This window comes from Streptomyces sp. NPDC107559, from assembly GCF_055657365.1.
In genome coordinates this window covers 190,405-248,075 of sequence record NZ_JBVKBD010000003.1, presented here as the reverse complement: position 1 = coordinate 248,075, position 57,671 = coordinate 190,405, and the positions used below count along the sequence as shown (strand labels likewise).

44 protein-coding genes (1 of these 44 running past the window's edge) are annotated in these 57,671 nt (G+C 72.8%); 27 read left to right on the top strand and 17 right to left on the bottom strand.

All coding sequences use genetic code 11. The annotated features are described in order from the left end of the window. On the top strand, window positions 1-1,506 hold the 3' portion of the coding sequence (locus ACZ7OY_RS12565; RefSeq protein WP_471911386.1) for an MFS transporter. Its footprint begins 6 nt before the window's first position; 1,506 of the gene's 1,512 nt are visible here — the last part of the coding sequence; its start codon lies off the left edge, out of view; the stop codon is at window positions 1,504-1,506. A 49-nt stretch (window positions 1,507-1,555) separates the two neighbouring features. On the opposite strand, the gene ACZ7OY_RS12560 is transcribed toward ACZ7OY_RS12565, so the two are convergent. Further along, the gene (locus tag ACZ7OY_RS12560; protein ID WP_471911385.1) at window positions 1,556-2,089 is read right to left on the bottom strand and encodes a hypothetical protein; all 534 of its coding nucleotides are present in this window, start codon (window positions 2,087-2,089) and stop codon (window positions 1,556-1,558) included. A 126-nt stretch (window positions 2,090-2,215) separates the two neighbouring features. On the opposite strand from ACZ7OY_RS12560, the gene ACZ7OY_RS12555 reads away from it, so the two are divergent. From ACZ7OY_RS12555 to ACZ7OY_RS12515, 9 genes are all read left to right on the top strand, one after another. Continuing rightward, the gene (locus ACZ7OY_RS12555) at window positions 2,216-2,629 is read left to right on the top strand and encodes a DUF3151 domain-containing protein (protein WP_471911384.1); all 414 of its coding nucleotides are present in this window, start codon (window positions 2,216-2,218) and stop codon (window positions 2,627-2,629) included. A gap of 166 nt (window positions 2,630-2,795) precedes the next feature. Then, window positions 2,796-3,635 (top strand): tryptophan 2,3-dioxygenase family protein, encoded by an 840-nt coding sequence (locus ACZ7OY_RS12550; RefSeq protein WP_471911383.1) that lies wholly within the window; start codon window positions 2,796-2,798, stop codon window positions 3,633-3,635. Then, window positions 3,628-4,860: a kynureninase gene (kynU, locus tag ACZ7OY_RS12545; protein WP_471911382.1), complete on the top strand. Its 1,233-nt coding sequence runs from the start codon at window positions 3,628-3,630 to the stop codon at window positions 4,858-4,860. Before ACZ7OY_RS12550 ends, kynU begins: the two co-directional genes overlap by 8 nt. A gap of 230 nt (window positions 4,861-5,090) precedes the next feature. Further along, window positions 5,091-5,993 carry an alpha/beta hydrolase gene (locus ACZ7OY_RS12540; RefSeq protein WP_471911381.1) on the top strand — a complete coding sequence of 301 codons (903 nt, stop codon included), beginning with the start codon at window positions 5,091-5,093 and terminating at the stop codon, window positions 5,991-5,993. Window positions 5,994-6,226: 233 nt separating this feature from the next. Then, the gene (locus ACZ7OY_RS12535; RefSeq protein ID WP_471911380.1) at window positions 6,227-7,264 is read left to right on the top strand and encodes an alpha/beta hydrolase; all 1,038 of its coding nucleotides are present in this window, start codon (window positions 6,227-6,229) and stop codon (window positions 7,262-7,264) included. 46 nt (window positions 7,265-7,310) lie between these two features. Continuing rightward, the gene (locus tag ACZ7OY_RS12530) at window positions 7,311-8,498 is read left to right on the top strand and encodes an acyltransferase family protein (RefSeq protein WP_471911673.1); all 1,188 of its coding nucleotides are present in this window, start codon (window positions 7,311-7,313) and stop codon (window positions 8,496-8,498) included. A 129-nt stretch (window positions 8,499-8,627) separates the two neighbouring features. Beyond that, complete coding sequence (locus tag ACZ7OY_RS12525) at window positions 8,628-10,004, top strand: sensor histidine kinase (protein WP_471911379.1); 1,377 nt, start codon at window positions 8,628-8,630, stop codon at window positions 10,002-10,004. After that, window positions 10,001-10,666, top strand: a complete 666-nt coding sequence (locus ACZ7OY_RS12520; RefSeq protein WP_471911378.1) for a response regulator — start codon at window positions 10,001-10,003, stop codon at window positions 10,664-10,666. Before ACZ7OY_RS12525 ends, ACZ7OY_RS12520 begins: the two co-directional genes overlap by 4 nt. Before the next feature lie 93 nt (window positions 10,667-10,759). Then, window positions 10,760-11,977 (top strand): cytochrome P450, encoded by a 1,218-nt coding sequence (locus ACZ7OY_RS12515; protein ID WP_471911377.1) that lies wholly within the window; start codon window positions 10,760-10,762, stop codon window positions 11,975-11,977. 153 nt (window positions 11,978-12,130) lie between these two features. On the opposite strand, the gene ACZ7OY_RS12510 is transcribed toward ACZ7OY_RS12515, so the two are convergent. Further along, window positions 12,131-13,786 (bottom strand): ABC transporter permease, encoded by a 1,656-nt coding sequence (locus tag ACZ7OY_RS12510; protein ID WP_471911376.1) that lies wholly within the window; start codon window positions 13,784-13,786, stop codon window positions 12,131-12,133. Next, the gene (locus ACZ7OY_RS12505; protein ID WP_471911375.1) at window positions 13,783-14,775 is read right to left on the bottom strand and encodes an ABC transporter ATP-binding protein; all 993 of its coding nucleotides are present in this window, start codon (window positions 14,773-14,775) and stop codon (window positions 13,783-13,785) included. Before ACZ7OY_RS12505 ends, ACZ7OY_RS12510 begins: the two co-directional genes overlap by 4 nt. Before the next feature lie 74 nt (window positions 14,776-14,849). Between ACZ7OY_RS12505 and ACZ7OY_RS12500 the strand changes: the two genes are divergently transcribed. Further along, on the top strand, window positions 14,850-15,353 hold the full coding sequence (locus ACZ7OY_RS12500) for a GbsR/MarR family transcriptional regulator (RefSeq protein WP_471911374.1): 504 nt from the start codon (window positions 14,850-14,852) through the stop codon (window positions 15,351-15,353). A 27-nt stretch (window positions 15,354-15,380) separates the two neighbouring features. Here the strand turns inward: ACZ7OY_RS12500 and ACZ7OY_RS12495 are convergent, their stop codons facing one another. Further along, window positions 15,381-16,229 carry a diacylglycerol kinase family protein gene (locus ACZ7OY_RS12495; RefSeq protein WP_471911373.1) on the bottom strand — a complete coding sequence of 283 codons (849 nt, stop codon included), beginning with the start codon at window positions 16,227-16,229 and terminating at the stop codon, window positions 15,381-15,383. A 220-nt stretch (window positions 16,230-16,449) separates the two neighbouring features. Between ACZ7OY_RS12495 and ACZ7OY_RS12490 the strand changes: the two genes are divergently transcribed. Then, the gene (locus tag ACZ7OY_RS12490; protein ID WP_471911372.1) at window positions 16,450-17,733 is read left to right on the top strand and encodes an adenylosuccinate synthase; all 1,284 of its coding nucleotides are present in this window, start codon (window positions 16,450-16,452) and stop codon (window positions 17,731-17,733) included. 94 nt (window positions 17,734-17,827) lie between these two features. Here the strand turns inward: ACZ7OY_RS12490 and ACZ7OY_RS12485 are convergent, their stop codons facing one another. The 4 genes from ACZ7OY_RS12485 to ACZ7OY_RS12470 all read right to left on the bottom strand — a co-directional run bounded on the left by ACZ7OY_RS12485 (window position 17,828) and on the right by ACZ7OY_RS12470 (window position 23,145). Continuing rightward, a complete protein-coding gene (locus ACZ7OY_RS12485) occupies window positions 17,828-18,478 on the bottom strand; it encodes a hypothetical protein (RefSeq protein WP_351614514.1) in 651 nt (216 codons plus the stop codon). 68 nt (window positions 18,479-18,546) lie between these two features. Continuing rightward, complete coding sequence (locus tag ACZ7OY_RS12480; protein ID WP_471911371.1) at window positions 18,547-20,976, bottom strand: dolichyl-phosphate beta-glucosyltransferase; 2,430 nt, start codon at window positions 20,974-20,976, stop codon at window positions 18,547-18,549. Beyond that, window positions 20,973-21,674, bottom strand: a complete 702-nt coding sequence (locus tag ACZ7OY_RS12475) for a GntR family transcriptional regulator (RefSeq protein WP_471911370.1) — start codon at window positions 21,672-21,674, stop codon at window positions 20,973-20,975. The genes ACZ7OY_RS12480 and ACZ7OY_RS12475 overlap by 4 nt, the downstream gene beginning before the upstream one ends. Before the next feature lie 115 nt (window positions 21,675-21,789). Further along, window positions 21,790-23,145 (bottom strand): aminotransferase class III-fold pyridoxal phosphate-dependent enzyme, encoded by a 1,356-nt coding sequence (locus ACZ7OY_RS12470; protein ID WP_471911369.1) that lies wholly within the window; start codon window positions 23,143-23,145, stop codon window positions 21,790-21,792. 219 nt (window positions 23,146-23,364) lie between these two features. On the opposite strand from ACZ7OY_RS12470, the gene ACZ7OY_RS12465 reads away from it, so the two are divergent. Then, window positions 23,365-25,425 (top strand): serine/threonine-protein kinase, encoded by a 2,061-nt coding sequence (locus ACZ7OY_RS12465; protein ID WP_471911368.1) that lies wholly within the window; start codon window positions 23,365-23,367, stop codon window positions 25,423-25,425. A gap of 127 nt (window positions 25,426-25,552) precedes the next feature. Continuing rightward, window positions 25,553-27,121 carry a substrate-binding domain-containing protein gene (locus ACZ7OY_RS12460; protein WP_471911367.1) on the top strand — a complete coding sequence of 523 codons (1,569 nt, stop codon included), beginning with the start codon at window positions 25,553-25,555 and terminating at the stop codon, window positions 27,119-27,121. Between the two features lie 64 nt (window positions 27,122-27,185). Here ACZ7OY_RS12460 and ACZ7OY_RS12455 read toward each other — a convergent pair whose 3' ends face one another. Next, complete coding sequence (locus ACZ7OY_RS12455) at window positions 27,186-27,932, bottom strand: SLATT domain-containing protein (RefSeq protein ID WP_471911366.1); 747 nt, start codon at window positions 27,930-27,932, stop codon at window positions 27,186-27,188. 290 nt (window positions 27,933-28,222) lie between these two features. Between ACZ7OY_RS12455 and ACZ7OY_RS12450 the strand changes: the two genes are divergently transcribed. From ACZ7OY_RS12450 to ACZ7OY_RS12420, 7 genes are all read left to right on the top strand, one after another. Then, window positions 28,223-28,567, top strand: a complete 345-nt coding sequence (locus ACZ7OY_RS12450) for a YbaB/EbfC family nucleoid-associated protein (RefSeq protein WP_351614518.1) — start codon at window positions 28,223-28,225, stop codon at window positions 28,565-28,567. Window positions 28,568-28,681: 114 nt separating this feature from the next. Continuing rightward, entirely contained in the window at window positions 28,682-29,281 is a 600-nt protein-coding gene (gene recR / locus ACZ7OY_RS12445; protein ID WP_152887147.1) for a recombination mediator RecR, read from the top strand. After that, window positions 29,274-29,933, top strand: a complete 660-nt coding sequence (locus tag ACZ7OY_RS12440; RefSeq protein WP_471911365.1) for a DUF5063 domain-containing protein — start codon at window positions 29,274-29,276, stop codon at window positions 29,931-29,933. Before recR ends, ACZ7OY_RS12440 begins: the two co-directional genes overlap by 8 nt. 316 nt (window positions 29,934-30,249) lie before the next feature. Further along, window positions 30,250-31,524 carry an aspartate kinase gene (locus ACZ7OY_RS12435; protein WP_471911364.1) on the top strand — a complete coding sequence of 425 codons (1,275 nt, stop codon included), beginning with the start codon at window positions 30,250-30,252 and terminating at the stop codon, window positions 31,522-31,524. Continuing rightward, window positions 31,524-32,591, top strand: coding sequence for an aspartate-semialdehyde dehydrogenase (locus tag ACZ7OY_RS12430; RefSeq protein ID WP_471911363.1), 1,068 nt, complete (start codon window positions 31,524-31,526; stop codon window positions 32,589-32,591). Before ACZ7OY_RS12435 ends, ACZ7OY_RS12430 begins: the two co-directional genes overlap by 1 nt. A gap of 525 nt (window positions 32,592-33,116) precedes the next feature. After that, window positions 33,117-33,692: a SigE family RNA polymerase sigma factor gene (locus ACZ7OY_RS12425; RefSeq protein ID WP_471911672.1), complete on the top strand. Its 576-nt coding sequence runs from the start codon at window positions 33,117-33,119 to the stop codon at window positions 33,690-33,692. A 116-nt stretch (window positions 33,693-33,808) separates the two neighbouring features. Further along, window positions 33,809-34,843, top strand: coding sequence for a hypothetical protein (locus tag ACZ7OY_RS12420; protein ID WP_471911362.1), 1,035 nt, complete (start codon window positions 33,809-33,811; stop codon window positions 34,841-34,843). A 138-nt stretch (window positions 34,844-34,981) separates the two neighbouring features. Here ACZ7OY_RS12420 and ACZ7OY_RS12415 read toward each other — a convergent pair whose 3' ends face one another. Beyond that, window positions 34,982-35,764, bottom strand: coding sequence for an SURF1 family protein (locus ACZ7OY_RS12415; RefSeq protein ID WP_471911361.1), 783 nt, complete (start codon window positions 35,762-35,764; stop codon window positions 34,982-34,984). Between the two features lie 218 nt (window positions 35,765-35,982). Between ACZ7OY_RS12415 and ACZ7OY_RS12410 the strand changes: the two genes are divergently transcribed. After that, window positions 35,983-37,809: a S9 family peptidase gene (locus ACZ7OY_RS12410; protein WP_471911360.1), complete on the top strand. Its 1,827-nt coding sequence runs from the start codon at window positions 35,983-35,985 to the stop codon at window positions 37,807-37,809. A gap of 222 nt (window positions 37,810-38,031) precedes the next feature. Here the strand turns inward: ACZ7OY_RS12410 and ACZ7OY_RS12405 are convergent, their stop codons facing one another. After that, window positions 38,032-39,999 carry an NAD-binding protein gene (locus ACZ7OY_RS12405; RefSeq protein ID WP_471911671.1) on the bottom strand — a complete coding sequence of 656 codons (1,968 nt, stop codon included), beginning with the start codon at window positions 39,997-39,999 and terminating at the stop codon, window positions 38,032-38,034. A 177-nt stretch (window positions 40,000-40,176) separates the two neighbouring features. Here ACZ7OY_RS12405 and ACZ7OY_RS12400 point away from each other — a divergent pair, with 177 nt between their 5' ends. The 4 genes from ACZ7OY_RS12400 to ACZ7OY_RS12385 all read left to right on the top strand — a co-directional run bounded on the left by ACZ7OY_RS12400 (window position 40,177) and on the right by ACZ7OY_RS12385 (window position 44,597). Next, complete coding sequence (locus tag ACZ7OY_RS12400) at window positions 40,177-41,232, top strand: permease (protein ID WP_471911359.1); 1,056 nt, start codon at window positions 40,177-40,179, stop codon at window positions 41,230-41,232. After that, a complete protein-coding gene (locus tag ACZ7OY_RS12395) occupies window positions 41,229-42,188 on the top strand; it encodes a TIGR03943 family putative permease subunit (RefSeq protein ID WP_471911358.1) in 960 nt (319 codons plus the stop codon). Before ACZ7OY_RS12400 ends, ACZ7OY_RS12395 begins: the two co-directional genes overlap by 4 nt. A gap of 120 nt (window positions 42,189-42,308) precedes the next feature. After that, the gene (locus ACZ7OY_RS12390; protein WP_471911357.1) at window positions 42,309-43,520 is read left to right on the top strand and encodes an amidohydrolase family protein; all 1,212 of its coding nucleotides are present in this window, start codon (window positions 42,309-42,311) and stop codon (window positions 43,518-43,520) included. 153 nt (window positions 43,521-43,673) lie between these two features. Then, window positions 43,674-44,597, top strand: a complete 924-nt coding sequence (locus ACZ7OY_RS12385; RefSeq protein WP_471911356.1) for an FkbM family methyltransferase — start codon at window positions 43,674-43,676, stop codon at window positions 44,595-44,597. 133 nt (window positions 44,598-44,730) lie between these two features. On the opposite strand, the gene ACZ7OY_RS12380 is transcribed toward ACZ7OY_RS12385, so the two are convergent. Together ACZ7OY_RS12380 and ACZ7OY_RS12375 are read right to left on the bottom strand one after the other, a co-directional pair. Next, window positions 44,731-45,501, bottom strand: a complete 771-nt coding sequence (locus ACZ7OY_RS12380) for a glycosyltransferase family 2 protein (protein ID WP_471911355.1) — start codon at window positions 45,499-45,501, stop codon at window positions 44,731-44,733. A 185-nt stretch (window positions 45,502-45,686) separates the two neighbouring features. Beyond that, window positions 45,687-49,874: an nSTAND1 domain-containing NTPase gene (locus tag ACZ7OY_RS12375; RefSeq protein ID WP_471911354.1), complete on the bottom strand. Its 4,188-nt coding sequence runs from the start codon at window positions 49,872-49,874 to the stop codon at window positions 45,687-45,689. Window positions 49,875-50,424: 550 nt separating this feature from the next. Between ACZ7OY_RS12375 and ACZ7OY_RS12370 the strand changes: the two genes are divergently transcribed. Continuing rightward, window positions 50,425-51,633 carry a hypothetical protein gene (locus ACZ7OY_RS12370; RefSeq protein WP_471911353.1) on the top strand — a complete coding sequence of 403 codons (1,209 nt, stop codon included), beginning with the start codon at window positions 50,425-50,427 and terminating at the stop codon, window positions 51,631-51,633. Between the two features lie 123 nt (window positions 51,634-51,756). On the opposite strand, the gene ACZ7OY_RS12365 is transcribed toward ACZ7OY_RS12370, so the two are convergent. The 4 genes from ACZ7OY_RS12365 to ACZ7OY_RS12350 all read right to left on the bottom strand — a co-directional run. Next, a complete protein-coding gene (locus ACZ7OY_RS12365; protein ID WP_471911352.1) occupies window positions 51,757-53,634 on the bottom strand; it encodes an RAD23 family protein in 1,878 nt (625 codons plus the stop codon). Window positions 53,635-53,857: 223 nt separating this feature from the next. Continuing rightward, window positions 53,858-55,066: a helix-turn-helix domain-containing protein gene (locus ACZ7OY_RS12360; RefSeq protein ID WP_471911351.1), complete on the bottom strand. Its 1,209-nt coding sequence runs from the start codon at window positions 55,064-55,066 to the stop codon at window positions 53,858-53,860. Between the two features lie 406 nt (window positions 55,067-55,472). Continuing rightward, a complete protein-coding gene (locus tag ACZ7OY_RS12355; protein ID WP_471911670.1) occupies window positions 55,473-55,691 on the bottom strand; it encodes a helix-turn-helix domain-containing protein in 219 nt (72 codons plus the stop codon). Window positions 55,692-57,097: 1,406 nt separating this feature from the next. Continuing rightward, window positions 57,098-57,671, bottom strand: a 574-nt coding sequence (locus ACZ7OY_RS12350) for a tetratricopeptide repeat protein (RefSeq protein ID WP_471911350.1), incomplete at its 5' end; no start/stop codon positions are given.

Here is a 57,671-nt window from a genome sequence, read left to right as displayed (position 1 = left end):
GTCCCCGCACAGCACACTCCCGCCGTCAGGATCTCCAGCCCCACGGGCCGCTGGATCCTGCTCACCACGGTCCTCGGATCCAGCATGGCCCTGCTGGACTCGACCGTCGTCAACGTCGCGCTGCCCACCATCGGCCGCGATCTGAATGCCGACCTCGCCGCCCTCCAGTGGACCGTCAACGCGTACCTGGTGACGCTGGCCGGGCTGATCCTGCTCGGCGGCTCCCTCGGCGACCACTACGGCCGGCGCAAGGTCTTCGTCCTCGGTGTGGTCTGGTTCGCCACCGCGTCGCTGCTGTGCGGCCTCGCCCCGAACAGTGGCGTCCTCATCGCCGCCCGTGCCCTCCAGGGAATCGGCGGCGCCCTGCTGACCCCGGGCTCGCTCGCCCTGATCCAGGCGTCCTTCCACCCCGACGACCGGGCCCGGGCGGTCGGTCTGTGGTCCGGTTTCGGCGGCATCGGCGCGGCCGTCGGCCCGTTCCTGGGCGGCTGGCTGGTGGACGGGCCGGGCTGGCGCTGGGTGTTCCTCCTCAACGTCCCCCTGGCGCTGATCTGCGCCCCCGTCGCCGTACGCCATGTCCCCGAGTCCTCCGACGGCCGTGCGCACGGACGCTTCGACGTGCTCGGCGCGGTGCTCGGCGCCCTCGCGCTCGCCCTGGTGACGTACGCCCTGGTCGAGGCGGCCAGCGGCTCCCTCGCCGTGGCGCTCAGCGCGGTCCTGGGCGTGCTCGCGGCGGTCGCCTTCGTCTACGTCGAGAAGCACAGCCCCGATCCGATGCTGCCGCTCGACATCTTCGCCTCCCGCCAGTTCACCGCCGTCAACCTGGTCACGCTGTGCGTGTACGCGGCCTTCGGCGGCTTCTTCTTCCTCTCCGCGCTCCAGCTCCAGGTCGTGGTGGGCTACTCGGCCCTCGGCGCCGGTACGGCGCTGCTGCCGACCACCGCCCTGATGCTGCTGCTGTCCGCCCGCTCGGGCGAGCTGGGCGAGCGGATCGGCCCGCGCATCCCGCTCACCGTCGGTCCGCTGCTGTGTGCCGCGGGGATGCTGCTGATGCTGCGCGTCGGACCGGGCGCCTCGTACGTCACGGACGTGCTGCCCGCGCTGCTCGTGCTCGGCCTCGGCATGGTCGCGCTCGTCGCGCCGCTGACCGCGACCGTGCTCGCCTCCGTGGAGACCGCGCGGGCGGGCCTGGCCAGCGGCGTCAACAACGCGGCGGCCCGCGCGGCCGGGCTCGTCGCGGTGGCCGCGCTGCCGCTGCTGGCCGGGATGGGGCCGGAGGCCTACCGCTCGGCGGACGCCTTCGACGCCGCGTTCCGGCGGGCGATGCCGCTGTGCGCGGCGGTGCTGGTGGTCGGGGCGGCGATCGCGTTCACGACCGTGCGCCGCCCGGCCCCGGACTGCCGCCGCCCCGAGTGCCGTACGCACGGCTGCGTGACCTCGCCGCCGGTGGAGCCCGGCCGCCCCCGGACGGGAACGACCGGTCCGGGCAAGGCGGGCAGGCCTTAGAGCTCCCGCGACACCAGGGTCTCCCGCGGTACCAGGGTCTCCCGCGGTACTAGGGTCTGTGGCGCTGGTCCAGCCGGACGATGGCGCTGTCGGCGTTCTGCCGGTAGCCGAAGACGAGCAGGCTCCCCGGCTGCGCGGCCGCGCCGTCGAGCCGGGCGAGGAAGGTCTGGACGCCGACGGGCCGGTTCACGGCGGAGTCCTGGAACGGCGCGCCGACGCTGATCAGCGCGTTCTCGGCGAGCCGGATGCCGTGCTTCGGGCCGATCGTCTGCCAGACCGGGGTACCGGGTGTCCGGCAGGCCCAGCGCCCCTCCTGCACGGTCAGCCGGATCACGTCCTGGGAGATCGCGTGCCCGTACAGCCGGACGTCGACATGACCCCACTCCCCGGCACAGGCGGGGTCGGCCGAGCCCGGCCCCCCGGAGGCGGCGGGAGTGCCCGTGGCCGTGGCGGAGGGCGCGGCGGCCGGTCCGGCGGCGCCGGTGCCGTCCGGGCGGCAGGCGGTCGCCGCCAGCGTCGTGGCCGCGGCGAGTACGCCGAGCAGGGCGAGTCGGCGGGCGCGGGCAGCGTTCGGCGTGGGCATCCGGTCCCCCGTTGAAGTGCGCGTGATCGACTGGCGGTCCGGCAGGAGTGTGCACCCGGAGGCACCCGTTCGGCAGAGCCGTACGCAACCGTTACCGATCAAGGACAATGCAGCAGACTGGAGTCCATGACGATGCACGAGAACCTCCTCGGTGGTCCGCCCCCGACCCACCTCCCCGACGAGCACGAGCCGCGCGAGCTGCTCGCCGCCGGCACCGCACCCGCCGACGTCGCCGCCAAGTACCCCACGTCCTCGCTGGCCTGGGCCCAGCTCGCGGACGACGCGTTCGAGCGCGACGCCGTCGTGGAGTCGTACGCCTACGCCCGTACGGGCTACCACCGCGGTCTGGACGCCCTGCGCCGCAACGGCTGGAAGGGCCACGGACCGGTCCCCTGGGAGCACGAGCCGAACCGCGGCTTCCTGCGCGCCCTGCACGCCCTCGCCCGCGCCGCCCAGGCGATCGGGGAGCAGGGGGAGTACGAGCGCTGCTCGCAGTTCCTGAAGGACTCCTCGCTGACGGCCGCCCAGACGCTGGGCTAGGGCCTGTCGGGCGGTTTCTGCCTGCCCGGACGGAGGCCCGCCCGTGACCGGGCGGGCCTTGCTCTTTCGAGGGACGATCGCGGAGGATGCCCGTTGGGGACCGGGGCCCCCGTGTCGACAATGGCAGGGGCGGACCGCTACCCGGAGTACACAACAGGAGACAGCGATGTCCCACGAGGCTCGCCAGGCTCAAGAGCCGGAGACCCCGCATCTCGACTTCGCAGGCACGACGCCGTACGAGGACTACGTCAAGGCGGACGTGCTCACCCACCTCCAGCACACCCTCTCGGACGATCCCGGAGAGATGGTCTTCCTGGTCACGACCCAGGTCATGGAGCTGTGGTTCACCGTCGTCGTCCACGAGTGGGAGACCGCCGCGCAGGCCCTGCGCGAGGACCGGGTGCCGGTGGCGATCGACGCGCTGAAGCGGTCCGTACGCGAGCTGGAGGCGCTGAACGCCTCCTGGAAGCCGCTCGGACAGCTCACCCCGGCCCAGTTCAACTCCTACCGCGCGGCCCTCGGCGAGGGCTCCGGCTTCCAGTCGGCGATGTACCGGCGGATGGAGTTCCTGCTCGGCGAGAAGTCCGCGTCGATGCTGGTCCCGCACCGCGGCGCGCCGCGCGTCCACGCCGAACTGGAGAAGGCGCTGCACGAGCCGAGCCTGTACGACGAGGTGCTGCGCCTCCTCGTCCGGCGCGGGCACGCCGTCCCGGCCGCCGTCCTGGAACGGGACGTCACCCTGCGCTACGAGCCGTCCCCGGAGGTCGAGGCGGTCTGGACGGCCGTCTACTCCGGTGACGCCGGCGACGAGGTCGCCCGACTGGGCGAGGCGCTCACGGACGTCGCCGAACTGGTGTGGCGCTGGCGCAACGACCACCTCGTCGCCACCCGGCGCGCGATGGGCGCCAAGGCCGGCACCGGCGGCTCGGCCGGCGTGGCCTGGCTGGAGAAGCGCGCCCGCAAGAACGTGTTCCCCGAGCTGTGGACGGCGAGGTCCCATGTCTGAGACGACCGGTCCCACCGAGTACGAGGCACGTGCGCGGAAGCTGGACGCCGTCGACGAACTGGCCGCCAAGCGCGCCGAGTTCGTACTCGACGAGACCGTCTATCTGGACGGCAACTCGCTGGGCGCGCTGTCCGTGGCCGTCCCCGGCCGGATGGCGGACGTCGTCGGCCGCCAGTGGGGCGAGCTGCGCATCCGCTCCTGGACCGAGGGCGGCTGGTGGACCGCGCCCGAGCGGATCGGTGACCTGATCGCTCCGCTCGTGGGCGCGGCACCCGGGCAGATCGTGGTCGGCGACTCCACCAGCGTCAACGTCTTCAAGGCCCTGGTGGCGGCGGTGCGGATGGCGGGGGAGGGGCGGGACGAGATCATCGTGGACGCCGGCACCTTCCCGTCGGACGGCTACATCGCCGAGTCGGCGGCCCGGATGACCGGCTGCACCCTGCGCCCGGTGGACCCGGCCGAGGTGCCGGGCGCGCTGTCCGGCCGTACCGCCGCGGTGCTCCTCAACCACGTCGACTACCGCACGGGCCGGCTGCACGACCTGCCCGGCCTCACCGCCGCGGCGCACGCGGCGGGCGCGCTCGCCGTCTGGGACCTGTGCCACAGCGCGGGCGCGCTGCCGGTCGGCCTCGACGAGCACGGCGTGGACCTCGCGGTCGGCTGCACCTACAAGTACCTCAACGGCGGCCCGGGGTCACCGGCGTACCTCTATGTGCGCCACGACCTCCAGGACCGTTTCGACTCCCCGCTGCCCGGCTGGAACTCGCACGCCGAGCCCTTCGGCATGCGCAGCGCCTACGAGCCCGCCGCGGGCGCGGTACGGGGCCGGGTGGGCACCCCGGACATCCTGTCGATGCTCGCGCTGGAGGCGGCCCTGGAGGTCTGGGACGGGGTCACCGCCGAGGCGGTGCGCGCCAAGTCCCTGGCCCTGACGGACTTCTTCCTGGAGTGCGTCGAGGCCTATGTGCCCGAGGGGCGCGTGCAGTCGCTGACCCCGGAGGCGCACGAGGAGCGGGGCAGCCAGGTGGCGCTGCGCTGCGACGGCGCGGGTGAGGTCATGAAGCGCCTGATCGAGCGCGGGGTCGTCGGCGACTTCCGGCACCCGGACGTCCTGCGGTTCGGCTTCACGCCCCTGTACGTCGGCTTCGCGGACGCGGAGCGGGCGGCACGCGTGCTGGCCGATGTGCTGGACGAGGTTCCGGCCGAGGTGCGCGCGCAGAGCTAGTGCCGGGGCACTGAACGGTCGTACGGCGCCTCGCCCGGGGTCTTCCTCCGGGCGCGGCGCCGTACCGGTCCCCGGGGGCTGCCGAAGTACGGGCCCGAGCCCTCACCGAGGGTGACATCTGCCTGTCCGCCCATGTCATCGGCCTGATACCGTCCCCGCCGACGGCCGAATTCCCTCGGTGCACCCGGCCCCGGCCGGCAAAGTCCGTTTCGTCGCTGAGAGGTTGGAGCATGCCGGACGACGCAGCAGCCCCTGACGCCGCGGCAGCGGCCCGTGCCGCCGCGGAAGAGGAGTCGGCCTTCTCGCACCCCGCCGTCGACCCCGACCGCACCGCCGCGTACGGCGATCACCCCGACCAGGTGATCGACTTCTACGTCCCGCGCACGGAGACCGCCGCCGACGCCGGTGCCCCCCTGGTCGTGCTGCTGCACGGCGGTGCCTGGCGCGCCCCGTACGACCGGCGGCACATCACCCCGTTCGCGGACTTCCTCGCCCGCCGGGGCTTCGCCGTGGCCAACGTCGAGTACCGGCGCGGTTCCACGGCCCCCGCGCCGGACGGCGCCGCCCCGGTCGCCGGGCGCTGGCCGGACACCTTCGACGACGTGGCCGCCGCCCTGGACGCCCTCCCCGCCCTCGTCCGGGAGGTCCTTCCGCAGGCGGACCCGCGCCGTACGGTCGTCGTCGGTCACTCGGCGGGCGGCCAGCTGGCCCTGTGGGCGGCGGCCCGGCACGTCCTGCCCGCCGACGCCCCCTGGCGGCTCGACGGCCCCGCCGCGCTGCGCGGGGTCGTCGCCCTCGCCCCGATCGCCGACTTCGCGGTCTCCGAGAAGCTGGAGGTGTGCGGGGGCGCGGCGGGACAACTCCTCGGCGGCGAGGAGTACTTCGGCGTACGGCAGCCGTACGCCGATCCGGCGCTGCTGCTCCCCACCGGCATCGCGACCACCCTCGTCCAGGGCCGTGACGACCTCGACGTCCCGCCGGCGGTCGCCGAGGCGTTCGCGGACGCGGCGGCCAAGGCCGGCGAGATGGTGGGACTGACGCTGCTCGCGGAGGTCGGCCACTTCCCGCTGATCGACCCGGCGGCGGACGCCTGCGCGGTGGTGGCGGAGGAGATCGCCCAACTGGCCTGGTGAGCAATGGATGTGACGAGCCGTCGGGACGGCGGCGTGGGCGGTCGGCGGTGTGCCGGTGCGTTCCCGGCGTCCGCCCCGAGCGGTCCCCCGTAGTACCCGTAGTACCTGAGAGCGATGCCGCGGAGGCGTTCCCTGGCGGGACGCGGATGACGCGTGCGGCTCCGTAACTTCCCCTCCGTACCAGCCCGAAGGCCGGACGGCCGGACCACAGGGCGGACCGGGAGGGGGCGGCGATGCGCCGTGACACGGACGCGGCGGACACCGGGAGAGGGCCGGCCACGGGGCCGGCGACCGTGCGGGCGACCGCCCCACGGCACCCGGGCCGCCGGCGCCGCGGGCTGCTCGCCACCCTCGTCGCCGCGGCCGTGGTGGTCCCGCTCTCCGCCGCCGCCCGGCCGGAGATCCCCGCCCCGCCCCCCGCCGCCCTCGGCCGGGTGACGGCCGCCTCGCTGGACGAGGTGTACGCCGCCAACCGGGCCGACGCCGCCGAGGCGGCCCGGATGGCCGCCGCCCACGGCGACCGGCACCGGGCCGCCGCCGACCGTGGCCTGGCCGGACCCGACCGGCACCTCCTCGCCTTCGACGGGCGCGGCACCGGCCTGGCGACCGAGGTCGTCGGCGACCTGGCACGGGCGGACCGGGTGGCGGTCCTGGTCCCGGGCTCCGACACCTCCCTCGACACCTACGCACGCTTCCGCGCGGGCGCCGTGGCGCTGCGCGCGCAGCTCGCCCGGCAGGCCCCGCAGGGCACCCGCACCGCGGTCGTGGCCTGGCTCGGCTACCGCACCCCCGGCACGGTCAGCGCCGCGGTCACCACCACGGGCCGCGCCGAGCAGGCGGCCCCGCGGCTGCGCGAGCTCGTACGGCAGCTGCACACCCTCACCGGCCCCCGGGCGCACCTCTCCCTGCTCTGCCACTCCTACGGCTCCGTCGTCTGCGGCCGGGCCGCGGCCGGTCTGGCCGTCGACGACATCGCCCTGCTCGGCAGTCCCGGCACCGGCGCCGGCTCCGTGAGCGGGCTGCGCACCCGGGCCCGGGTGTGGGCGGCCCGCGGCGCCGACGACTGGGTGGCCGAGGTCCCGCACATCAGCACCGACCTGTTCGGCACGACCGTCGGCTTCGGCACCGACCCGGTGTCCCCGGCCTTCGGCGCCCGCGTCTTCGCGGCGGGCCCCGGCGGCCACAGCGCCTACTTCACCCCGGGCTCGGTCTCCCTCGCCAACCTGACCCGGATCGTCCTGGGCGACACCTCGGAGGTGACCCGTGCCTGACTCCGTCCGCGAGCGCGATCCCTTACAGCTCCGGCGGCCGACCGGCCTGCGTGGCGTGGCGGCCGGCATACGACGGGGCGCCGACCGGATCGACCGCGCGACCCCCGCGTCGCGCGACCGGGCCGTCGACGCCCTGCGCGCCTTCGCCATCCTCGGTGTCGTCCTCGGCCACTGGCTGGTGACGGCACTCGTCGCGGACGGCGGCGCGCTGCACACGGCGAGCCCGCTCCAGCACATGCCATGGCTGGCCCCCGTCTCCTGGGCCTTCCAGACGCTCGCGGTGTTCTTCCTGGTCGGCGGGCACGTGGCGACCAGGAGCCAGGCTCGCGCCCGCGCCGACGGCGTGACCTACGGGCGATGGCTGCGCGCCCGGTTGTCCCGGCTGCTGGGCCCGGTGGCCGCCGTACTGATCCTGTGGACGGTGGTCACGCTCGCCCTCCTCCTGGCCGGCGTGGACACCGGCACGGTCCGCACCCTGGTCAAGCTGGCGCTCTCCCCCCTGTGGTTCCTCGTGGTCTTCGCCTGCCTGACCGCGCTCACCCCGCTGGTCGCCCGGCTCAACCCGCTGTGGCCGCTGGCCGTCGTCCTGCACGTGGACCTGCTCCGCTTCGGCCTCGGCGGGCCGTCCTGGCTCGGCTGGGTGAACGTGGCCGCCGGCTGGCTGGTGCCCTTCACCCTGGGCGCCGCCTGGGCCCGCGGCGAGCTGGAACGGCCGCGCGCGGGCTGGGTCCTGCTGACCGGCGGAGCGGTGGCGACGGCGCTGCTCGTGGCCTTCGCGGGCTACCCGGCGTCGATGGTCGGCGTGCCGGGGGCCGAGGTCTCCAACCTCGACCCGCCGACCCTGGCCGCGGTCACCTTCGGGCTGGCCCAGTGCGGTCTGGCGCTGCTGCTGCGCGACCGGCTGCGCCACGCGATGCGACGGCCCCTGGCCTGGGCCGCGGTGGCGCTGGTCAACCTCTCCGCGATGACCGTCTTCCTCTGGCATCAGACGGCTCTGATGGCGACCACGGCCACCGCGCTGACCGTGGGGCGGCTGCCCGGCCTGCACACCCTGCCCGACGGCCTGGGCTGGGTGGCGGCCCGGCTGGCCTGGCTGCCGGTCTTCGCCCTCGCCCTGGCCGTGTGCTGGGCCGCGTTCCGCTGCCACGAACGGGGAACCCGGCGCCCGCCCTCGCGAGTCGGGCCCGGCGCGCCCCGGAGGCGACCGGCCTCGACCCCTGCCCGCGGAGCCTGATCTCCGTAGAGCCCGATACCCGTGGTGCCGGTACCCCTGGTGCCGATCCCCGTAGTACCTGAGACGGACCCGCAAGGACCCTTCTCACTGGTGACGACCGCGCCGGCCCCGGCGCCTACCGTTCTGAACGTGACCGACACGACCCAGACGCAGCCGACGCCCTCGGGGGGCGCGGACGAGACCTTCAGCGCGATCAAGCCGCGCAGCCCGGAGTACCGGCTGGCCGCCGACGCCGTGCGCGGGATGCGGCAGGACCTCTTCCACGACGCCTTCGCCTACCGCCCGCTGCCCCGGTTGGGCGGCGACCGCCCGCTGACCCGGCGGCTGTCCGGCCGGGCGCGGGCGTACGCGGCCTGGACCCCGCACGCGACGGTGGCACTCGGCGGCGTACTCGCGCTGACGGCCGCGACGTCCTCGTTCGGCGGAAGCACCCTGACCGGCCTGCTGTGCGGCCTGCTCGCCGTGATCCCGGTCGCGCTGACGCTGATCCGGCCGGTCGGCGCCTTCTGGCTGTCGCTGGCGTCGACCCTGGTGGTGGGCGTCCTGAGCTGGCCGTGGGGCGACCGGCCGTGGGCGCAGTGCAGCGCCATCTCCCATGTGGTGGTCCTGACGGTCGTGGCCGCCCGGACCCGGCCGCGCACGGCGGCCTGGATGTGGCTGTTCACGGCGGGCTACGGCGCCTTCGCGGAGGCACTCTTCGGTATCGGGCCCTACGGCGGCAGCGACACCGGTCCCATCCTGGTCCTCTCCGCGCTGATCCTCCTCGTGGTCACGGTCTGGCACATACGCCGGACCGCCGAGGAGGTGGTGAGCGCCCAGCAGACGGAGACCGCCCACGAGCGTTCCCGGCGCACCCTGCTGGAGGAGCGCACCACGATCGCCCGCGAGCTGCACGACGTGGTCGCCCACCACATGTCGGTGGTCGCCATCCAGGCGGAGGCCGCGCCCTACCGGGTGGAGAACCCGCCGCCGGAGCTGGAGCGCGCCTTCGCCGTCATCCGGGAGAACGCGGTGGCCGCACTGACCGAGCTGCGCCGGGTGCTGGGCGTCGTGCGCGCCGAGGACTACGAGGCGCCGGACGCCCCGCAGCCCACGCTCGCCGACCTGGACGCGCTGCTGGCCAATGTGCGGGAGGCGGGGTCGGAGGTGGCGAAGGTGGTGACGGGCGCGGTCCGTGAACTCCCGCAGGGCGTCGAGCTGTCGGCGTACCGCATCGTCCAGGAGGCGCTGAGCAACACCCTGCGGCACGCGCCGGGGGCCGACGCCCGGGTCGAGATCGGTTACGTCCTCGGCGGGCTGGGGCTGCGCATCGTGAACGGGCCGGTGCCCGACCCCTCGTCGGTGAAGCCCTCGCCCGGCGCCGGGCACGGGGTCACCGGGATGCGTGAGCGCGTCGCCATGCTGAACGGCGAGATGACGGCCGGCCCGACGGCCGAGGGCGGCTACGAGGTGACGGTGTTCCTGCCGGTGACCGCGGCCGACGCGGGGATCGAGAGCGAGGCATGACGATCCGGGTGCTGGTCGCGGACGACCAGATGATGGTGCGCGAGGGTTTCTCCGTCCTGCTGAACGCGATGCCGGACATCGAGGTCGTCGGCGAGGCAGTCAACGGGCGCGAGGCGGTCGAGCGGGTGCGGGAACTGGCCCCGGACGTCGTGCTGATGGACATCCGGATGCCTGAGATGAACGGCATCGAGGCGACCCGGGAGATCGTCGCGTCGGACGGCACGGCGAAGGTGCTGGTGCTGACGACGTTCGACCTCGACGAGTACGTGTACCAGGCGCTGCGGGCGGGCGCCTCGGGCTTTCTGCTGAAGGACGCGTCGGCGCGGCAGCTCGCGGACGGCGTCAGGGTGGTGGCCTCCGATGAGGCGCTGCTGGCGCCCTCGGTGACCAGACGGCTGATCACCGAGTTCTCGAAGCTGTCCGGCGGTCCGCGGCCGACGCCCGCGGCGCAGGCGGCCTACGGGGACCTGACCGACCGGGAGACGGAGGTGCTGGTGCTGATCGCGCAGGGCCTGTCGAACGCGGAGATCGCCGGCCGGCTGGTGGTCGCCGAGTCCACGGTCAAGACGCATGTCAGCCGCATCCTGGTGAAACTGGGCCTGCGGGACCGTACCCAGGCGGCGGTGTTCGCCTACGAGGCCCGGCTGGTCACCCCGGGCTGAGTCCGGCCGCTCGTACCGGCCGAGTCCGGCCGGTCGTGCCGGCCGAGCAAAGACCCCTGGTCGGACAGGGGGACATGGGGCTAGCGTCCGTGCATGGCAGCTGCTTCCGATCTCGCTTTCGATCCCTGGGACGCCGCGTTCGTCGCCGACCCGTACCCGGCCTACGCCGAGCTGCGCGCCCTCGGCCGTGTGATCCACTACGAGCCCACCGACCAGTGGCTGGTCCCGCACCACGCGGACGTCTCGGCGCTGCTGCGCGACCGTCGGCTGGGCCGGACCTACCAGCACCGGTTCACCCACGAGGAGTTCGGCCGGAGCGCTCCGGCGCCCGAGCACGAGCCGTTCCACACCCTCAACGACCACGGGATGCTCGACCTGGAGCCGCCGGACCACACCCGGATCCGGCGCCTGGTGTCGAAGGCGTTCACCCCGCGCACGGTGGAGCGGCTGAAGCCGTACGTGGAACGGCTGGCGGGCGAGCTGGTGTCCGCCCTGGTGGAAGCGGGCGGCGGCGATCTGCTGACGGACGTCGCCGAGCCGCTGCCGGTCGCGGTGATCGCGGAGATGCTGGGCATCCCCGAGTCGGACCGGGACCGGCTGCGGCCCTGGTCGGCGGACATCTGCGGGATGTACGAGCTGAGCCCGTCGCAGGACACGGCGGCGAAGGCGGTGCGGGCGTCGGTCGAGTTCTCCGGCTTTCTGCGGGAGCTGATCGCGGCCCGGCGCAAGGACCCCGGCGACGACCTGATCTCCGGCCTGATCGCGGCGCACGACGAGGGCGACCGGCTGACCGAGCAGGAGATGATCTCGACGGCGGTCCTGCTGCTGAACGCGGGCCACGAGGCCACGGTGAACGCCACGGTCAACGGCTGGTGGGCGCTGTTCCGCAACCCCGGCGCGCTCGCCGCCCTGCGGGCCGACCACACCCTGATCCCGTCCGCCGTCGAGGAGCTGATGCGGTACGACACCCCGCTCCAGCTCTTCGAGCGCTGGGTCCTGGACGAGATCGAGATCGACGGGCAGGTGATCCCCCGGGGTGCGGAGATCGCCATGCTGTTCGGCTCCGCCAACCACGACCCGGCGGTCTTCGCCGACCCGGACCGGCTGGACCTGACCCGCGGGGACAACCCGCACATCTCCTTCAGCGCGGGCATCCACTACTGCATCGGCGCCCCGCTGGCCCGTATCGAGCTGGCGGCCTCGATGGCGGCGCTGCTGGAACGGGCCCCGACGCTGAGCCTGGCGGCGGAGCCGAAGCGGAAGCCGAATTTCGTGATCCGGGGCCTCGACGGCTTGAGCGTCACGATCTGACCCGCGGTTCGGCCGGGGCCCGGCCGAACCGCGCGGTGCCGGTCCGGTCCGGGGCTTCGGCGCTCACCGAAGCGCCGAAGCGCCAGCGCCGAAGCGCCGGGGTCGGAGCCCCGAGCCCGAGCCCGGGCCCGGAGCCGCCCCCCGGGCCCTGCGTCAGGTCGTCATGTCCCGGCGGCGGAGGCCCACGAGCCCGCCGGCCACCAGGGCCGCCGCCAGGCCGGTCAGGGTCAGCACCGGTCCCCAGGCCATCTCCCCGCCCGGCAGCTTCGGCAGGTGGCCGAAGGGCGAGAGGTCCAGGACGAATTGCGGGGCGTCGAGGGCCGGGCCCACCCAGCCGATCAGCAGCACCGCGCCGGCCACGCCCCAGGCGGCCGCCGCCGCGCGCGGCGCCAGCCCGTACAGCAGGACCGCGAGGCCGCCGACGACCCACACCGCGGGGAGCTGGACCAGGCAGGCGCCCAGGATCGGGCCGGCCTTCGCGCCGTAGCCGACCGTGAAGCCCAGGCCCGCGAGGAGCATGATCAGGACGGATCCGCCGAAGGCGATCGACAGATGGCCGGCGGCCCAGCGCAGCCGGCCCACGACGTTCGCCAGCACCGGTTCCGCCCGCCCCGAGGTCTCCTCGCCGTGCAGCCGCAGGACGGAGGCGACCACGTACAGTGCCGCGACCAGGCCGAGCATGCCGATCATCGAGGCGAGGAAGGTGTCGGCGAGGGCGTTGTGGCCGCCCATCCGCTCGAAGATCTCGCGGGCCTTCTCGTTCCCTTCGACCAGGTCGGCCGCCCCGTCCGTCAGGCCGCCGTAGACGACACCGGCGAGGAAGAAGCCGATGCTCCAGCCGAGCACGCTGCCGCGTTGCAGCCGCCAGGCCAGCGCGCCCGCGCCGGTCAGTCGCCCGGCCGCCGGTCCCGGCCGGGTCGGCAGGAAGCTCATGCCGACGTCCCGGCGTCCGGCCAGCAGGTAGGCCGCCGCGCCCTGGAGCAGGATCGCCGCCGCGAACAGCGCCAGCACCCACCACCGCTCACCGGCGAAGGCGCGCAGGTTCTCCAGCCAGCCCAGCGGGGACAGCCAGGTCAGCACCGACGAGCCGCCCCCGTCGCCCGCGTTCGTCGCGGAGTCGCCCGCCGCGCGCAGCACGAAGGCGGCGCCGAGCACCCCCGCGGTCAGACCGCGGGCCAGGCGGGCGCTCTCCGTCAGCTGGGCGACGATCGCCGCCATGGTGGCGAAGACCATCCCGACGGCCCCCAGGCCGAGCCCGAAGGCCAGCGCCCCCGCCGCCCCCTGCCCGGCCAGCCCGGCCGTGACCAGCAGGGCGAGTACGGCGTTGGCGACCGCCGCGGCGAGCAGCGCCGCCGTCAGCGAGGCACGTCGGCCCACCATGCCCGAGGCGACCATCTCCTGACGGCCGCTCTCCTCCTCGTCCCGGGTGTGCCGTACGACGACGAGCAGGCTGGTCACGGCGGCCAGGGCGCCCGCGTAGACGCCCACGCGCCAGGCCGTCAGGGCGCCGACGGAGTCGTCGAAGACCGGTCCGACCAGGGCGCGCAGGGAGGAGTTGGCGGCCATCTGGTGCATGAGGTCGGCGCGCTGGGCCGCGGTGCCGTACAGGCTTTTGAGCGTGTTCGGCATGGAGAGGACCATCAGCGTGTTGACCGCCACCCAGACCGGGATCAGCACCCGGTCGCGGCGCAGCGCGAAGCGCAGCAGGGTTCCGGTGCCCGCCAGTTGGCGATGGCCGCCGGGGCGTGCCGGACGGGCCGCGGGCCGGGGCGGGGGTGCGGCCGTGGCCGTGTCCGTGACCCCGCTCATCGGGCTGCCCCGCTCTGCTCGCTCGCCCCGCTGTGCTCGCTAGCCCCGCTGTGCTCGCTCGCCGAGCCGGATCCGTCCGGCTCGGCCTGCTCGCCCGGCTCGTCCTGGTAGTGGCGCAGGAACAGCTCCTCCAGGGTCGGCGGGGTCGAGGTCAGGGAGCGCACTCCCGCCTCGCTCAACGACCGCAGGACCGCGTTCAGTTTGTCCGTGTCGACCTGGAGCCGGACGCGTCGGCCCTGGATGTCGAGGTCGTGGACACCGGGCAGCCCGGCCAGACCGTCGGGCGCTCCGGCGAGTTCGGCGCTGACGCTGGTGCGGGTCAGATGGCGCAGGTCGGCGAGCGAGCCGCTCTCGACGGTGCGGCCGCCCCGGATGATGCTCACCCGGTCGCAGAGCTGCTCGACCTCGCTGAGCAGATGCGAGGAGAGCAGGACCGTCCGCCCGCGGTCGCGCTCCTCCTCCACACAGTGCCGGAAGACCTCTTCCATCAGCGGGTCGAGGCCCGAGGTCGGCTCGTCCAGGATCAGCAGGTCGACGTCCGAGGCGAAGGCGGCGATCAGGGCGACCTTCTGCCGGTTGCCCTTGGAGTACGTGCGCCCCTTCTTGGTGGGGTCGAACTCGAACCGCTCGACCAGTTCCGTCCGGCGCCGCGGGTCGAGGCCGCCGCGCAGCCTGCCGTAGAGGTCGATGACCTCCCCGCCGGAGAGGTTGCGCCACAGGGTCACGTCGCCGGGGACGTACGCGATCCGGCGGTGTGCCTCGACCGCGTCCGCCCAGGGGTCGCGGCCGAGGATCCGCGCGGTGCCCGAGTCGGCGCGCAGCAGGCCGAGCAGGACCCGGATGGTGGTGGACTTGCCGGATCCGTTGGGCCCGAGGAACCCGTGGACCTCGCCCGTCTCGACGTGGAGGTCGAGTCCGTCGAGGGCGTGGGTCTTCCCGAACGACTTGTGGAGGCCGGACACCTCGATCGCGGGGTTTGCCGTCGTCATGCTTTGGAACGTACGCTACTTTCAGAAATTTGTGAAGTTAAGGAAGCGTGTAAATGATCGAATAGGATGTGGGCATGACGGAACCAACCGGGGCCCAGCGGGACATGGAAGCCGTGTCGAAGTTCGTCGAATCCTTCGCGGCACAACTCGTCGAGGCGGGGATGCAGCGCATGTCCGCCCGTGTCTTCGCCGCGCTCCTGTCGTCCGACGAGAGCGCGATGACCTCCAGCGAGCTGGGGGAACAGCTGCGGATCAGCCCCGCGGCGGTCTCCGGGGCGGTGCGCTACCTGGCGCAGCAGCACATGGTGTCCCGGGAGCGCGAGCCCGGCTCGCGGCGGGAGCGGTACCGGGTGCACAGCAACCAGTGGTACGAGGCGCTCACCAACCGCGAGACCGTCCTCAAGCGGTGGGAAGGGGCGTTGCGGGAGGGGGTCGCCAGCCTCGGGGAGGAGACCCCGGCCGGACGCCGGATGGCCGAGACCCTCGCCTTCTTCGAGTTCGTCGACGGCGAGATCGCGGCCATGATGGAGCGGTGGCGGGCGTACCGCGAGCAGACCTTCGGGACCCCGGGGGCATAGGGGCTCAGGGGCGTAGAGGCACAAGCCCTACCCGACCGGCAGCGTCAGCCCCAGCCCCTCCTCCCAGACCGTCCAGGTGCGCCGGCGGACCGGTCCCGCGACGTCCGCGTCCGCCCGGTAGCGGAAGTCCGCCCCGGACACGGTGACCAGCCGGCCCTTGGCCAGCAGCGGCGCCGCCTCCACACCCACCGACGACGGGCGCACCTCCACCGCGGCCACTCCGGCACCGTCCGGTGTCACCGACACCGCCTCCACCGGCTGGTCCAGGTCGACCAGGGTCACCCCGTCGACCTCCACCCGCAGCCGGGACGGGCCCTGACGGGGCGTGGCGGGGGCGGACGTGGCCCGGTGCGGCCGGGGCGGCACCAGGGTCCGTACGAAGGACTGGCAGGTCCGCAGCCAGGGGTGCGCCGGGTCGGCCGAGGCCCCCTCAGGGACCGGGAACACCGGGACCGGTGGGATCCGCAGCGCCCCCAGCACCACACCGTCGCTGTCGTCGACCAGCAGGTCCAGCCGGCGCGGGGCGCCGTCCAGCACCGCGCGCGCCGCCGCCACGGTCCCGGTGGGCACCCCCAGTGAACGGGCCACCGAGAGCGCGCTGCCCACCGGCACCATCGACAGCACGCAGCCGGCCAGCTCCCGCTGCCGGTGCAAAAGGGACACCGCCCGTACGAGGGCCCCGTCGTCGCCGACGACGACCGGCCGGCGGGACCCGCGACGGGTCAGCGCGCGGGCGAACTCCTCGGGCCCGTCCGGCAGACAGACCTTCGTCAGCGCACCCGCACTGAGCACGTCTTTCGCGATCCGTACGGCCTCGCCGTCCGTCTGCCGGGCGACCGGGTCGATGACCACCAGCAACGGGTCGGAAGTCGCCACCTCGGTCCTGCCTCGCTTCCTCGGGTAGCATCTTTGTGCAAGAGCCCCTTGCGCTATTGCGCCAGGGGCTTCGTCTATATCCGGGGCATCCGGGTCGACGGGTTCGCGGCCGACGACGGCCGCAGGCGGCCGACGAAGGTCGCCGGTTGTACGAGGCACACAGGCGTGCCGCGTACGCCCCTGACCTTGGACATGCCCCGCCCGGAAGGGGTGTACGCGCGTGCCCGCACTTGTGCTGCTCGGTGCTCAGTGGGGTGACGAAGGCAAGGGAAAGGCGACGGACCTGCTGGGCGGATCCGTTGATTATGTGGTGCGCTACCAGGGCGGCAACAACGCCGGCCACACGGTGGTCGTGGGCGACCAGAAGTATGCCCTTCACCTCCTCCCTTCCGGAATCCTGTCCCCGGGGTGCATCCCGGTCATCGGCAACGGTGTCGTGGTCGACCCGTCCGTCCTGTTCTCCGAGCTGAACGGACTGAACGAGCGCGGCGTCGACACCTCCAAGCTGCTGATCAGCGGAAACGCTCACATCATCACGCCTTACAACGTCACCGTCGACAAGGTGACGGAACGCTTCCTCGGGAAGCGGAAGATCGGCACGACCGGGCGCGGTATCGGACCGACCTACGCGGACAAGATCAACCGTGTGGGCATCCGGGTGCAGGACCTGTACGACGAGTCGATCCTGACCCAGAAGGTCGAGGCGGCCCTGGACGTCAAGAACCAGGTCCTCACCAAGCTCTACAACCGCCGCGCGATCGCCGTCGACCAGGTGGTCGAGGAGCTGCTGGGCTACGCGGCCAAGCTCCAGCCGTACGTCGCCGACACCGTCCTCGTCCTCAACCAGGCGCTCGAGGACGACAAGGTGGTCCTCTTCGAGGGCGGCCAGGGCACGCTGCTGGACATCGACCACGGCACCTACCCCTTCGTCACCTCGTCCAACCCGACCGCGGGCGGCGCCTGCACGGGCTCCGGCGTGGGCCCGACGAAGATCAGCCGGGTCATCGGCATCCTCAAGGCCTACACGACCCGGGTCGGCGCGGGCCCGTTCCCGACCGAGCTGTTCGACGCGGACGGCGAGGCGCTGCGCCGGATCGGCGGCGAGCGCGGTGTCACCACCGGCCGTGACCGTCGCTGCGGCTGGTTCGACGCGGTCATCGCCCGCTACGCGACCCGCGTGAACGGTCTGACCGACTTCTTCCTCACCAAGCTCGACGTCCTCACCGGCTGGGAGGAGATCCCGGTCTGCGTCGCGTACGAGATCGACGGCAAGCGCGTCGAGGAACTGCCCTACTCGCAGACCGACTTCCACCACGCCAAGCCGGTCTACGAGACGCTCCCCGGCTGGTCCGAGGACATCACCGGGGCGAAGTCGTTCTCCGACCTGCCGAAGAACGCCCAGGCGTACGTGAAGGCGCTGGAGGAGATGTCCGGCGCCCCGATCTCCGCGATCGGCGTGGGCCCGGGCCGGGACGAGACGATCGAGATCAACTCGTTCCTCTAGGACCGGCCGGCCGGACAGGCCCGGTCCGTGCCTGAAACCCGCTGAGGGGCGCCCTTCGGGGCGCCCCTCAGCTCGTGCGCGGGCCGATGCCGGGTCAGCTGAACACGATCATCGACCCCTGCGCGAGGCTCCGGGTCGCGGCCGCGTGCAGCCCCAGCCAGACGTGGCGCTCCCGGGCGAAGGGGCTGGGGTCGTACGGCGCCGGGGCGGCGGGCTGCTCCAGCTCCGTCGGGGTGGGCGGGGGTTCGGGGGTGAGGGGCGGGTTGGCCGCGTCGATGCCGATCACCGGGGCGACCAGCTCCAGTTCCCGCAGCAGGGACTGCGAGGAGCCCAGCGGGCCGCCGCCGGCGAGGAGGTCGTCGTCGGCCAGCGGCCGCGGGAAGTCCACCGGCACATAGGCGCCCGCGTGGTCGTAGTGCCAGACCAGGTGCGACTGCTGGGCCGTCGCCTCGAACATCTCCAGAAGCTGCTCGTAGTCGCCGCCCAGGTCGTCCACCGGCGTCACCGGCAGTCCGCACACCTGGAGGAGGTAGGCGCGGCGCAGGAAGTGCAGGGCGTCGTAGTCGAAGCCCGCCACCGGAGCGACCTCGCCGGACAGGCCCGGCATGTACTGGTACACCGGCACCGGCGGCAGTCCGGCCTCGGCGAGCACCTTGTTGTACTGCGCGAGTTCCTCGGCGAACGGGTTGTCGGGCGTGTGGCACAAGACGTCGACGAGCGGTACCAGCCACAGGTCACAGGCCAAAGAGAGCTCCTCGCTCAACGTGTAGCACGGTGGTCAGGGAAGGGAAGAGTAGTCGGTGCGGCAGGGGTTCAGCTCCCCTCGTGCAGGTCCCATACCCACACCCCGCCGGTCCACCTACCGGGCCGGCCGACCAGCTTCTCCAGGGCCTGGCGCAGCTGGGTGTCGTTGGGCTGCGGGGCGAGGACGAGCGCGCCCGCCTTCCAGAAGGCGAAGTCCCCCGCGGCCTGCGCCTTCCAGTTCTCGCCGATCACCGGGACCTTGCCCGAGTAGCGGATGTCCCGCAGCAGGCCGGAGGTCTCGCGCGGGGCGGCGCCGTAGATGCCGATGCGGTCCTCGCCGTAGGGGCCGTTGAAGTAGCCGCCGGGCAGCTTGAAGCCGAGGCCCGCGACCGTCTGCCAGTGCAGGGCCTCCGCGTTGCCGGGGTCGGGCAGCGGCACCGGGACCAGGCTCTCGCCGTCGCGGACGTACGACTTCCACAGACCGTCCGCGATGAAGGCGGGGACGTCCGCGCGGTCCGTCGACTTCAGCGGCGCGGGGATCAGCGGGAGCAGGGCGAGCGAGACGGCCAGCAGCCCGGCGTAGACCGTGCCGATCCGGCGGACGGAGGCCAGCCGTTCGATCGCGAGTGCCAGGAGCATGCCGAGGACGGGGGCGCAGACCATCGCGAACCGGCCCTCGATGACCGACTCGAACAGCGGTTTGTCCGCCAGCAGGGCCCAGGGGCCGGGCAGGACCGTTTCGGTGAGCGGGACGCGGATCCTCGGGCCCATCGACAGGAGGGCCGCCGCCAGCGCGGTGAACGCCAGCGCCTTGACCAGGGTCCGCTCCCACAGCCGTACGACGATCGCGAAGGCGAGCAGGACCAGCGGCCAGCCGTAGAAGGCGTTCTGCTCGGTCGGGTTCAGCGAGAGGGCGTTCGCGCGTGTGGCGTCGCCCGCGATCAGGGAGCGTTCGGCGAAGGCGAGCAGGGCGAGCGGGCTGTTGCCGGCGCCGGTGCCGTGCAGGACGCTCTGATAGCTCTGCGGCCCGGTGAACTGCCAGGCCAGTGGGTAACAGATGATCGGCAGACAGACCGCGGCGGCGATCGGCAGGCCCCGCAGCAGCGGCCGCCCGGCCGTCTTCGCCACGTCCCGGCGCAGCAGCCCGTAGGCGCCGGCGAACAGCAGCATCCCGACCGCCGCGAGCAGCAGCGGCTCCTCGCCGAGGAAGACCTGGTAGGCCGTCATCAGGCCCAGGACCACCCCGTCCCTGGTCACCCGGGTGCCCGCGCACAGCCGCAGCGCACGGTCGATGATCAGCGGGATCATGAACAGGATCACGAAGTTGGGGTGGGCGTTGGCGTGGCTGACCATCGGCGGCGCGAAGGCGGCCAGCGAGGCACCGAGGAAGGCCGCCGTCCGCTGCCGTACGACTCGTTTCACGATCAGCCAGTACCAGGCGGCCGCGGTGGCGGCCAGGCCCAGGGTCATGCACAGGCTCAGCGCGAGCGCCGGGCCGAACAGCAGGGTGAGCGGGGCGAACGGTACCGACAGGCCCAGCATGACCGTGTTGGCCATGAGGTTGACGCCGTTCGGGAAGCCCTGGAGGTCGGTGAAGAGCGGGTTGCGCAGATGGGCGACGCTGTCGGCGGTCACCGCGAAGAACCATTCCCACTGGTTCTGGTCCTGGAGGGAGTCCGGGAGGTAGCGGTGGGCCGGGTCGAAGAAGCGGCCCGAGTACAGGGCCGTCGCCATGAGCAGGAACAGCAGGACCGCGAAGGCGTCGGCGGGGCGCAGGGCGCGGAACTTCAGCCGGCCGAGTTCGCCGAGGACCCGGACGTAGTCGAGGGGCCGCACCTTCGACCCGGACTGGTGGGACCAGCTGACCGGGACCTCGGCGAGCGGCCAGCCGGCGCGGCGGAAGTACTGGAGGACCTCGACGTCTATGCCCCAGCCGTCGAGGCGGGAGGCGGCGAAGGCGGCCCGTGCCCGGTCGCCGTCGAACAGTTTGAAGCCGCACTGGGTGTCGCGTATCCCGGGGACCGCGACGCTGCGTATCAGGAAGTTCCCGGCGCGGCCGAGCAGTTCGCGCAGCCGGTGCTGGCGATGGCCGATCGTCGCGCCCGGCACCGAACGGGAGCCGACGGCCGCCGCGTTGCCCTCGCCCAGCGCCTTGTCGAGCTTGTCCAGCTCCTCGATCGGCGCCGCCAGGTCGGCGTCCGTGACCAGCACGCGCCGGCCGCGCGAGGCGGCCACGCCGATCCGCAGGGCGTGGCCCTTGCCCCGGTTGCGGGGGCTCGCGATCAGCTGGATGCGGGGGTCCTCGCGGGCGGTGACGATGTCCCGGGTGGCGTCGGTGGAGCCGTCGTCGGCGACCACGATCTCCCACTCGCCCCAGCGGCCCTCGGGCTCGTCCAGACAGCGGGTGATCGCGTCGAGGGTGGGACCGAGCCGCTGTTCCTCGTTGTAGGCGGGTACGACGACGGTCAGGTCGACGCGGTTTCCCCCGGCGCCGCTCATCCCTCCGCCTGCCGCTCGATGAGGGCCAGGGAGTGCCCGTTGTACTCCTCGACGATCGCCCGGGCGGCGGTGGTGTCGTACTGGGCCAGGGCGTCGACCAGCCGGGTGTGGCCGGACCACAGCCGGCCGCGCAGGTCGCCCTGGTGACGCAGGTGCTGCACCGCGCACACCCAGGACTGCACCCGCAGCCGGTGCAGGAAGTCGACGAGGTAGGGGTTGCCGAACAGGGCGCTGAGCTCGCGCCAGAACCGCAGGTCGTAGCCGATCAGCACGGCCAGGTCACCGGCGTCGGCGGCGCGCTGCGCCTCCTCGCCGCGGCGGCGGACGGCCGCGACGGCGGCGGCGACCCGCGGGTCCGACAGGTCCCGGAGCCGCTTGTGGCCGGATTCGAGCGCGTGGAACATGCCTTCGGTGACCAGTCCGCGGGCCTCGACGATGGCCCGGAAGTCCTCGAACGAGTACTCGTGGACGCGGAAACCGCGGTGCTGGTCGGCCTCCAGGAGGCCCTGTGCGGAGAGGTCGACCAGTGCCTCGCGCACCGGGGTCGCGGAGACCCCGTACTGGTCGGCGATCTCCTTCACCGTGAACTCCTGCCCCGGCTGCAGGCGACCGGCCAGCACCTCGTCACGAAGCGCGTCCGCGATCTGCTGGCGCAGGGTACTGCGGGTCACGGCGCCGTTTCCGGTGGGGCCGGGCATGGTCAGGGGGTCTCCCTCGTCGCGTGGCAGGTGGCGTGCTCGTCCGCAGCGCTCGTGCATGTATACGGGCACGCCACCTTACGCGTTCGGGTTCCCCGACCGCCCGGACCAGGGGTCACTCCGTGTGTTCGTCGGCCACCGAGAGCGCGGCGTCCAGGGCGGCCAGACCCTCCTTCAGTTCCGCCTCGCTCGCGTTGCACGGCGGCACGAAGTGGGTCCGGTTCATGTTGACGAAGGGCCACACGCCGTTCTTCTTCGCGGCGGCGGCGAACGCGGCCATCGGCGCGTTCGCCTCACCGGCCGCGTTGTACGGCACCAGGGGTTCCCGGGTCTCCCGGTTCCTGACCAGGTCGAGCGCCCAGAACATGCCGACGCCGCGCACCTCGCCGACGCTCGGGTGACGCTGCGCCAGCTCCCGCAGCCCCGGTCCGACGACGGACTCGCCCAGCGTCGCCGCGTTCTCGACGATCCCCTCCTCGGCCATCACGTTGATCGTCGCGACGGCGGCCGCACAGGCCAGCGGGTGACCGGAGTACGTCAGACCGCCGGGGTAGGGCCGCCTGGCGAAGGTCTCCGCGATCGCACCGCTGATCGCGACCCCGCCCAGCGGCACGTAACCGGAGTTCACGCCCTTGGCGAAGGTCATCAGGTCCGGCACCACGCCGAACAGGTCGGCCGCGAACCACTCACCGGTGCGCCCGAACCCGGACATGACCTCGTCCAGGACGAAGACGATCCCGTACTTGTCGCAGAGCTCGCGCACCCCGGCCAGATAGCCCGGCGGCGGCACCATGATCCCGGCCGTGCCCGGAATGCCCTCCAGGATGATCGCGGCGATCGTCGCGGGCCCCTCGAAGGCGATCGTCGTCTCCAGGTGCTCCAGCGCCCGAGCGCACTCCTGCTCCTCGGTCTCGGCGTAGAAGCGGGAGCGGTAGAGGAACGGCGCCCAGAAGTGCACGACCCCGGCCGCGCCGCCGTCGGAGGCCCAGCGGCGCGGGTCGCCGGTGATGTTGATCGCCTGCTGGGTGCCGCCGTGGTACGAGCGGTACGCCGCGAGCACCTTGGGTCGGCCGGTGTGCAGCCGGGCCATGCGGACGGCGTGCTCCACCGCGTCGGCGCCGCCGTTGGTGAAGAAGATCTTGTCCAGGTCGCCGGGGGTGCGCTCGGCGATGAGCCGGGCCGCCTCCGAGCGGGCCTCGACGGCGAAGGCCGGGGCGAACGTGGACAGGGTCGCGGCCTGTTCCTGGATCGCGGCGACGACCTTCGGGTGCTGGTAGCCGATGTTCGTGAAGACGAGGCCGCTGGTGAGGTCGAGATAGCGGTTGCCGTCGTAGTCCCAGAAGTACGACCCCTGCGCGCCGGCGACGGCGAGCGGGTCGATGAGCTCCTGGGCGGACCAGGAGTGGAAGACGTGCGCGCGGTCCGCGGCCTTCACGGCGGCGCCGGCCTGGGGGTCGGTCTGAGGCGTCATGGCGGCGAGCGTAAATGTCCGCCCCGCGCGGGCGACAGTGGCGTCCTGTCTGCGGACGACCGCTTTTTGCGACAGGTTGTCCACGTGTAGCGGCGGCCGGGACGGGCCCCGGTCCCGGTGCGGGCCGGCGGCCTGCCGGGGGCCGTCCCCGGACGACTCGCCCGGGGACCGGATTATTCTCGCTGCATTGCACACCTGTGGGGGGAAGGCGGCGCAGTCATGGAGAAGCTGAGGCCCGGGGATCCGCCGCGGATCGGCGGTTACCGGCTGCTGGCGCGGCTCGGGGCCGGCGGGATGGGCCAGGTGTATCTGGCGCGCTCGGACCGTGGGCGGACCGTAGCGGTGAAGCTGGTGCGCCGGGAGCTGGCCGAACAGGAGGTGTTCCGGGCCAGGTTCCGCCAGGAGGTGCAGGCCGCGAGCCGGGTCGGCGGCCACTGGACGGCGCCGGTGCTGGACGCGGACACCGAGGCCGCCGTGCCGTGGGTGGCCACCGGTTATGTCGCCGGGCCGAGCCTGCAGCGGGTCGTCGGGCAGGACCACGGGGCCCTGCCCGAGCGGTCGGTGCGTGTCCTCGCCGCCGGGCTCGCCCAGGCGCTCGGGGACATCCACGCCGCCGGGATCGTCCACCGCGACCTCAAGCCGTCCAACGTGCTGGTGACCATAGACGGCCCGCGGGTCATCGACTTCGGGATCGCGCGGGCCCTGGAGACACCGACCGAGAACGGGCTGACCCGCACCGGCTCGCTCGTCGGGTCACCCGGCTTCATGGCCCCCGAGCAGGTGCGCGGCGACCGGGTCACCCCCGCGTGCGACGTCTTCTGCCTCGGTTCGCTGCTCGTGTACGCCGCGACCGGCGCCCTGCCCTTCGGGCCCGCGGACAGCGGGGTGCACGCCCAGATGTTCCGCATCGCCCAGGAGGAACCCGACCTGACGGGTGTGCCCGAGGGCATCGCCGAACTCGTCCGCGCCTGTCTGAGGAAGGACCCGGCGGCCAGGCCGTCGCTCGCCACGATCCTGGAGCGGACGGGCGCGCAGGACACCGTCGTGGGCGGCCGCTCCCGTGATCCCTGGCTGCCCGCGGCACTGGTGGCCCAGCTCGGCCGGCACGCGATGCGGTTGCTGGAGACGGAGAACCCCGCGGACGCGGCGCAACCGGGCGGCGGGGAAGCCCGGGACGGCGGGGAGGCCCGGGACGGCGGTGGAGACGGCAACGGCCGGGGAGGCCCGGGCGGTCAGGGGAGCCCGGAGGTTCCGGGGGGCCCGGGGGTTCCGGAGGGGACCACGCCTGCGCAGGGAGCTGTTCCCGCTCCCGGCCCGCAGGCCGCCCCGGGGCACACCCCCGCCCCGCAGATCGCCCCCGGGCACACCCCCGCCCCGGAGGCCGCCTCCGGGCACACCTCCGCCCCGGAGGCCGCCCCCGAGCACGCGTCCGCCGCGGACACGGGCGCCGGGAGACCGCCCGCCCCGGCCCCGGCGCAACGGACGGACGCGGCGGCCCCGGCTCCCGTCCAGCCCGCCCACGGCCACCCCCAGCATCCGCAACAGCACCCCGTGCAGCACCCGGCCTACGGCCGCCCCCAGTACGGCGCACCCGCACCGCACGGGCCGTACCACCCCTACGGCGACCCCGGCGCCGCGCCGTCGTACAGCCTTCCGCCCGCCGGCGCGACCGTGTTCCACCAGCCCGGCGGCCCGCAGGAGCCGCGGCCGCGCGACGGCCGCTCCACGGCTCTCCTCGTCGTGATAGCCCTGGTCGTCGCGCTGGCCGCGGGCGGCTCGGTGTTCGCCCTGATGAGCGGGGGCGGACGCCCCGGCACCGGCCCCACCGCCGCGCCGACCACCGCCCCCGCCTCGGCGCATCCCACGGCCCCCGGCCCCTCCGGGAGCCGCCCGGCGAGTTCGGGGCCCGCCTCCTCGCCCGCCGACGGAGCCGTGCCCGAGGCGTACCTCGGCACCTGGGCCGCGACGATCGACAGCGCCGCCGGCCCGAACACCCGCAGGCTGACCATCCGGCAGGGCCGGGTCGGCGAGGCGCTGCTCACGCTGGTCGCCGAAGGACCGGCGGGACAGGGCACGTACCACTGCGAGTTCACCGCGCACCTGACCCGGAAGCCGGGCGCGGACGGCCCGTTGGAGATCGGCCCGTCCACCGTGACCTCCGGCGAGCCGCGTTCCTCCTGCTCGCCCGGTGCGGCGACCGAGGTCACCCTGCTGCCGAGCGGCGCCCTGGAGCGCGTGAACACCAGCACGGGGGAGTCGCTGACGTACGTCAGAGGGTGAACAAGTGCCCTCGGCCGCAGGCGTAGTTGAACGTACGGCGAACTTCGCAGGCGCGGCCTGGAATGCCCGTTCGCGCGGCCTTACGGTGACCGCACGATTTCGGCTCGGGGCAGCGGGGGCACCCACGGTGGAGTGGCTGAGCGCAGAGAACGTCGTGGCCGTGGGGACGGCGGTCCTCGGCATCGTCGCGTCGGGCGTCATGGTCTGGTACGAACGCCGGGTGCCGCGCCGCAAGCGGATCGGCTACCGCGTACAGATGGACAACCCGATCGGCGACGACGTCAGATCGGGCCGGGCCAACAGACGGCTGGGCCTGTTCGACGAGGCCCCGGGGATGGCGGACGCCACGCTGGTCCTGCTGCGGATAGAGAACGACGGTTCGCAGAGCATCGCCGACAACGACTACACCGGACGTGAACTCCACGGTCTGACCGCGGTGTTCACCGAGCGCACCATCCGGGGCGTCTCGGTCACCCAGCCGTCCGGGACCGACCACCTCATGGACCACTTCACCCCGGCCGCCGGGCTCGGCTACGAGGGCAACACCCTGCGCATCCCGCGCGTCCCGCTCAACCGGGGCGACCATTTCAAGCTGCTCGTGCTGCTCTCCGGCGGTGACGTGGGCTGCGAGATCCGGCTCAGCGGCGGCATCCGGGACGGGGAGGTGCACCCCAACCGCAGCGCGACCCCGGACGAGAAGCCGCCCCTGTTCAGCCGGGCGGCCCGGCTGATCACCATCATGCTCACGCTCAGCGTGCTGACCCTCGCCGGCATCGTCGTGTCCGGCGACGGGACCCCGCCGCCCATCGGATGCGCGCACGGCACCCTGACGGTCACCGGCTCGACGGCCTTCGCCCCGGTGCTGAAGGAGGTCGCGCAGAAGTACCAGCAGGACTGCGCGGGGTCGACGGTGGTGGTCGACGCGCACGGTTCGACGGCGGGCATCCGGGACCTGGCGGAGGCCGGCAAGGACGGCAAGGACGGCAAGGACGGCAAGGACGGCAAGAACGGCGAGAACGGCAAGGGCACGCCGTCCCTGATCGCCCTCTCCGACGGACCCAAGCCCGCCGGCATGCCCGAGCTGCGCGAGAACCGGATCGCCGTGTCCGTCTTCGCGCTCGTCGTCAACGACGGCGTCCCGCTGAAGAACCTGTCGACGCGGGACGTACGGCGGCTGTACCGCGGCGAGATCACCAACTGGCGGCAGCTGGGCGGGCCGGACCTGGCCGTGCGCATGGTCAGCCGGGACGCCAACTCCGGGACCCGGCAGGTCTTCCAGCGCCGGGTGCTGGGCCGGGGCGAGATCGCGAACTCCTCCGTCGACTGCGTCCACAAGGACGACCCGACGGCCCCGGTGATCCGCTGCGAGCTGGACTCGACGGACCAGGTGCTGTCGACGGTCGCCGACCTGCCCGGCGCGATCGGCTACAGCGAGCTCAACGCGGCCGACCGCGCGTCGGGCCTGCACCATGTGGACCTCGACGCCGATCCGCCGTCCGTCGACGCCATCGAGCACGGCACGAGCGACTACCCCTACCGGGAGATCGAGTACGCCTACACCTACGGCCGCCCCCCGGCCGACTCGCTGGCGTCGAGCTTCCTGACCTATCTCGCGCGCGGCAACGGCCAGGACGTGATCCGCACCCATGGGCACATACCGTGCTGGACGCCGGAGGGCATGAAGCTCTGCGCATAGGCGTCCGCGTCCATGTCCATGTCCATGTCCGCGTCTGTACCTGTACCTGCGCCGGCCGCCCGGTTCAGCGGGGCTCGGGCGGACGCTGCCGTGGCATGTTCGGCCGGGTCGGGCCCGGTGGCAGGGGGAATCGGCCCGGTCCGGACCCGGTGTCCTGCCGGGGCACGGAGGCCATCGCCGACTGGATGCCCAGGGGTGCCGACCCGGTGCGGAACTCCACCATCCAGTCGGCGGTCTCCGTGCGCACCAGCTCGGTCACGTCCTCCGAGAACCGCCGCAGCACGCCCAGGCAGCGTTCGGCGGCCTCGCTGGCGGTGCCCTCCGCCGGTCCCAGCACCTCTCGCACGCTCTCCGAGGCCCAGTCGAACTGGAGCAGCTGGAGCCGCCGCTGGATCGCCTGCGCGGTCGCCACGTCCCTTATCCATCCCGACGTCACCCCGAAGAACCGGTCGACGCCCACGCACGCCCCCGCCAGCAGCAGCGCGAGATACCCCCAGGGCGCCAACCCGTCGGCGACCCCGGTGAGGTCCAGGAAGGGCAGCGCGGCCCCCGAGGCCGCCCCGGCCGCGGCACCGGTGCGCAGCGCCCAGGCGACCCGCCGCTTGCCCACCCGGTCGGACAGGTACCAGGCCGCGGTCTCCAGCGCCCCGCGCTCCACCCACCGGTACAGCTCGTCCAGCCGCGCGGCGGGCTCGCCCCAGTCGCCGGACGGGAACGCCCGCCCGGTCAGATCGCCCGGCCGCGGCCCGGCCGGGCCCTCGCCGCGCCCGTCCTGAGGCGGACCCTCGGGCTGCATCTCCGGCTGACCCACCCGGCACTCCCTACTGATCCCGACCGATCACGTTGCGTGACGTACTGACATCCTCACATCGCGCCGCCGTGACGTCTGATGCTGATGCGCCGCATCCTTCCTACCGCCCAATGGGTGGCGAAGAGGCCTGTTTCAATGCTTTTCCGCCTGGAAGAGGGGCTTGATCAGGTATAGGACGGACAATCGTGTCACTCGAAAGAGTGCCAGGGCGATGCCTGCCTGGACCACGTAGGCTCGTGCCAGGCGAGGAAAACCTCGCCCCGACAGCCGTACGAAACCAGGAGCTGATCGTGATTCCCGGTGGTGGCCAGCCCAATATGCAGCAGCTGCTCCAGCAGGCCCAGAAGATGCAGCAGGACCTGGCGCGGGCGCAGGAGGAACTGGCGCGGACGGAGGTCGACGGTCAGTCGGGTGGCGGCCTGGTGCGGGCGACCGTGACGGGATCCGGCGAGCTGCGCGCCCTGAAGATCGACCCGAAGGCGGTGGATCCGGAGGACACCGAGACCCTCGCCGACCTGGTCGTCGCGGCGGTCCAGGCGGCCAACGAGAACGCGCAGACCCTCCAGCAGCAGAAGCTCGGCCCGCTGGCGCAGGGGCTGGGCGGCGGCAGCGGCATCCCCGGCCTGCCGTTCTGACGTTCGTACCGAGTCAGGCCCGTACCGCCTTCCTCGAACGGGCGACGGCCAACTACGGTACGTACTGAAAGTCCTCGAAGACCCAGGAAGCGAAAACCCAGGAAGGGCAGTCCGTTGTACGAAGGCGTGGTCCAGGACCTCATCGACGAACTGGGGCGGCTCCCCGGCGTCGGTCCCAAGAGCGCGCAGCGGATCGCCTTCCACATCCTCCAGGCGGAGCCGACGGACGTCCGCCGGCTCGCGCACGCCCTCCTCGAAGTGAAGGCGAAGGTCCGTTTCTGCGCGACCTGCGGCAACGTGGCGCAGGAGGAGCTGTGCGGGATCTGCCGCGACAGCCGCCGCGACGCCACCGTGATCTGTGTCGTCGAGGAGCCCAAGGACGTCGTGGCCATCGAGCGCACCCGTGAGTTCCGCGGCCGCTACCACGTCCTGGGCGGCGCGATCAGCCCGATCGAGGGCGTGGGACCGGACGACCTGCGGATACGGGAACTCCTGGCCCGCCTGGCCGACGGCGCGGTCACCGAGCTGATCCTGGCCACGGACCCGAATCTCGAGGGCGAGGCGACAGCGACGTATCTCGCCCGCATGATCAAGCCCATGGGCCTGAAGGTCACCCGCCTGGCCAGCGGCCTCCCGGTGGGTGGCGACCTGGAATACGCGGACGAGGTCACTCTCGGCCGCGCCTTCGAGGGGAGACGACTCCTAGATGTCTGACGCCACGCTGCACGCGATCGAGCCGAGTCCGGACGACTTCGCGGTCCAGATCGCGGACCAGATCGAGAGCTTCCTGGTAGCCGTCACCGAGGTGGCGAAGGGCGACGAACCCGGTTCGACCGTTCCCTTCCTCCTGCTGGAGGTCTCCCAGCTGCTGCTGGCGGGCGGCCGGCTGGGCGCGCACGAGGACATCGTCCCCGACGAGCGCTACGAGCCCGACTCGGGCCCGGAGCCGGACGTGGACGACCTGCGCGAGAACCTGGCCCGTCTGCTGGACCCGATCGACGTCTACTCGGAGGTCTTCGACCCCTACGAGCCCCGCAAGGCGCCGCTCCCGGCCCGGATCTCCGACGACCTCGCGAACGTCATCACCGACCTGCGCCACGGCATGGCCCACTACCGCGCGGGCCGCACCACGGAGGCCCTGTGGTGGTGGCAGTTCTCCTACTTCTCCAACTGGGGCTCGACGGCCTCGGCCACGCTCAGGGCGCTGCACTCGGTGCTGGCCCACATCCGGCTGGACCAGCCCCTGGAGGAGCTGGACGGCCTGGACACGGACCAGGACGTGAGCGACGACGCGCTGGAGATCGAGGCCGGCCGGGTCATGGCGCAGGAGATCGCGGGCCCGCTGGGGCTCGGTCCGGTCTCCTAGGGCCCGTCGGCGCGAGGGGGCGGGGATCCCAGGCCCGGGATCCCGGCTCCGCCCTCGCGCGGCCGCCCGATCGCCTCCGGCCTACCGCCTCCGCCCTACCGCCTCTGCCCGATCGCCTCTGCAAGCTGAATCACAGCCCCCGTTTGTGTGCCGCGGGTGTCAGTGGGCAGGGAGTGTTCTGGGTACGAGCGGGCGGCCGGACATCTCACCATGCGATACCGCGGAGGTGAAATTCGGGCGCTCGTTAGACTGAGCCGACCCCGCAGTACACCGGCGTATGTGCGGGAAATCAGACAAAACTGAGCGAGGAGCGCACGTGGGCCTTGTCGTGCAGAAGTACGGAGGCTCCTCCGTAGCCGATGCCGAGGGCATCAAGCGCGTCGCCAAGCGAATCGTGGAAGCGAAGAAGAACGGCCACCAGGTGGTCGTCGTCGTTTCCGCGATGGGCGACACGACGGACGAGCTGATCGATCTCGCCGAGCAGGTATCCCCGATGCCTGCCGGGCGTGAGTTCGACATGCTGCTGACCGCCGGAGAGCGTATCTCCATGGCACTGCTGGCCATGGCGATCAAAAACCTGGGCCACGGGGCCCAGTCGTTCACCGGCAGCCAGGCAGGCGTCATCACCGACTCGGTCCACAACAAAGCCCGGATCATCGACGTCACGCCGGGCCGGATCCGCACCGCGCTGGACGAGGGCAACATCGCCATCGTCGCCGGCTTCCAGGGTGTCAGCCAGGACAAGAAGGACATCACCACGCTCGGGCGCGGCGGGTCCGACACCACGGCCGTGGCCCTGGCCGCGGCCCTCGACGCCGAGGTCTGCGAGATCTACACCGACGTCGACGGCGTGTTCACCGCCGACCCGCGGGTGGTGAAGAAGGCGAAGAAGATCGACTGGATCTCCTTCGAGGACATGCTGGAGCTCGCCGCGTCCGGCTCCAAGGTGCTGCTCCACCGCTGTGTGGAGTACGCCCGCCGTTACAACATCCCGATCCATGTGCGCTCGTCCTTCTCGGGACTCCAGGGCACCTGGGTCAGCAACGAGCCGAAGCAAGGGGACCAGAAGGTGGAGCAGGCCATCATCTCCGGTGTCGCGCACGACACCTCCGAGGCCAAGATCACGGTCGTCGGCGTGCCGGACAAGCCGGGCGAGGCCGCCGCGATCTTCCGCACCATCGCCGACGCCCAGGTCAACATCGACATGGTCGTGCAGAACGTGTCCGCCGCCGCGACCGGCCTGACGGACATCTCCTTCACCCTGCCGAAGACCGAGGGCCGCAAGGCCATCGACGCCCTGGAGCGCAACCGGTCGGGCATCGGCTTCGACTCGCTGCGCTACGACGACCAGATCGGCAAGATCTCCCTCGTCGGCGCCGGGATGAAGACCAACCCGGGTGTCACGGCGTCCTTCTTCGAGGCGCTGTCCGACGCGGGCGTGAACATCGAGCTGATCTCCACCTCCGAGATCCGCATCTCGGTCGTCACCCGTGCCGACGACGTGCCGGAGGCCGTCCGCGCGGTGCACACCGCCTTCGGCCTGGACTCCGACAGCGACGAGGCCGTCGTCTACGGGGGCACCGGCCGCTGATGACCGCAACCGGTCGCTCCGCACGGCCGGCGCTGGCGGTCGTGGGAGCGACCGGCGCCGTCGGCACCGTCATGCTCCAGATCCTGTCCCAGCACGCGGACATCTGGGGCGAGATCCGTCTGATCGCCTCGCCGCGCTCGGCCGGCCGCAAGCTGGCCGTGCGCGGGGAGGAGGTCGAGGTGGTGGCCCTGTCGGAGGAGGCCTTCGACGGGATCGACGTCGCCATGTTCGACGTGCCCGACGAGGTCGCCGCGCACTGGGCCCCGCTCGCCGCGGCCAGGGGCGTGGTGGTCGTGGACAACTCCGCCGCCTTCCGGATGGATCCCGAGGTGCCGCTCGTGGTGCCCGAGGTCAACGCGCACCGGGCGCGGGTGCGGCCGCGCGGGATCGTCGCCAGCCCGAACTGCACGACCCTGTCCATGATCGTGGCGCTGGGCGCGCTGCACGCCGAGTTCGGGCTGCACGCGCTGGCCGTCTCGTCGTACCAGGCGGTGAGCGGCGCCGGACGGGCGGGCGTCGAGACCCTGCGGCGGCAGCTGTCCCTGGTCGTCGGCACCGAGCTGGGGTCCGGCCCCGGTGACGTGCGCCGGGCCGTCGGGGACGACACCGGGCCCTTCCCCGAGCCGGTGGCCCTGAACGTCGTGCCGTGGGTCGGATCGCTGCGCGCGGACGGCTGGTCGTCGGAGGAGATGAAGGTGCGGGACGAGTCCCGCAAGATCCTCGGACTGCCGGACCTGCCCGTCGCGGTGACGTGCGTACAGGTCCCGGTGGTGACCACGCACTCGCTCACCGTCCACGCCCGCTTCGAACGCGAGGTGACCGTGGGGCGGGCCCGGGAGATCCTCGCCACCGCCCCCGGGGTCGTCCTGTACGACGATCCGGGCGCCGGCGAGTTCCCGACGCCCGCCGACGTGGTCGGCACGGATCCGACCTGGGTCGGACGGGTGCGCCGGTCGCTGGACGACCCGACCGCGCTGGAACTGTTCGTGTGCGGCGACAATCTGCGCAAGGGCGCCGCGCTCAACACCGCGCAGATCGCCGAACTGGTGGCGGCCGAGCTCGGCTGAGCGGCCGGCCGCCGGGGATAATGCCTGGCGGCGGCCATCTTCGTTTGTACTATCCAGGTGTTCTTCTTTGTACTATCCATGTGTCGCGTGTGCGGTGCTTGTGAGGCGGGTGGGGCGGACCGGTGGTCCAAACCACTTGATCATGAGACCCGTACGACCGAAGATTTTCTCCCCGTCCTCCGCAACCGCGCCGAGGGCGGGGAGCGTCTTTGCGGTCGCCCTTCCGGGTGTGGGGGCGTGTGTGATCCGGGCGTGGGGACACCGTGGCGCGGGAGTGGGGACACCCGCGTATGGACATAGGGGAAGAGCGGGACGCATGAGGGCAATCGAGGCAACGTTCGTTGTGCTGCCTGACGCGAGACCGTCGGCCGGCACAGCCGACACGAAAGTAAAAGTGACGCCCGGCACGTACAACCCTCACCGGGGGGAGCGTGTCCAACTGGCGTGGCAGAGGTACTCGAACTCACAGCGGCGCCCCGCGGCATCGTGCTGCGCCCGCCCCGACCGCCGCGCATGCCCGGCGGCATGCCGGTGATCTCGCCCATGCCCGCAGCGCGGCCCGCCCGCATCCCGAGCCAGCGTGACGGCGCCGACGACACCGTGGCGGCCGGCACGACCGTCGACCACCTCACCGAGACCTACCGCGCCCACTACCGCTCGCTGCTCGGGCTCGCGGCGCTCCTGCTCGACGACACCGCCTCCTGCGAGGACGTCGTCCAGGAGGCGTTCATCCGCGTCCACTCGGCCCGCAAGCGCGTGCGCGATCCGGAGAAGACCCTCGCCTATCTGCGCCAGACGGTCGTCAACCTCTCCCGCTCCGCGCTGCGCCGGCGCATCCTCGGCCTCAAGCTGCTCTCCAAGCCGATGCCGGACATGGCGAGCGCCGAGGAAGGGGCCTACGACCAGCTGGAGCGCGACTCCCTGATCAAGGCGATGAAGGGCCTCCAGCGCCGCCAGCGCGAGGTGCTGGTGCTGCGCTACTTCGCGGACATGACCGAGGCCCAGGTCGCCGAGGCGCTCGGCATCTCGCTGGGCTCGGTGAAGGCGTACGGGTCCCGTGGCATCGCGGCCCTGCGCGTCGCCATGGAGGCGACGGCGTGAGGGAGGAAGCCGAGGGCAGGGACTCCCATGAGCGGCACGAGCCGTACGCGTGGCACGAGCCGATGACGTCGCCGCACGAGCAAGGACCGAAGCAATCGCACGCTGGGAACGGAACCGTGAACCACAGCCCTGACGAAAAGAGCCCGGCCGGGCTCGACTCGGGTGAGCTGGCGCTCCGCAGCCTGCTGCACGAGGCCGTCCGGGACATGGAGCCGCGCGACGGCACCCTGGACCATCTGCGGCGCGCGGTGCCGGCCCGCCGGGCGCGCAAGCGGCAGGCAGTCGTCGGCATGGCGGCCGCCGCCCTCTTCGTCGGCACGGCCGTCCCCGCCCTGCTGCACGTCTCCTACTCCGGTGCCTCCGACGCCGACCCGTCGATCGCGGCCGACAGCTCCCAGGCGCAGGGCGGTGCCACCTCGGGCAAGAACCCGGACGGCGGCTCCAGCACCTCCGGCGGGACCGGCGGCGAGACCTCCGGCACCGGCCAGGACGGCCCCAAGGGCACCGGCCAGAGCAAGGACCCCGGCAACGCCACCGGCGCCTCCGCCGACCCCTCCGCCAGCAGCACGCAGACCGACCCCGTCTGCGCCGCCGACCAGCTCGGCTCAAGCAGCGCGACCGCCGAGGTCCCCGACTCGGCCGGCGTCGTCTACGGCACCTTCCGGGTCGCCAACGTCTCCACCACGGGCTGTACGGTCGGCGGGCCCGGCAGCGTCTCGCTGCTCGCCCAGGGGGCCGCGGACGCCACCAGGATCACCGTGGTGGAACATGCCGCGGGCGACGCGGCGGCCGGGCTGCCCGACCCGTCGCTCTACGTCCCCCAGCTGACCATCGCGCCCGGCTCCGCCTACGAGGTGAAGTTCGCCTGGGTGCCCTCGGCGACCTGTCCCACCACCGGCGCGGGCAACGGCTCCGACAGCGGCGGCACCACCCCCGACCCGAGCCCGAGCCCGAGCGGAGGGAGCGCCGCCTCGGGCTCCACCACCGGCGACACCGGCACCTCCGCACAGACGATCAGGGCGGACGGCACGGCCGACGGCAGTGTGGTCGCCTCGTACACCCCGGAGGCGGGCTCGCCGACGGCCTCGGTCGCGGTGTCCAACGCCTGCACGGGCACGATCTACCGGACGGGCGTGCTGGCAGCGTCGTAACGGCGACGGGTACGGCGATGGGCACGGGCACGGGTACGGCGACGGGTACGGGATCCGGGTCGCCGGGGGCCGTGCGGGTCCGGCGCGCGATCCGGTGACGTGGACGGGCCGTCGGGGAACTCCTCGGCGGCGGCCCGGTCAGACGGCCGCCGGCTGCTCCCCCTCGGGCAGCAGCCCCAGCTCCGCGTCCCGCGCGAACTCCACCTCACGGCGCATCAGCCGGAACCACATGAAGACCACGAAGCCGGCGAACACGAACCACTCACCGGTGTAGCCGAGGTTCTGGAACGCCTTCAGATCCAGCCCGGTGTCCGCCGCGGCGGCCGCGGGCACGGCCTTCATCCCCGAGTCCCCCCGGTTCAGCGTGACCCAGGCGTCGTACACGTCGTACGGCACGAGGTTCACCAGGGACGCCGCGCTGATCGCCGCCGTCTGCCCGGCGGGCAGCCCGCCGCGCGCGCTGACGCCGTTGTCCCCGGGGGTCTCGGACGCCTGGAGCGCGCCGGTGACGGTGACCTCGCCGGCCGGCGGGGCCGGGGCCTTCGCCGGGTCGGCGCTGCCGGGCAGCCAGCCGCGGACGACGGGCAGGGTCTTGCCGCCGTCGGTGCGCAGCAGCGTCAGCACGTAGAAGCCCTCGCGGCCGGCCAGCTCACGGTCGGGGACGAGCAGCTGCTGGCCGTACCGGCCGGTCGCGGTGACCTGGTCGCCGGACGTCTCCTTGTCCACGGGCAGCAGCTCGGCCAGCGGCCGGGCCGCCTTCGTGCGGTCGGCCGTGGCCTGCTCGCCCGCCTCGCGGTGGTCGGCCACCCGGGACTCGAACCGGCTCAGCTGCCAGGACCCCATGAAGACGCAGAAGGGGATGGCCAGCAGGACGAAGAGGTTGATCCCCCACCAGCGGGGCGTCAGCAGGAACCGGTACACACCGACCACGGTACGGGGCGCCCGTGCGCGGCCGGTCGGCGGGGCGGCGGCCGGCCCACCCGGCGGAGGCCCACCCTGCGGAGGCCCGCCCAGCGGAGGCCCGCCCCGCGGAGGAAAGGTAAGAGAAGGAACGCGGAACGGTAAGGGACTGCCTGAAGTTGTCCACAGCCTGGGGACCTCGCCGGTGGATCGGCGCGCGGGACGGGCAGTATGGGGCCATGACTGAGAGCAACGGGTCCGTCTCGCCGGATCAGCAGGTACAGCGCGAGGAGATGCCGGACTGGGAGAAGCGCTTCCGGGCGCCGCGGGTGTCGCTGCCCGACTGGGCGGAGGACGCACCGCACCGCTCCCTGTTCGTGTCGAACGCGACCGGGACGTACGAGCTGTACGCCTGGGACCGTTCGACGGACGAGCAGCGCCAGGTGACGGACCGGCCGAACGGCACGACCGACGGCGTGCTCTCCCCGGACGGCGCCTGGATCTGGTGGTTCGACGACAAGGACGGCGACGAGTTCGGCGTCTGGCGCCGCCAGCCCTTCGCGGGCGGCGAGGACGAGCTCGCCGCGCCCGGCCTGGACGCGTCGTACCCGGCGGGCCTGGCCCTGGGCAGGGACGGCCGCACGGCCGTCGTCGGCCGCTCCACGGACGACGACGGTACGACCCTGCACCTCGCCCGGGTGGGCGAGTCCCCGGTGGAGATCTACCGGCACCGCGAGTCGGCGGGCGTCGGCGACCTCTCGCACGACGGCTCGCTGATCGCCATCGAGCACACCGAGCACGGCGACGCGATGCACTCGGCGCTGCGCGTGCTGCGCCCCGACGGCACCGCGGTCGCCGAACTGGACGACACCGAGGGCGGCACCCGGGAGCTGGGCCTGGAGGTGCTCGGCTTCGCCCCGGTCGACGGCGACACCCGACTGCTCATCGGCCACCAGCGGCGCGGCCGCTGGGAGCCGCTGGTGTGGGACGTGGCGACGGGCGGCCAGAGCGACCTGATGCTGGACCTGCCGGGCGACGTGAGCGCCGAGTGGTACCCGGACGGCAGCGGACTGCTGATCGCGCACGGCTTCGAGGCCCGCAGCGAACTCTTCCGCTACGGCCTCACCACCGGCGCGCTGGAGCGGATCCCCACGCCGCCCGGCACGGTCTCCGGGGCGACGGCCCGCCCGGACGGCACGGTGGAGTACCTGTGGTCGTCGTCGGCCGAACCGTCCACCGTCCGCTCGACGGGCGGCGGGGTGGTCCTGGACCCGCCGGGCCTGAAGTCCCCGGGCTCGGTGCCGGTCGAGGACGTCTGGGTGGAGGGGCCGGGCGGCCGTATCCACGCCCTGATCCAGAAGCCCGCGGGCGCCACCGGACCGCTGCCCACGGTCTTCGACATCCACGGCGGCCCGACCTGGCACGACAGCGACTCCTTCGCGGCGGCCCCGGCGGCCTGGGTGGACCACGGGTACGCGGTGGTCCGGGTCAACTACCGCGGCTCGACCGGCTACGGCCGGGCCTGGACGGACGCCCTGAAGCACCGCGTCGGCCTGATCGAGCTGGAGGACATCGCCGCCGTCCGCGACTGGGCGATCGACTCCGGCCTGGCCGACCCCTCCCGGCTGATCCTCACCGGCGGCTCCTGGGGCGGCTACCTCACCCTGCTGGGCCTCGGCGTCCAGCCGGACGCCTGGACCCTGGGCATCGCCGTGGTCCCGGTCGCCGACTACGTCACGGCCTACCACGACGAGATGGAGGCCCTGAAGGCGATGGACCGCACCCTGCTGGGCGGCACCCCGGAGGAGGTCCCGGCCCGCTTCGAGGCGTCCTCCCCGCTCACCTACGTGGACCGGGTCAAGGCCCCGGTCTACATCTCGGCGGGCGTCAACGACCCGCGCTGCCCGATCCGCCAGATCGAGAACTACGTCAAGCGCCTGGAGAGCCGCGCCGCGGTCCACGAGGTGTACCGCTACGACGCGGGCCACGGCTCGCTGGTCGTGGACGAGCGGATCAAGCAGGTACGGCTGGAACTGGAGTTCGCCGAGAGACACCTCGGCGGCTGACGACCGCGCTCATCCGGTCCCGTCCGGCGGACGAGGACGGGACCGTCCGGCCCGACCGGGCTCCGGGGCACTGCCCCGGGGCCCGGAACGGGCGGGGGCGGAAACGGTTGCCGCCCGTCTCTGGCGCGTGCGGGGACGGTGGCCGCCTGGCCGGGTGCGGGGACGGTGGCCGATCGTTCCGGGTGCGGGGACGATGGCCGCCCGTTCCGGGTGCGGGTGCTCCTACGGCCCTTCCTGTCTGCGGGTCCGCCGGCCCAGCAGCTCCGCCATCCCCCGTCGCGTCGCCGCCAGCACCACCCGGTCCTCGTGCCCCAGCACATAGGTGTCGGGCAGGTTCCACACCAGCCCCGACTCACCCTGCCCGGCCTCGGAAGGTCTTGAACCCGTCTGCGACGCCGGCCCGGCGCCGGCCGGCTCGGACCCCGCCGGTACGCACGACCCCGTCGGGTCCAGCGCCAGCACCCGCCAGGCTCCCGCCCGGAACGCCTCGGCCACCGTCTTCCCCGCCAGCTGCGGATGGTCGCCCACCCGCACCGCCGCGAACAGCAGCACCCGCCGCTCCACCGGGATCGCCCCCAGGATCTGCCGCCCCAGCATCGCCCCGGCGAAAGCGGGCGCCGCCAGATGCGAGACGCTCCGGCTGCGGGTGAGCGCCTGGGGATGCGCGGCCCGCAGGGTCCGGAACACGGCGGTCGAGAAGTCGTCGTCGTACAGCCGCAGCACCACCCGCAGATCGGGCCGCAGGGCCCGTGCGTACAGCACCGCCTCCAGGTTCGTGGTGTCCGAACTCGTCACCGCGAGCAGGGCGTTCGCCCGATGGATCTTGGCGGCCTCCAGGACGCCCTCCTGGGTGACGTCCCCCAGCACCACCGGCACCCGCAGGCGCCGGGCCAGCGCCAGCCCCCGGGCCTCCGGTCCGCTCTCCACGCACACCACGGGGATGTTCAGTTCCCGCAGTCGTTTCAGCACCCGGGTGCCGATCTTGCCGAGTCCGAGGAGCACCACGTGCCCGCTCATCCCACGCGGCGGCTTGCGCAGCGCGGACGCGCTGCGGAACGTGCCGAGGGCCTCCAGCACCGCCGCCAGCAGCACCGGCAGCAGCAGCAACCCGACCAGTCCGGACAGGAGTTGCAGCACCTGCCGCCCGGTGGACGCCCCGATCGCCGGGTCGTCGATGGCGAAGAGGTCCAGCAGGGTGAGATACAGCGCGCCCAGCGGATGGATCCCGGTCACCAGCGACAGGGCCACCGCCAGCGCCAGCACACAGCCCGCGAGCCCGGCCAGCGACAGCCGCAGCTGGCGCGAGAACAGCGAGGTGAACGGCGGTACGACGCCCCTGCCGAGGCCGGCCGACGCCGACGCGGGCGGCACGGTGTACGACACCTGTTCCAGCACGACGGTCCCGCGCCCGGAGGCGGCGCGGACCGCTGCCGCGTCGGGCAGCAGCTGCGGTTCGTTCTCTCCGCCGGTCTCGGAACCGGCCACGCCCGACGGGTCGTTGAGCGTCGGGGACAGCAGGGCGAGCGTGGCCAGCCCGGGATCGGCCGCCTGGCCGGGCCCCGGCGGCGGCCGGTCCACCGCGCGCAGCAACAGCCCTTCCGTCTGTACGACCTTGGTGGTGCCGGCGACGGCGGAGGCCACCAGCGCGGGCGCCGCGGTGTCGGCGTCGGACAGCACCGTGGTGGAGGCGTCGCCCAGGCCCACGGTGCCGTCGGCGGCGGCCGCCAACGCGGCCGTCTGGTCGAGGAGTTCCTCGATGTGCTGCCCCAGCCGCCAGTTGTACAGCCGCAGCACGAGCCGCAGCCGGGGATTGAGCCGGCGGGCGGTGAGGGCCGCGCGGATGTTGGTCTCGTCGTCCTCGTACACCAGCGCCAGCGCGGCCGCCTGCGCCACGCCGGCCTCGGCCAGCACGACCTCGGACGGCTCGTCCGCCGTCAACGTCCGCTCGCGCCCGGTGGATTCACCGCCGGAGCCGCCGCCGTTGCCGCCGCCGTTGCCCGAGGCCCGGCCGACCGCCGCGCTCACCACCCGGTCGAGCAGCGCCGCCGACACCGCCCTGGCCCGCTCGACCGCCGGCGCCCGGGTCGTGCGCTGCGCGGGCGGGACGACGAGCGTGACCTGCTCCTCGTACACCCCGCGCAGCTCGGCTGCGAGCCGGTGCGCGAGTCCGTCGTCGCCGCAGACCACCATGTGCGCGCCGACGTCCGTCGGCAGACCCTGATTCGGAACGCTCGCCACGAGGGAGAAGACTGCCCCACCGGGACGGATGGTTCCAGACGGGACCTGAACACCGCTCCCCGCGGCCGCGTAGTAAAAGGGGGAAACACGGAGAACACGGAGAACGCGGAAAGCGGAGGTGCCCGACCCGTGGCGATCACCGACACGGCTCCGCCGGGAGCCGACGACGGTGCCGGCCTCGCTCCCGACGCCGGCCCGGGCCCCGATGCCGGCTCCCGCGAGCCGCAGCGGGAGGGCCGCCGGCCCGACTCCACCCTCGTGCTGATGATGCTCCTGCTGGTGCTGGTGTCGTTCCAGGGCCCGCTGCGCCGGGCGCTGTCCGCCCCGGTGATGCAGAGCTGGACGACGGTGTTCGTGGCAGTGGTCGTCCAGGCCCTGCCCTTCCTGGTCCTCGGCGTCCTGCTGTCGGCGGCCATCGCCGTCTTCGTGCCGCCCTCCTTCTTCGCCCGCGCCCTGCCGAGCCGCCCCGCGCTGGCCGTGCCCGTCGCGGGGATGGCGGGTGCGGTGCTGCCGGGCTGCGAGTGCGCGTCGGTGCCGGTGGCGGGCGCGCTGGTGCGCCGGGGCGTCACCCCCGCCGCCGCCCTGGCCTTCCTCCTCTCCGCCCCGGCCATCAACCCGATCGTGCTGACCGCGACAGCCGTGGCCTTCCCCCGCAACCCCGAGATGGTGCTGGCCCGCTTCGTCGCGAGCCTGGTGGTGGCGTGTGCGATGGGCTGGCTGTGGCAGCGCCTGGGCCGTACCGACTGGCTGCGGCTGCCCGCGCACGCGCCGCACGACGGTGAGAGCAAGGGCGCGGCGTTCTGGGGTTCGGTCCGGCACGACGTGATGCACGCGGGCGGGTTCCTGGTGCTGGGCGCGATGGCGGCGGCGACCCTGAAGGCGGTGGCGCCCGCGAGCTGGCTGCGGACCGCGGCCGACAACCCGGTGCTCGCGGTCCTCGCCCTGTCGGTGCTGGCCGTGCTGCTGTCGATCTGCTCGGAGGCGGACGCGTTCGTGGCCTCGTCGCTGTCCCAGTTCTCGCTGACGGCCCGGCTCGCGTTCCTGGTCGTCGGCCCGATGATCGACCTGAAGCTGTTCGCCATGCAGGCCGGCACCTTCGGCCGGGCCTTCGCCCTGCGCTTCGCCCCCGCCACGTTCGTCCTCGCGATCACCGTGGCGGTCCTGACCGGGACGGTGCTCCTGTGAACCGCCTTGCCCAGGCAGCCGTCATGTTCCTGCTCGGCGCGGCACTGCTGCACGCCGGGGTGACCGACCTCTATCTGCGCTACGTCAAGGCGGGCCTCCAGCCGCTGCTGCTGGCCTCGGGCGCGGTCCTGATCGCGGCGGCGCTGGCGACCGCGTGGTACGAGCGCCGCGCGGCGCAGGCGCCGAAGGCACCCATGGCACCCACGGCACCGAAGGCCCCCACGGCGGCCGCGACGGCCGAGGCGGCGAAAGAGCCCGTGACGGCCACGAGGGCCGAGGCGGCCACGAGGGCCGAGGCGGCCACGAGGGCCGAGGCGGCCGCGACCGCCGAGGCTGCGCAGGCGCCCGCTGCGGCCGGAACGCCGGAGGAGGCCTCCGTTGCCGAAGCCGCTCATGGCCACGGCCACGGCCACGGACAAGGTCACGGCCAAGGTCACGGCCACGTGCACCGCGAGCCCCGGATCTCGTGGCTCCTGGTCCTTCCCCTGTTGGCCCTCATCCTGGTCGCCCCGCCCGCCCTCGGCTCCTACACCGCGACCCGCACGGGTACGGCCCTGCAGCAGCCGCTCGCCTATCCGCCGCTGCCCGCCGCCGGCCCGCTGCGCCTCAGCGTGGTCGACTACGCGGGCCGGGCGGTCTACGACCACGGCCGCACCCTCACCGGCCGCCGGATCCAGCTCACCGGCTTCGTGGCCCTCGACCACGACGGCACCCCGTACCTGGTCCGGATGGCCCTCAACTGCTGTGCCGCGGACGCCCAGCCGGTCAAGGTCGGCCTGACCGGCCACATCCCGCCGGTCCTCCAGCCGGACACCTGGCTCCAGATCACCGGCACCTACACCGCCCGGCGGGTGAAGGACCCCGTCAACAACGGCCCGATCCCGTTCATCGAGGTCATCGGGGCGAAGCCGGTGCCGGTGCCGCACGACCCGTACGACGAGACCTGGAACACCTGACGGGGTCCGCGGGGGCGGCCGGAGGGAACCGCCGGGCTGCCCCTTGCGGTCGAGGTGAGCACCACCTAACTTGAACTGACGGACCGTCAGATTCGTTGGTGGGGCAGTGAGGGGTTGATCATGGTCGGCAAGGACGGCGGCACCGCGGAACTGCCCAGGGTCATCAGCGTGGACGACCACGTGATCGAGCCCGCGCACCTGTTCGAGACCTGGCTGCCGAGCAAGTACCGGGACAAGGGGCCGAAGCCCTTCACCGCCGGGATCGGAGACCTGGCGTACGTCGGCGGGAAGTACCGCTTCACCACCGACCCGGACGGCCAGCCGACCGACTGGTGGGAGTACGAGGGCGAGATCTTCCCGTACAAGCGCATCATCGCGGCCGTCGGGTTCTCGCGCGACGAGATGACCCTCGACGGCATCACCCGCGAGCAGATGCGACGCGGCTGCTGGGACCCCAAGGCCCGGCTGGCGGACATGGACCTCAACCACGTCGAGGCCTCGCTGTGCTTCCCGACCTTCCCGCGCTTCTGCGGTCAGACCTTCGCCGAGGCCCGGGACAAGGAGGTCGGACTCGCCTGCGTCCGCGCCTACAACGACTGGATGGTCGAGGAGTGGTGCGGGGACAGCGGCGGCCGCCTGATCCCGCTGTGCCTGATCCCGCTGTGGGACGTGGACCTGGCCGTCGCGGAGATCCGGCGCAACGCGGCCCGCGGGGTGCGGGCGGTGACCTTCAGCGAGATCCCCACCTATCTCGGGCTCCCCTCGATCCACTCCGGCTACTGGGACCCGTTCTTCGCCGCCTGCGAGGAGACCGGCACGGTCGTCAACATGCACATCGGCTCGTCGTCGCAGATGCCGGCGGCCTCCCCGGACGCGCCCCCGGCCGTGCAGGCCGCGCTGAGCTTCAACAACGCCATGGCCTCGATGATGGACTTCCTCTTCTCCGGCGTGCTGGTGAAGTTCCCGCGGCTGAAGCTCGCCTACAGCGAGGGGCAGATGGGATGGATCCCGTACGCCCTGGAGCGCGCCGACGACGTGTGGGAGGAGCACCGGGCCTGGGGCGGGGTCAAGGACCTGATCCCGGAGCCGCCCTCGACGTACTACTACCGGCAGATCTTCTGCTGCTTCTTCCGCGACCGGCACGGCATCGAGGCGATCGAGACCGTGGGCGTGGACAACGCGACCTTCGAGACGGACTACCCGCACGTCGACTCGACCTGGCCGCACACCAAGGCGGTGGCGCAGGAGCATGTGGCGGGCCTGTCGGACGAGGTGACGTACAAGCTGCTGCGGGGCAACGCCATCCGGATGCTGGAGCTTCCCTTCGACTAGGGACCGACCAGTGCTTGTCGAGTGGTTCGCCGGGTCCTCGTACGGGCAGGCACCAGGCAGGCGGCGGCGCGGGCCGCGCCACCGGGTTCCGGACGATGCGACGGGAGTGCGGATGACGGTCTTCGTCGTCGGGGCGGGGCAGGGGCCGGCGCGATGAGCGGTCCGGTCGCGGAGCTGCTGGTCACGCTCGGCCGTCGCTACGTACGGGACGCTCCCGGCTCGCTGGGCAAGGGACGGCTCGCCGCGCGCCACCTCAACCCCTATCTGCGCGACCATCCGCGCCGACGCGTCGTCGAGACCCGCTCCGGAGCCCGGTTCGCGGTCGACACCCGGGACCTGATCCAGCGCTACCTGTATCTCTTCGGCGTGTGGGAGCCGCACCTGACGGGCTGGCTGCGGCGCCGGCTGCGGCCGGGCGACTGCTTCGTCGACGTCGGCGCCAACGTCGGGGTGTTCAGCGTGCTGGCCTCACAACTCGTCGGTGAAACCGGCCGGGTGGTGGCCATCGAGGCCTCCCCGGACTTCCACCGCCGGCTGTCGCAGCAGTGCCGGCTCAACGGCTGCCGCAACGTCCGCGCGGTCAACGCGGCGGTCTCGGACGGCCACCGGACCCTGACCTTCGTCCTCGCCAGCTCCGCCAACACCGGGGCGAACAGCATCGTCCCGTACGACGGTCCGGCGGAGTCCACCTTCGACATCGCGGCCCGCCCGCTGCCGGAACTGCTCGAACCGGCCGAGATCGCCGCCGCCCGGGTCGTCAAGATAGACGTCGAGGGCGCCGAGGGCGGCGTCGTGCGCGGCCTGGCCCCCCTGCTGGACAGGCTCCGGCCCGACGCGGAGATCTGTGTCGAGGTGACTCCCGAGCGGATGGCCCGGCTCGGCGACTCCCCGGCGGAACTGCTGAGGACGATGACCGACGCGGGCTTCCACGTCTACCGGCTGGCCAACGACTACGCCGCCGAGAGCTACCCCGCGGCGCTCGGCGGAACCCCCGGCGTCGCGGTCCGTCTGCGCGGCCCGGTCACCGCCGAGAGCGACCTGATCTTCTCCCGGGTGGACGCGGAGACGCTTCCCTGACCGACCCGGCCGGCCGGCCGGTCATACCCGTACCCGTACTCGTACCCGAGTCCGCACCCACGCCCGCACCCACGCCCGCACCCACGCCCGCACCCGTGATCCGGCACCGCGCCACCCGGCGCCCGCGCGGAGGTCAGTCCGCGGCCGGATACCCCCAGCGCAGCCCGGCCAGCGCCCTCGCCCGCTCCTCCACGACCGTCATCCGGGCGGCCCGTTCGGCCGGGTCCGTGTGGGCCGCCTGGCCGGTCGCCTGCCCCTCCCACTTGCGGTAAAGCAACCCCGCCCGCGCGGAGAACCAGCCCCGGCTCACGGAGTTCAGCGCCAGCAGCAGACCCGTGTCCTCGGACGCGGGCAGTGCCATCCAGCCGCCGAGGGCGAGCAGCAGTTCCCGGCGCACACAGAGCGTCGCCGGATGGACCGGGGCACGGAAGTCGTTCGCCTTCCAGAAGTCGAGCACGGCGCCACGCTCGACGGGCCCGTCGTCGGGGTCGCCGGGGAAACCGGCCGTCGAGCCGTCGGGCAGCACGTCCAGGGCCCGGGACGTCGTCCAGCCGATACCGGGATCGGCTTCGAGGACCGCCAGGTCGCGGGCGAGGGCCCCCTCGGTGAGCCGGTCGTCGGCGTCCAGGACCTTCACGTACGCGCCGTCCGCGCGGGCCAGGGCGATCGTGCGGGCGACGCCGGGGCCACCGGGGCGGCCCTGTCCGAAGGAGACCCGCGGGTCGTCGGGGACGTGACGGCGGACCGCGTCGGTGCGGCCGTCCTCCTGGATCACCCACTGCCAGTCCCAGCCCCGCGGCAGCCGCTGCGCGCACAGCGAGCGGTGGGCCTCCGGCAGGAACCGGGCCGAGGGCGGGTGGACGGCGGTGACGATGACGATGCGCCGGTTCACCGCGGCACTCACCACCTCTCCAGGAATCCGGACGAGCGGGGAAGACGCGGGCCGGGGTCACCGGCACGCAAGCGCCCGACCGCTGGCGACGGGGGATGCACCAGCGATCGGGCTATGGCCAAGCCTAACAAGGCCGCTCCTTCGGCGGAGGGCGACTGCTCGGGCCCCCGGGCGCTGTGATCGGGATCACCGCGATGTCAGGGGGCGCACGGGGGGTCGTAGGAGAGCCGGGGCAGGTATTCGTGCCATTTCGCCGGGGTCAGGACCCCTCGTGTGGTCGAGCAGATGTGGCGGATGGCCGCGTCGGCGTCCAGATTCCACAGCCGTACGGTGTCGGCGCCGCTGGACACCCCGAGCAGCCGGCTGCCCGGCCCGAACGACAGGAAGTTGCCCGTCTTGGCGTTGGGGCTCAGCGACTGCCCGATGGGCGTGGCGTCGGAGGGGTCGGCGATGTTCCAGAGCCGGACGGTGTTGTCGTTGCCGCCGCTCGCCAGGGTGCGGCCGTCCGCGCTGAACGTCAGCGACACGACCGCCTCGGTGTGACCGGTGAGCGGGGAGCCCAGCCGTCTGGCCCGGCCGGGGTCGGTGATGTCCCACAGCCGGACGGTGTCGTCGTCGCTGCCGCCGGCCAGCGTGTGCCCGTCCGGGCTGAAGGCGAGCGTGTTGACGGGGCCGAGATGCCCCGCGAGCGGCGCGCCGAGCGGGACGGCGGCGGCCGGGTCGGTCACGTCCCACAGCCGTACGGTGTCGTCCGCGCCGCCGCTGGCCAGCGTCCGTCCGTCCGGGCTGAACGCGAGGGTGTACACGTATCCCCGGTGGCCGGTCAGCGGGGTGCCCAGGGGCCGCAGCCGGGCCGGGTCGGTGGCATCCCACAGTCGTACGGTGCGGTCGTCGTAGGCGGTCGCGAGGGTGTGCCCGTCCGGGCCGAACGCCAGCGCGTCGGGGCCCGCGTACCGCGTCCGCAGCGCCACCGGCGGGGCGTAGGGCACCGGCCGGGCCGGGTCGGCGACGTTCCACAGCTGCATCGCCCGGTTTCCGGTCAGCACCGCCAGCGTGCGGCCGTCGGGGGAGAACACCAGGGAGCGCACATCGCCCTCCTCGGGCGTGAACGGCTTGCCCAGCAGCACCGGCCGGCCGGGCGTGCGGACGCTCCACAGCCGGACCCGCTGGTCGCGCGCGGCCGTGGCGAGCACCCGGCCGTCCGGCCGGAACGCCCCGATCCGGCCGATCATGTCGGACGTCGGTATCGACCACAGCCGGACCTTGCTGTCGCCGCTGCCGGTGGCGAGGGTGCGGCCGTCCGGGCTGAAGCCCAGGGCGTACATCTCGCCGCTGCTGCCCGCGAGGGGCTCGCCGACCTGCGAGGGGTAGGCCGGGTCGCTGACGTTCCACAGGCTCGCCGTGCTGTCCGCGCTGGCCGCGGCGAGCATGGTCCCGTCCGGGCTGAAGGCCACCGACCAGACCGGTCCGGTGTGGCCGGCCAGCGGCGCGCCGAGCGGGACGGCGGCGGCCGGGTCGGTCACGTTCCACAGCCGTACGGTGTCGTCCGCACTGCCGTCGGCGAGCGTGCGCCCGTCGGGGCTGAAGGCCAGCGAGTGCACCGTGCCGGTGTGGCCGGTCAGCGCCGCGCCGACGCGCACGGGCCGCCGCGGGTCGGCCGTGTCCCACAGCCGGACCGTGTTGTCGTCGCCCCCGGCCGCCAGCGTCCGCCCGTCGGGGCTGAACGCCACGGAGCGCACCGCGGCCGCCGCCCCGCGCAGCGCGCCGATCGCCTCCGGGCGGCCCGGGTCGGCCGTGTTCCACAGCCGTACGGTGTGGTCCTCGCAGGCGGCGGCCAGGGTGCGGCCGTCCGGGGCGAACGCGAGCAGGTAGATCGTGCCGCCGTGGCCCTGGACCGGCCTGCCGAGCGGTCTGGGCCGGGCGGGGTCGGCCATGTCCCACAGCCGGATCGTGCCGTCGTCGCCGGCGGCGGCGAGGGTGCGGCCGTCCGGGCTGAAGACCGCGCTGCTCACCCAACTCGCGGGCCCGGTCAGCGGCTTGCCGAGCGGCTTCGGGCGGCCCGGGTCCGACACGTCCCACAGCCGTACGGTCCGGTCGTAGCTGGCGGTGGCCAGCAGCCGGCCGTCCGGGCTGAACGAGGTGAGGTAGACGGCGCCGGTGTGGCCGAGGAGCGGGGTGGCCAGCGGTGCGTTCACGATCGAGACCAGCCGGTTGTTCGCGCCCTCGTCGTCCGGCCGCAGCTGGTGGGCCACCAGGTCGAGCTGGGCCGACAGCGACGGATCCGTGTACTGGACGCGGTCGGCCTCGGCGACCACCTGCTCGAACACCGCGTCGTTGCGCTGCTGCCAGGCGACCACCGCCGAACCCACGGCCAGCAGCGCGAGGACGACCAGCGCCGACACCGCGCTCCGGCTGAGCCACACGGTGCGCCTGCGCAGCCGTACCGAGGCGGCCAGGAACTCCATCGCGCTGCGGGTCAGGAAGGTGTCCCCGGCGGTCTTCGCCCAGGCACGGGCCTGCTCCAGCCGGGAGCCGCGGTAGAGCAGCGAGAGGTCGCGGCCCGATCCCTCCCAGGACCGGCCGTCCTCCTCCAGCCGCTGGCGCACCAGGTGGTCGTTGCGGTCCTCGTCGATCCAGTCGCGCAGCCGGGGCCAGGCGTGCAGCAGCGCCTCGTGGGTGATCTCCACGGTGTCCGAGTCGAGCGTCACCAGCCGGGCGCGCACCAGCGCCTCCAGCGACTCCTCCGTCTTGCCGGGGTCCGTCGACTCCTCCGCCAGCTGGCGCCGGGTCCCGCGCCTGCGGGTCGCCTGGGTGTCCTCGCCGAGGCGGACCAGCCTGAGCAGCAGCAGCCGCGCGGCCGTGCGGGCCGCCGGGTCGAGGCCGGACCAGGCCTGTTCGGCGGTCGCGGCCACCGCCCCCTGGATGCCGCCCGCCGCACGGTAGCCGGCCAGCGTCAGCCGCCCCGCCTTGCGCCGCTGCCAGGTGGCGAGCAGCGCGTGGGACAGCAGCGGCAGCACCCCCGCGTCGTGCGCCCCGCGGGGGCCGTCGGCGCTCACCTCCCGCACGATCAGTTCCGCGAGCCCCGGTTCCAGTTCCAGTCCCACCGCCCTGGCCGGTCCGGTCACCGCCTCGCGCAGTTCCGTGGTGGTCAGCGGGCCCAGCACCATGTGCCGGTGCTGGAGCGCGTCGGACAGCTCGGGGTAGCCGAGGCACTGCTCGTAGAAGTCGGCACGGATGCCGAGGACCACGAGCACGGGAGGCGGGGCGTCCGGGCCGCCGTCCGGTGCGCCGGGTGCGGTGGGGTCGGGGGGCGTGCACGCGGCGTGCAGGAGCCGGATGAAGATACGCCGGTCCGTCTCGTCGGCGCAGAGGGTGAAGGCCTCCTCGAACTGGTCCACGATGACGACCGGGCGGGCGGCGGAGGCCGACTCCCGGCGCGCCCACGCCGTGACGGCCTCCCGTACGGCGTGGGCGAAGCGCGGGCTGCCGGCCTCCCGCGCGGCGCCCGCGAACCGTGGTGCGCCGGGCTCGGAGGCGGCCGCGCTCCCCTGCACGCCGGGCTCGGGCGCCGTGGTGTTCCGCGCTCCGGGCTCGGGCGCCGTGGTGTTCCGCACGCCGGACCCGGGCGCCGTGGTGTTCCGCGCGTCGGCGACGACCTCGCGCAGCCCGGGTATCCGCCGGGTGAGCTCCGCGAGCGGATCGGCACCCGGCACCAGCTGGATCACCTCGCGGGCCCGGCCGTCCGTCTCGCCCTCGGCGCCGCCGGGCGCACGGTCCCGCAGTGCGGGTACCAGACCGGCGTTGAGCAGCGAGGACTTGCCCGCTCCCGAGGCGCCCACGAGCATGACCAGGCCGCCCGTGCGCTCCGCCGCGCGCAGCTGGGCGACCAGGGAGGCGGTGCTGCGGTCCCGGCCGAAGAACCACCGGGTGTCCTGCGGCCGGTAGGGAGCGAGCCCGCGGTACGGGCACACCCCCGCGGGGACGGCCGCGGTGTCGCCGTGCGGCTGTCCCGGCTCCGCGGCCGCGGCGGCCGGGTGGTCGCCGACCGGGTCGGCCACCGCCCGTTCCCACAGCCGCTGCCACTGGGCCAGGTCGTACAGTCCGGTGGACACCGGTGTGGGCCGGGCGCGCCGTGCCTCGGGGATCAGGATGTGCAGCACCGCGGCGAGGGCGGTGAACTGGGCCGGTACGTTCCGGGCCCGCCGCCAGTCGCTGATCCGCTGCACGGACACCCGTACGGGACGGCCGCGTTCGTCGAACCGCTGCAACCGCACGACCGCGTCGGACACGCTCCGCAGCGGCGGGTTGCCGGCCTCCCGGTACAGCAGCGCGAGGCGTTCCGCGAAGGCCGTGCGTGCCCCCGAGTCGGAACTCAAGGTCCCCACCCCTTACTTCCCCGCACCGGAACGTCCGGACCGGAAAACCCACTTTATACGGCTGACCTGCGAAGAAGGCCTTGTTCCGGCCCCGGAACCTCCTCTGCGGGCGCCTCGGCTGGCAGGATCATGCCGTAGCGGAGCGGTGACGGGTTGTCGCAGAGGCGGTCGACCAGCCCGGCATTCGGAGAGGCACCTCATGGCACCGTACGTTCTCGGCCGGATTCGGCCGGAACCACGGGACGGCGGCCCAGGCCGCGGCGCATGAGTCCGGCAGGACCCGCGGAGCCGGCCCCCACGGGGCGGGCTCGCACCTGACCGCGGATCCGGCCTTTCCGGGGCCGTGCCGACCCGCCGCGACGGCACGGGCCGACGCCGTTCGCGGTACTGCTCGACACCGGTCCCCACGAGGGGAGGGACCGGTGCCGGACGACCCTGCGCCGACCGCTGCACACAGAGGCCGTCTTCCCGGTGGAGGACGGCCTCGAAGCCGTTTCCGGCGGTCCGGAGGTGCCGAACCCGTCGCGCAGAATGGTTCCTTCCTGACAGGCTCGGACCCGTGACGTACGTAGTGACCGTGGACACCTGCATCCCGGAGGGGACTCCGGAGATGGACCCGCTGCAACGTGCCGGCGCCGTGGCACTCATCGAAGAAGGATTCGACGCCGTCAGGTCCGTCGAAGGACCCGACGGCGTGGAGGTCGAACTGCTCGACAGCATCGTGGCCGTCCACCCCGGCGGCGCCCTGCTGAAGGTCGTCGTGGACGCCCCCGCCCTGGAACTCGCCGAGGAGTCGGTGCAGGCGCTGGTGGACGAACTGCTGGAGCGCACGGAACTGCTGGTCGACTGGACGATCGAGCGGTGCGAGGTCGAGCTGCACGAGGATCTGGCCAGGAAGAGCCTCGACGCCGCCGACGGACCCGACGCCCCGCCCGACGACCCGGCCGCCCGCAGGGCCCGCCACATCGAGGACCGCGCGGCGGAGGTCACCGAGGGCCTCCCCGAGGCCGAGGCGAAGGCGACGGCCGCCCGGGCCCGGATGATGGACCTGGCCGACGAACTCCGCTCGTTCTCCCCGGCGGTGTTCGGCGCGCCGGACGAGGACGAGGACGAGGACGAGGCCGAGGCCGGGGACGAATACGGGACCGGGACCGGGACTGGGATCGGGCTCGGGCTCGGCGAGGGACCGGACCGCGGGGACCGCGCGGTTCCCGCGGAGAGCGCCCGACTCGCCGCCGGCGCCCTGGTCCACGCGACCGACATCCTGGTGGACGGGCTGTTCCAGGACTTGCAGGTCCTGACCCAGGAGGACGCCACCGTCGCCGAGTGCGAGGGGCCCCTGTGGCATCTGGAGCGCCTGCCCGACCGCTATGCGCTCAGGTACGACGCCCACTTCGCCCGCCGCTTCCTGGTGACCGTCATCGCCATGACCACGCGCTTCACCGACGGCAGCTTCCAGCGGCTCAGCTGTGTCGCCGAGGAACTCGCCCTGAGGTTCCTGCTGAGCGAGACGATCACCACCCTGGAACTGCACGGCCTCCTGGACGACGACGTCGCGGCCGCCCTCGACACGTTCGCGGGCAACGTCTACGAGGACATGGACCACGAGTGGCTCTACGACGGCTCGCTGCACGGCACGGACGAAACCGCTCCGGGGGCCGCGCTGGGCGCCGCCCCCATGTCCTTCCGGTCCTGGTTCACCCCGTTCGACCCGGGCAGGTACGTACACCCCTCGGCGACGGACGAACCGGAGAGCGCGGCCCGCTGAGGCCGACTCGCCTGCGTTCCTGCGCCGTTCGGATCCGGGGGACCGGGCCCGCGGTCCCGGTGACGGCGAAGGGCGCCCCGGAGGTTTCCGGGGCGCCCTTCCTGTGGCCGTCGGCCAGGTTGCTCAGCGCACGTCCACGTAGTCGTGGTAGCTCTCGGCGTCCACGTAGGAGCCGGACGCGAGGTAGACCGCGACCCAGGTGCCGTCCTGCTTCGCGGTGAAGCGGGCGGTGAAGCGGCCGTGGGAGTCGCTCTTGACGGTGCCCAGGGCCGTCCAGGACTTCTTGCCCTTGGCCTGGAAGAGGATGTAGACGCGCTGTTTGCCGAACGCCACCCACTTCGTACCGCTCAGCCGCTGCAAGGTGCCGGTGGTGGTCACGGTGTGACCCTTGCGCACCGGCTCCGGACCCGCGTTGAAGCCGGTGATCCGGGTGGCCGTGCGGTTGAAGTGCACGGAGTTGGAGTAGCCGGGCTGGTAGTCCGAGGACCCCGCCGAGTACAGCCGCCAGTAGCCCTTCGGCACCGCCACGTACCCGTCGAGGTCGAAGGTGCCGTCGGCCTTCGTGTTGAACCAGCCGAGCGTCTTCCAGCCGGTCCTGCCGTCGGCCGACTGCTGGAGGTACAGCTTCCGGTTCGGCGGCACCTTGCCGTTGCTGCTGCCCATGCTGCCCTGGATGTGCAGGTTGGAGTATTCGTCGAGCCAGCTCGAACAGAAGCAGATGTGCGTCCGGTTGACGACGTCGACCTTGAGCTGCGCCTGCGAGGCGGTCAGATACGGGTCGGCGAGGTAGCCGACCGGGCTGGTCTCCACCGTGAACGTGCCGTCGTCGGACGGCAGGTACGGGTAGGTGAGCGCGAAGCGCCCGTCGGTACCGCTGGTCGCCTTGGCGTAGTAGTCCATCTCGAGCGCGACGCCCTTGGCCGGGCGCCAGGTGCCGTCGTACAGGTACTCCACGACACCGGAAGTGGACACCTTGACGCCGTAGTTGATCCGCACGCTGGAGTGGTCCAGCCGGATCCGGCTCGGGCTGACCACGACCGGCAGGGTCTTGCTGTCGACCAGCACATAGGTGTTCGTGCCGTCGGGGTTGGCGATCCAGAAGGAGAGGGAGACCGGCACGGACGAGCCGTCCGGCCTCGGCGCCACGTCGATCGCGTAGCTGCCGTCGGCGGCGGTGACGGCGTTGTAGGCGTACTCGGCCGTAAGGCTCAGCGGCTTGCCGGCCAGCGGCGCGGTGTCGCCGGTGATCGGGTCGAAGAGCGAGATGCGGCCGCTGAGCGTGATGTGCCGGTGCTCGGCGTCCAGCACGTCGGGGCTGATGCTGCGGTCGGCGAAGACCGGCTTCGGCTCGACGTCCACGGTGGTGGCGTGCGCCGAGGAGGTGCTGTCGCCGTCGCTGTCCTGGGCGCTGACCGTCACGTCGTAGCTGCCGTACGAGGGCAGTTGCGACATGCGCGGTGAGCGCCAGACGCCGTCCTGCGGCGTGCCGGAGACGAGCGTGAAGCCGGTGACCGTGACGGTCGACGGGTTGGCGCCGCGCAGCGCGGTCAGGTCGGCGGACACCTCGGTGACCGCCGAGTCGGAGGAGACGGCGACGGTCAGAAAGCCGGTGTCGGAAGGGTCCGAGCCGACGTTGCCGAACACCGGGGCGCCGCCGGTGCCGTCGGCGGGCGCGGGGTCGCCGGAGGGCGGGTCGGACGGGGTCTGGTCGGCGGGGGCCGGGGTGTCCGTCGGTTCGCCGACGGGCGGGTCGGCCGGGGCCGGGGTCTCCGAAGGAGTGCCGGATGGAGTGCCGGACGGAGTGCCGGACGGAGTGCCGGACGGGGTGTCGGTGGGCGTGTCCGCCGACGTGGGATCGGCCGTCGGGCTCGCGGTCGCGGCGGCCGCCGGGTCCTGCCCCGGCGTGTCGCCGTCGGCCGCGTACGCCGACGCGGGCGCCGCGAGGAGCGCGGCGCCCAGTGCGGCGGACACGGCCGCCGACACCAAGGAGCGTGTTCTCACTGCTGGATTCCCCCCACGGGAATGGCGCGGCCACGCTGCCCCGGGTGTGCGGAGGCCGGCCGCGCTTCGTTGTGCGGTTGCTGTGAACATGACGCAACGGATCGAACTCTAGTACCTGCAACTGACATGCAGGCAACGGGTTTTCGGAGCCGGCCGCTGACGTCATCTACCCCCACCTGCAAGGTCGTTGGCCGGTCGACGGGCGCGCTCGGCGGTCGCTCCGTCAGTCGCCGGTTGCCGCCATGTCGGCGGCGGGCATCGGGACCCAGCTGCCGGGGTGGTGATAGACGCGGTCGTACCGGTAGCCCGGCATCCCGATGGTGCTGGTGCTGCGGAAGGGGCGGCCGTGGTCGTCGACGCGGACCGTGCCGGTGCGGCCCTGTGAGGACCAGTCGAGGTCGAGGTACCAGTCGCAGGTGCAGGACTCGTCGGACGCGGAGACCACCAGGACTTCGGGCTCTTGCAGGGACACCCGGTAGGGGAAGTCGAACGCGGGGATCGGCGTGCCCGCCCCGTTGTTGTCGCCGGGCATCGGACGGGCCACGGGCTGGTGCGCGTCGAGGTCCACGGAGAAGAAGCGGGGGACGATGGAGGCGCCGCATCCGTCGCTCAGGGAGTAGACGCTGCCCCGGCCGGAGGCGGGGGTGACACGGCCGACCACGCGCACGTGCAGGGCCTCCAGGACGACGGCGGCGGAGCCGCGTCCCTGCACCGTGATCCGTACGCCGGTGGTGCCCCCGTGCACCGCCCGCTGGGAGGCGGCCCACGCCGCGATGTCCTCCGGGTACGGCGGCGGCGGGACCTGCCGCGGCGGCTTGGCGACGACATAGGACTCGCCGCAGCCGAAGAGTCCGGTGGTGTGCGAGTCGACGGTCCAGGTGAGCGGGGCCGACGCGGAGGGGGGTGCGGTGGCGGATGCGGTGAGGCCGAGGAGCGCGGCGACGAGCGAGGCCGCCAGCGCCGCCGACCGCACGGGCCGCCGGCGGGGACGCCCGCCGTGGAGCCGAGGCCGGGGCGACGAGGCCGACTCGGGGCGCCGGTCGGCCGGCGGGACCGGTCCGGGCGCCTGCACGGCAGGACCGCTGCCGCTCGCGGCGACGGCCGGTACGCCATCGCCTGCGGAGGCGCCCGATGCCGCTGCCTGCCGGGCAGGGGACAGGCGTGATCGTTGCCGCGCCGCGTCGGCCATGACCCACCGGTGGTGCAGTTCCATGCGTTCTTCGGGGGAGGCCCCGCAGAGCGCGGCGAACCGCTCGATTCCGGCGAAGTCCTGCGGGACCGCTTCTCCGGAGCAGTAGCGGTGCAGGGTGGAGGCGTGCACGCCCACGCGGCGGGCCAGTGCCGCGTAGCTGCGGTCGGTGCGCTCCTTCAGCCGCGTCAGCAATAACGCGAACTCCGCGACGTCGTCTGCGTCATCGTGGATCGAATCCATATGGCCCGCACCCGCCCCGTACCCGTATCCGCCTGCCGGCCCGCACAGGCCGGCCCCAATGGGGCACGGCACCCCCGGCGCTCCCCCTCATACCTGCACACCGATACGCGGGGAATGGTTCCAGCGCCCCGAAGCATGAACACGCATACAGAAACAGGTGAGGCACCTCCCAGATCTGGGAGGTGCCTCACCTGCTGTTTCGGCTGTCGGGGTGGCGGGATTTGAACCCACGACCTCTTCGTCCCGAACACGATTGGGACCTTCGTGACCTCGTCGGGTCGGTCGTTAACCTGCCCGTTCGCACTCGACTTGTCCATTACCGTCCGGGGCGGTCTCAGTGCGTGCGCCTTGTTTGGCCCCCCGTTTGGCCCCCGGTGAGCCTCCAAGCGGCGGCTTCCGTGCCAGGTCAGGCAGTGTCGGACTGCTCGTGCAGAGAGGCTGCCATCTCCCGGACAGCCCACTCAGGGATACGAAACGCGCGACCGACGCGAATCGCAGGGAGCTCACCGCCGTGCACCATGCGGTAAACAGCCATCTTGGAGACTCGCAGGATCGAGGCGGCTTCTGCGACGTTTAGAAATTTGACTTCGTTGAGCGGGCGTTCGCCTTGAGTACCGTGCCGCAGCGCCAGTGGATCGAGCCATTTAGCCGTCTCGCGTTCCGACTTTGTTACTCGGTTCTGTTTGGCCACGAGCGGCTGCTCAGTGGAATTTACTAACTCCGCCCACGTCTCCGAGGGGGTTGCGGGGGCTGGATTTGAAGCCTGGGCAGTTGGTTCAGCCGGCACAGTGGCGATTGGCATGCGAGCGAGGGCTGCGATCAGTTGCGCTACGAAGCCCTTCGGCCGAACTGGGCGAACCGATGGGCGGAAGGCGTCGGTCTCTCGCGCAAGTGAGGCACGCACCTGATCAGTGAAGGACTTACGCGACACCAGCCTCACCTCCCACAGAGGTCCCAGTCTGCTCTGGCGAGGCAGGGGGTGCTCCGGCCGATCCGCTGGATGGTGACGAAGCCGGCGCGGGTGCCGATGCCGGCGCAGGCTCCACGGCTGGATGGGAGAGCCCCTGACGCAGGAGTTGCTCTACGATCTTTGGGGCTGCCACACCAACCGCGATCGCCCCCAATGGGCCAGCTATCTGCCCCGAGCTTCCGAAGGCAGCGGCTAGCCCAGCCCCAAGCGCATTCCGGATGATCAGCGCGACTAGGTAGGGAGCCAAGGGCACCTCGTCAGGCATTCTCCACGGGAAGCCCTTTACTCGCTGGATCGCGCGATATAGATCAAGCCCCTCGACTGCTGCCGCCCCTGCTAGCCCCCATAGGCAAGCTGTCCACCATTCCACGCTGACCTCCCCTGCCGGACATGGCGGTGCAACTGAGCCAGCATGGCGGAAGACGGCTGCTCTGCGCCATAGGACGAGCGAAGCCGCAGCTACAGAGGCGGTGAGCCGGATCGGCTTCCGGGGCTGGGAGAGTTGTCCCGGCAACAGATACGAACTCCTTGAAGATTGATCAAGAGCCGCTCAGCTTCCGCGTATTTCGCCTCAGGGCTAGAAATGAGACTCGGGACCGCCGCGCGGCCCGAACTCGCGCCATTCCGTATCCGCTAACAGAAAACCCCAGGTCGCAGATGGTGTGACCTGGGGTCTAGCTGAGCCGCCTTCGGGATTCGAACCCGAGACCCACGCATTACGAGCTGTCCGGGCTTGTTCCGTAGTTGTCCAGGGACCTCCGGCAACGGGTTCGCGTTGCCGGTCAGGTGGCATGCCAGACGTCCACGGACAAGCACTCACGGCACCGGATTGAGCAGCAATCGAGACTAGAACCGAGACTGACCCCAGCCGCCCGGCTCATCTATGGCGACCAAGGTGCGCGCTTCAGTTGAGCAAAGCGCGATCGGGTCTCGCACGGGCACCGGTACAGGCTCTCGACATACGCGGCCGCGGCAGTCGCCCCGAGAACATACTTCGCGAGTACGAGCATGCAGCCTAGCTCGCGCGGACGAGATTTCCAGGCAAGCGGGTCGGAGGCCGCTCAGCTTCGCCTCAGCCAGCGTTCGTTGTGCGTGATTGCCCATGCAGTCAACACCTGGCCTTCGCGGTAGCGGTCACCGAGCTCGCGGCAGATGGCCAAGTCCTGGGTGTGGGCGTCGATGGCCTCCTCGAACCGCCGCACCTCCCGCAGAGCGAGGCCGAGATTGTTTAGCGCTTGTCCTTCGCCATGCCGGTCACCGAGCTCGCGGCAGATGGCCAAGTCCTGGGTGTGGGCGTCGATGGCCTCCTCGAACCGCCGCACCTCCCGCAGAGCGAGGCCGAGGTTGCCCAGCGCCTGTCCTTCGCGATACCGGTCACCGAGCTCGCGCAAGACGGCGGCGGCCTGGGTGTGGGTATCAATGGCCTCCTCGAACCGCCGCACCTGCCGCAAGGCGAGGCCGAGATTGCCCAGCGCCCGGCCTTCGCCATGCCGGTCACCGAGCTCACGAAAGACGGCGGCGGCCTGGGTGTGGGCGTCGATGGCCTCCTCGAACCGCCGCACCTGCCGCAAGGCGAGGCCGAGATTGCCCAGCGCCCGGCCTTCGCCATGCCGGTCACCGAGCTCACGAAAGACG

Coding starts and splice junctions, on each gene's coding strand:
- ACZ7OY_RS12560 (WP_471911385.1), bottom strand. CDS start 2,089: ATGCCCACGCCGAACGCTGCCCGCGCCCGCCGACTCGCCCTGCTCGGC.
- ACZ7OY_RS12555 (WP_471911384.1), top strand. CDS start 2,216: ATGACGATGCACGAGAACCTCCTCGGTGGTCCGCCCCCGACCCACCTC.
- ACZ7OY_RS12550 (WP_471911383.1), top strand. CDS start 2,796: ATGTCCCACGAGGCTCGCCAGGCTCAAGAGCCGGAGACCCCGCATCTC.
- kynU (WP_471911382.1), top strand. CDS start 3,628: ATGTCTGAGACGACCGGTCCCACCGAGTACGAGGCACGTGCGCGGAAG.
- ACZ7OY_RS12540 (WP_471911381.1), top strand. CDS start 5,091: ATGCCGGACGACGCAGCAGCCCCTGACGCCGCGGCAGCGGCCCGTGCC.
- ACZ7OY_RS12535 (WP_471911380.1), top strand. CDS start 6,227: ATGCGCCGTGACACGGACGCGGCGGACACCGGGAGAGGGCCGGCCACG.
- ACZ7OY_RS12520 (WP_471911378.1), top strand. CDS start 10,001: ATGACGATCCGGGTGCTGGTCGCGGACGACCAGATGATGGTGCGCGAG.
- ACZ7OY_RS12515 (WP_471911377.1), top strand. CDS start 10,760: ATGGCAGCTGCTTCCGATCTCGCTTTCGATCCCTGGGACGCCGCGTTC.
- ACZ7OY_RS12510 (WP_471911376.1), bottom strand. CDS start 13,786: ATGAGCGGGGTCACGGACACGGCCACGGCCGCACCCCCGCCCCGGCCC.
- ACZ7OY_RS12505 (WP_471911375.1), bottom strand. CDS start 14,775: ATGACGACGGCAAACCCCGCGATCGAGGTGTCCGGCCTCCACAAGTCG.
- ACZ7OY_RS12500 (WP_471911374.1), top strand. CDS start 14,850: ATGACGGAACCAACCGGGGCCCAGCGGGACATGGAAGCCGTGTCGAAG.
- ACZ7OY_RS12480 (WP_471911371.1), bottom strand. CDS start 20,976: ATGAGCGGCGCCGGGGGAAACCGCGTCGACCTGACCGTCGTCGTACCC.
- ACZ7OY_RS12475 (WP_471911370.1), bottom strand. CDS start 21,674: ATGCCCGGCCCCACCGGAAACGGCGCCGTGACCCGCAGTACCCTGCGC.
- ACZ7OY_RS12470 (WP_471911369.1), bottom strand. CDS start 23,145: ATGACGCCTCAGACCGACCCCCAGGCCGGCGCCGCCGTGAAGGCCGCG.
- ACZ7OY_RS12465 (WP_471911368.1), top strand. CDS start 23,365: ATGGAGAAGCTGAGGCCCGGGGATCCGCCGCGGATCGGCGGTTACCGG.
- ACZ7OY_RS12440 (WP_471911365.1), top strand. CDS start 29,274: ATGTCTGACGCCACGCTGCACGCGATCGAGCCGAGTCCGGACGACTTC.
- ACZ7OY_RS12430 (WP_471911363.1), top strand. CDS start 31,524: ATGACCGCAACCGGTCGCTCCGCACGGCCGGCGCTGGCGGTCGTGGGA.
- ACZ7OY_RS12425 (WP_471911672.1), top strand. CDS start 33,117: ATGCCGGTGATCTCGCCCATGCCCGCAGCGCGGCCCGCCCGCATCCCG.
- ACZ7OY_RS12410 (WP_471911360.1), top strand. CDS start 35,983: ATGACTGAGAGCAACGGGTCCGTCTCGCCGGATCAGCAGGTACAGCGC.
- ACZ7OY_RS12405 (WP_471911671.1), bottom strand. CDS start 39,999: ATGGTGGTCTGCGGCGACGACGGACTCGCGCACCGGCTCGCAGCCGAG.
- ACZ7OY_RS12390 (WP_471911357.1), top strand. CDS start 42,309: ATGGTCGGCAAGGACGGCGGCACCGCGGAACTGCCCAGGGTCATCAGC.
- ACZ7OY_RS12385 (WP_471911356.1), top strand. CDS start 43,674: ATGAGCGGTCCGGTCGCGGAGCTGCTGGTCACGCTCGGCCGTCGCTAC.
- ACZ7OY_RS12360 (WP_471911351.1), bottom strand. CDS start 55,066: ATGGATTCGATCCACGATGACGCAGACGACGTCGCGGAGTTCGCGTTA.